This window comes from Lactobacillus apis (assembly GCF_002837055.1).
Lineage (GTDB): Bacteria > Bacillota > Bacilli > Lactobacillales > Lactobacillaceae > Lactobacillus > Lactobacillus apis.
The window spans coordinates 576,713-634,383 of record NZ_PDKP01000001.1 but is presented as its reverse complement, the minus strand read 5'-3'; the positions used below and the strand labels follow the sequence as shown (position 1 = coordinate 634,383).

The 57,671-nt window shown below is 36.3% G+C and carries 52 protein-coding genes (2 of these 52 running past the window's edge); 43 read left to right on the top strand and 9 right to left on the bottom strand.

Features of this window, described 5'->3' with window-relative positions:
* The 3 genes in view from smc to CRG87_RS03050 are tightly spaced (at most 34 nt apart) and all read left to right on the top strand, a layout consistent with a single transcriptional unit that may run on beyond the window.
* Nucleotides 1-1,280, top strand: partial view of a chromosome segregation protein SMC gene (gene smc / locus CRG87_RS03060; protein WP_074425175.1) — the final stretch only. Its footprint begins 2,284 nt before the window's first position; only the last 1,280 of its 3,564 coding nucleotides appear in the window; the start codon falls outside the window, past its left edge; its stop codon occupies nt 1,278-1,280.
* 2 nt (nt 1,281-1,282) lie between these two features.
* Nucleotides 1,283-2,536 (top strand): signal recognition particle-docking protein FtsY, encoded by a 1,254-nt coding sequence (gene ftsY / locus CRG87_RS03055; protein WP_074425177.1) that lies wholly within the window; start codon nt 1,283-1,285, stop codon nt 2,534-2,536.
* Nucleotides 2,537-2,570: 34 nt separating this feature from the next.
* Nucleotides 2,571-3,995 (top strand): C69 family dipeptidase, encoded by a 1,425-nt coding sequence (locus tag CRG87_RS03050; RefSeq protein WP_046307105.1) that lies wholly within the window; start codon nt 2,571-2,573, stop codon nt 3,993-3,995.
* 62 nt (nt 3,996-4,057) lie between these two features.
* On the opposite strand, the gene CRG87_RS03045 is transcribed toward CRG87_RS03050, so the two are convergent.
* Entirely contained in the window at nt 4,058-5,485 is a 1,428-nt protein-coding gene (locus CRG87_RS03045) for an APC family permease (RefSeq protein WP_046307103.1), read from the bottom strand.
* Nucleotides 5,486-5,690: 205 nt separating this feature from the next.
* Here CRG87_RS03045 and ylxM point away from each other — a divergent pair, with 205 nt between their 5' ends.
* From ylxM to CRG87_RS03010, 7 genes are all read left to right on the top strand, one after another.
* Complete coding sequence (gene ylxM / locus CRG87_RS03040; RefSeq protein WP_046307101.1) at nt 5,691-6,032, top strand: YlxM family DNA-binding protein; 342 nt, start codon at nt 5,691-5,693, stop codon at nt 6,030-6,032.
* A gap of 3 nt (nt 6,033-6,035) precedes the next feature.
* Nucleotides 6,036-7,463: a signal recognition particle protein gene (gene ffh, locus CRG87_RS03035; RefSeq protein WP_074425178.1), complete on the top strand. Its 1,428-nt coding sequence runs from the start codon at nt 6,036-6,038 to the stop codon at nt 7,461-7,463.
* Nucleotides 7,464-7,548: 85 nt separating this feature from the next.
* Nucleotides 7,549-7,821 (top strand): 30S ribosomal protein S16, encoded by a 273-nt coding sequence (gene rpsP / locus CRG87_RS03030; protein WP_046307097.1) that lies wholly within the window; start codon nt 7,549-7,551, stop codon nt 7,819-7,821.
* Between the two features lie 71 nt (nt 7,822-7,892).
* Complete coding sequence (gene rimM, locus CRG87_RS03025; protein WP_074425180.1) at nt 7,893-8,408, top strand: ribosome maturation factor RimM; 516 nt, start codon at nt 7,893-7,895, stop codon at nt 8,406-8,408.
* Nucleotides 8,398-9,123, top strand: coding sequence for a tRNA (guanosine(37)-N1)-methyltransferase TrmD (gene trmD, locus CRG87_RS03020; RefSeq protein ID WP_074425182.1), 726 nt, complete (start codon nt 8,398-8,400; stop codon nt 9,121-9,123). The genes rimM and trmD overlap by 11 nt, the downstream gene beginning before the upstream one ends.
* A gap of 113 nt (nt 9,124-9,236) precedes the next feature.
* Nucleotides 9,237-9,584 carry a 50S ribosomal protein L19 gene (gene rplS, locus CRG87_RS03015; protein ID WP_046307093.1) on the top strand — a complete coding sequence of 116 codons (348 nt, stop codon included), beginning with the start codon at nt 9,237-9,239 and terminating at the stop codon, nt 9,582-9,584.
* Nucleotides 9,585-9,696: 112 nt separating this feature from the next.
* Entirely contained in the window at nt 9,697-10,443 is a 747-nt protein-coding gene (locus CRG87_RS03010) for a nucleoside phosphorylase (protein ID WP_074425184.1), read from the top strand.
* A 270-nt stretch (nt 10,444-10,713) separates the two neighbouring features.
* Here CRG87_RS03010 and lexA read toward each other — a convergent pair whose 3' ends face one another.
* Nucleotides 10,714-11,337 carry a transcriptional repressor LexA gene (gene lexA / locus CRG87_RS03005; RefSeq protein WP_046307089.1) on the bottom strand — a complete coding sequence of 208 codons (624 nt, stop codon included), beginning with the start codon at nt 11,335-11,337 and terminating at the stop codon, nt 10,714-10,716.
* A 144-nt stretch (nt 11,338-11,481) separates the two neighbouring features.
* Between lexA and CRG87_RS03000 the strand changes: the two genes are divergently transcribed.
* From CRG87_RS03000 to CRG87_RS02980, 5 genes are all read left to right on the top strand, one after another.
* Nucleotides 11,482-11,754 (top strand): DUF896 domain-containing protein, encoded by a 273-nt coding sequence (locus tag CRG87_RS03000; protein WP_046307087.1) that lies wholly within the window; start codon nt 11,482-11,484, stop codon nt 11,752-11,754.
* Between the two features lie 69 nt (nt 11,755-11,823).
* Complete coding sequence (locus tag CRG87_RS02995; RefSeq protein WP_074425186.1) at nt 11,824-12,039, top strand: YneF family protein; 216 nt, start codon at nt 11,824-11,826, stop codon at nt 12,037-12,039.
* A 71-nt stretch (nt 12,040-12,110) separates the two neighbouring features.
* The gene (locus CRG87_RS02990; RefSeq protein WP_074425188.1) at nt 12,111-13,865 is read left to right on the top strand and encodes an ABC transporter ATP-binding protein; all 1,755 of its coding nucleotides are present in this window, start codon (nt 12,111-12,113) and stop codon (nt 13,863-13,865) included.
* A gap of 1 nt (nt 13,866) precedes the next feature.
* Nucleotides 13,867-15,657, top strand: a complete 1,791-nt coding sequence (locus CRG87_RS02985) for an ABC transporter ATP-binding protein (protein ID WP_074425190.1) — start codon at nt 13,867-13,869, stop codon at nt 15,655-15,657.
* A 131-nt stretch (nt 15,658-15,788) separates the two neighbouring features.
* On the top strand, nt 15,789-17,189 hold the full coding sequence (locus CRG87_RS02980) for an FAD-binding oxidoreductase (protein ID WP_074425192.1): 1,401 nt from the start codon (nt 15,789-15,791) through the stop codon (nt 17,187-17,189).
* 163 nt (nt 17,190-17,352) lie between these two features.
* On the opposite strand, the gene CRG87_RS02975 is transcribed toward CRG87_RS02980, so the two are convergent.
* Entirely contained in the window at nt 17,353-18,531 is a 1,179-nt protein-coding gene (locus CRG87_RS02975) for an SAM-dependent methyltransferase (RefSeq protein ID WP_046307074.1), read from the bottom strand.
* A 98-nt stretch (nt 18,532-18,629) separates the two neighbouring features.
* Entirely contained in the window at nt 18,630-19,244 is a 615-nt protein-coding gene (locus CRG87_RS02970; RefSeq protein ID WP_074425194.1) for a lysophospholipid acyltransferase family protein, read from the bottom strand.
* A gap of 58 nt (nt 19,245-19,302) precedes the next feature.
* Between CRG87_RS02970 and CRG87_RS02965 the strand changes: the two genes are divergently transcribed.
* The 3 genes from CRG87_RS02965 to tsf all read left to right on the top strand — a co-directional run bounded on the left by CRG87_RS02965 (nt 19,303) and on the right by tsf (nt 22,181).
* The gene (locus tag CRG87_RS02965; RefSeq protein ID WP_074425196.1) at nt 19,303-20,334 is read left to right on the top strand and encodes a GIY-YIG nuclease family protein; all 1,032 of its coding nucleotides are present in this window, start codon (nt 19,303-19,305) and stop codon (nt 20,332-20,334) included.
* 154 nt (nt 20,335-20,488) lie between these two features.
* Entirely contained in the window at nt 20,489-21,274 is a 786-nt protein-coding gene (gene rpsB, locus CRG87_RS02960; protein ID WP_074425198.1) for a 30S ribosomal protein S2, read from the top strand.
* Between the two features lie 31 nt (nt 21,275-21,305).
* Nucleotides 21,306-22,181 carry a translation elongation factor Ts gene (tsf, locus tag CRG87_RS02955; protein ID WP_074425200.1) on the top strand — a complete coding sequence of 292 codons (876 nt, stop codon included), beginning with the start codon at nt 21,306-21,308 and terminating at the stop codon, nt 22,179-22,181.
* An 803-nt stretch (nt 22,182-22,984) separates the two neighbouring features.
* Here tsf and CRG87_RS02950 read toward each other — a convergent pair.
* Complete coding sequence (locus tag CRG87_RS02950) at nt 22,985-24,472, bottom strand: glycoside hydrolase family 1 protein (protein WP_074425202.1); 1,488 nt, start codon at nt 24,470-24,472, stop codon at nt 22,985-22,987.
* A 12-nt stretch (nt 24,473-24,484) separates the two neighbouring features.
* On the bottom strand, nt 24,485-26,344 hold the full coding sequence (locus tag CRG87_RS02945) for a glucose PTS transporter subunit IIA (protein WP_074425203.1): 1,860 nt from the start codon (nt 26,342-26,344) through the stop codon (nt 24,485-24,487).
* 158 nt (nt 26,345-26,502) lie between these two features.
* On the opposite strand from CRG87_RS02945, the gene CRG87_RS02940 reads away from it, so the two are divergent.
* The gene (locus CRG87_RS02940) at nt 26,503-27,240 is read left to right on the top strand and encodes a MurR/RpiR family transcriptional regulator (protein WP_074425205.1); all 738 of its coding nucleotides are present in this window, start codon (nt 26,503-26,505) and stop codon (nt 27,238-27,240) included.
* Nucleotides 27,241-27,417: 177 nt separating this feature from the next.
* On the opposite strand, the gene CRG87_RS02935 is transcribed toward CRG87_RS02940, so the two are convergent.
* Together CRG87_RS02935 and CRG87_RS02930 are read right to left on the bottom strand one after the other, a co-directional pair.
* A complete protein-coding gene (locus CRG87_RS02935; protein ID WP_074425206.1) occupies nt 27,418-28,527 on the bottom strand; it encodes an acyltransferase family protein in 1,110 nt (369 codons plus the stop codon).
* Between the two features lie 98 nt (nt 28,528-28,625).
* A complete protein-coding gene (locus tag CRG87_RS02930) occupies nt 28,626-29,498 on the bottom strand; it encodes a LysR family transcriptional regulator (RefSeq protein WP_074425208.1) in 873 nt (290 codons plus the stop codon).
* A gap of 110 nt (nt 29,499-29,608) precedes the next feature.
* On the opposite strand from CRG87_RS02930, the gene CRG87_RS02925 reads away from it, so the two are divergent.
* The 7 genes from CRG87_RS02925 to CRG87_RS02895 all read left to right on the top strand — a co-directional run bounded on the left by CRG87_RS02925 (nt 29,609) and on the right by CRG87_RS02895 (nt 36,740).
* Nucleotides 29,609-30,517, top strand: a complete 909-nt coding sequence (locus CRG87_RS02925; protein ID WP_074425210.1) for an ACP S-malonyltransferase — start codon at nt 29,609-29,611, stop codon at nt 30,515-30,517.
* Between the two features lies 1 nt (nt 30,518).
* On the top strand, nt 30,519-32,159 hold the full coding sequence (mdcA, locus tag CRG87_RS02920) for a malonate decarboxylase subunit alpha (RefSeq protein WP_074425211.1): 1,641 nt from the start codon (nt 30,519-30,521) through the stop codon (nt 32,157-32,159).
* 15 nt (nt 32,160-32,174) lie between these two features.
* The gene (gene mdcC / locus CRG87_RS02915) at nt 32,175-32,468 is read left to right on the top strand and encodes a malonate decarboxylase acyl carrier protein (protein WP_074425213.1); all 294 of its coding nucleotides are present in this window, start codon (nt 32,175-32,177) and stop codon (nt 32,466-32,468) included.
* The gene (gene mdcD / locus CRG87_RS02910) at nt 32,458-34,125 is read left to right on the top strand and encodes a biotin-independent malonate decarboxylase subunit beta (protein ID WP_074425714.1); all 1,668 of its coding nucleotides are present in this window, start codon (nt 32,458-32,460) and stop codon (nt 34,123-34,125) included. Before mdcC ends, mdcD begins: the two co-directional genes overlap by 11 nt.
* Entirely contained in the window at nt 34,113-34,775 is a 663-nt protein-coding gene (locus tag CRG87_RS02905; protein WP_074425215.1) for a malonate decarboxylase holo-ACP synthase, read from the top strand. Before mdcD ends, CRG87_RS02905 begins: the two co-directional genes overlap by 13 nt.
* Complete coding sequence (locus CRG87_RS02900; RefSeq protein WP_074425216.1) at nt 34,776-35,576, top strand: alpha/beta fold hydrolase; 801 nt, start codon at nt 34,776-34,778, stop codon at nt 35,574-35,576.
* A gap of 249 nt (nt 35,577-35,825) precedes the next feature.
* Nucleotides 35,826-36,740 carry an ROK family protein gene (locus CRG87_RS02895; protein ID WP_179853795.1) on the top strand — a complete coding sequence of 305 codons (915 nt, stop codon included), beginning with the start codon at nt 35,826-35,828 and terminating at the stop codon, nt 36,738-36,740.
* 37 nt (nt 36,741-36,777) lie between these two features.
* Here the strand turns inward: CRG87_RS02895 and CRG87_RS02890 are convergent, their stop codons facing one another.
* The gene (locus CRG87_RS02890) at nt 36,778-37,665 is read right to left on the bottom strand and encodes a LysR family transcriptional regulator (protein ID WP_074425218.1); all 888 of its coding nucleotides are present in this window, start codon (nt 37,663-37,665) and stop codon (nt 36,778-36,780) included.
* Between the two features lie 107 nt (nt 37,666-37,772).
* On the opposite strand from CRG87_RS02890, the gene CRG87_RS02885 reads away from it, so the two are divergent.
* The 17 genes from CRG87_RS02885 to hrcA all read left to right on the top strand — a co-directional run.
* A complete protein-coding gene (locus CRG87_RS02885; protein ID WP_074425220.1) occupies nt 37,773-39,230 on the top strand; it encodes an FAD-dependent oxidoreductase in 1,458 nt (485 codons plus the stop codon).
* Between the two features lie 204 nt (nt 39,231-39,434).
* Entirely contained in the window at nt 39,435-40,160 is a 726-nt protein-coding gene (gene pyrH / locus CRG87_RS02880; protein ID WP_074425221.1) for a UMP kinase, read from the top strand.
* Nucleotides 40,160-40,717, top strand: a complete 558-nt coding sequence (frr, locus tag CRG87_RS02875) for a ribosome recycling factor (RefSeq protein WP_046307059.1) — start codon at nt 40,160-40,162, stop codon at nt 40,715-40,717. The genes pyrH and frr overlap by 1 nt, the downstream gene beginning before the upstream one ends.
* 2 nt (nt 40,718-40,719) lie before the next feature.
* On the top strand, nt 40,720-41,454 hold the full coding sequence (locus tag CRG87_RS02870) for an isoprenyl transferase (protein WP_074425222.1): 735 nt from the start codon (nt 40,720-40,722) through the stop codon (nt 41,452-41,454).
* 11 nt (nt 41,455-41,465) lie between these two features.
* A complete protein-coding gene (locus CRG87_RS02865; protein ID WP_074425223.1) occupies nt 41,466-42,263 on the top strand; it encodes a phosphatidate cytidylyltransferase in 798 nt (265 codons plus the stop codon).
* A 9-nt stretch (nt 42,264-42,272) separates the two neighbouring features.
* Nucleotides 42,273-43,529, top strand: a complete 1,257-nt coding sequence (gene rseP / locus CRG87_RS02860) for an RIP metalloprotease RseP (protein ID WP_074425224.1) — start codon at nt 42,273-42,275, stop codon at nt 43,527-43,529.
* 19 nt (nt 43,530-43,548) lie between these two features.
* The gene (locus CRG87_RS02855) at nt 43,549-45,249 is read left to right on the top strand and encodes a proline--tRNA ligase (protein WP_074425225.1); all 1,701 of its coding nucleotides are present in this window, start codon (nt 43,549-43,551) and stop codon (nt 45,247-45,249) included.
* A gap of 5 nt (nt 45,250-45,254) precedes the next feature.
* Entirely contained in the window at nt 45,255-49,562 is a 4,308-nt protein-coding gene (locus CRG87_RS02850) for a PolC-type DNA polymerase III (RefSeq protein WP_074425226.1), read from the top strand.
* A 106-nt stretch (nt 49,563-49,668) separates the two neighbouring features.
* Nucleotides 49,669-50,142, top strand: a complete 474-nt coding sequence (gene rimP / locus CRG87_RS02845; protein ID WP_074425227.1) for a ribosome maturation factor RimP — start codon at nt 49,669-49,671, stop codon at nt 50,140-50,142.
* A 19-nt stretch (nt 50,143-50,161) separates the two neighbouring features.
* Complete coding sequence (nusA, locus tag CRG87_RS02840) at nt 50,162-51,376, top strand: transcription termination factor NusA (protein WP_074425228.1); 1,215 nt, start codon at nt 50,162-50,164, stop codon at nt 51,374-51,376.
* Between the two features lie 18 nt (nt 51,377-51,394).
* Nucleotides 51,395-51,691 (top strand): RNase P modulator RnpM, encoded by a 297-nt coding sequence (gene rnpM, locus CRG87_RS02835; protein ID WP_101138666.1) that lies wholly within the window; start codon nt 51,395-51,397, stop codon nt 51,689-51,691.
* 2 nt (nt 51,692-51,693) lie between these two features.
* Nucleotides 51,694-52,005, top strand: a complete 312-nt coding sequence (locus CRG87_RS02830; protein WP_074425229.1) for a L7Ae/L30e/S12e/Gadd45 family ribosomal protein — start codon at nt 51,694-51,696, stop codon at nt 52,003-52,005.
* A 4-nt stretch (nt 52,006-52,009) separates the two neighbouring features.
* The gene (infB, locus tag CRG87_RS02825) at nt 52,010-54,670 is read left to right on the top strand and encodes a translation initiation factor IF-2 (RefSeq protein WP_074425230.1); all 2,661 of its coding nucleotides are present in this window, start codon (nt 52,010-52,012) and stop codon (nt 54,668-54,670) included.
* A gap of 18 nt (nt 54,671-54,688) precedes the next feature.
* Entirely contained in the window at nt 54,689-55,051 is a 363-nt protein-coding gene (locus CRG87_RS02820; RefSeq protein ID WP_046307037.1) for a ribosome-binding factor A, read from the top strand.
* 43 nt (nt 55,052-55,094) lie between these two features.
* Nucleotides 55,095-55,988: a tRNA pseudouridine(55) synthase TruB gene (gene truB / locus CRG87_RS02815; protein WP_074425231.1), complete on the top strand. Its 894-nt coding sequence runs from the start codon at nt 55,095-55,097 to the stop codon at nt 55,986-55,988.
* A 20-nt stretch (nt 55,989-56,008) separates the two neighbouring features.
* Nucleotides 56,009-56,941, top strand: coding sequence for a riboflavin biosynthesis protein RibF (gene ribF / locus CRG87_RS02810; RefSeq protein WP_074425232.1), 933 nt, complete (start codon nt 56,009-56,011; stop codon nt 56,939-56,941).
* A 136-nt stretch (nt 56,942-57,077) separates the two neighbouring features.
* Nucleotides 57,078-57,671 carry the 5' portion of a heat-inducible transcriptional repressor HrcA gene (gene hrcA, locus CRG87_RS02805; RefSeq protein WP_074425233.1) on the top strand. 456 nt of this gene lie beyond the right edge of the window, so only the first 594 of its 1,050 coding nucleotides appear in the window; it begins with the start codon at nt 57,078-57,080; its stop codon lies beyond the right edge, outside the window.

Below are 57,671 nucleotides of genomic sequence, written 5' to 3'. Positions count from 1 at the left end.
CAAAGATTAAAGAAAAGATTTCGTCAGCTGAAAAACAAAAAGCTGATTTTGTCAAAAAAATTGACCAACAAAAAGAATTAATTAGCAAGATACAAGATAGAATCAAAAACTTTACCGAGCTTAATCAAAAAGTTCAGGCACAGCTTTCTGAATTAGATCCGCAAATTGCTGTTTATACTAATAAGTTGGAAAACTTAACTAGACAAGAAAATGACAAGGCCGTAAGCTTGAAACAGCATCAAGCTCAGCTCAAGTCTTTATCCGAAAAATTATCTTCCCTCAGTCATAGTGGCGAGCTAGACCAGGCTAAGAAAAAGCAAATGGATGAAGAAATTAAGCAAGGCTCTATTGAAAAAGAAGAATTACAAGCTAGTTTAAATAATCTTAGTTCAAAACTGGGACAATTTGATGCTAAGATTAATCAGCTCGATCAAGTGGCAAGTAGAAACTATGATTTGCGCAAAGATGCAGCAAGTGAACAAGAAGACTTCTCAGTTAAGATTGCTCGTCTAACTAGTCAAATTGATCAACGACTTGACCAATTAAGTAAAGATTATTCTTTGAGTTTTGAAGCTGCTTTGGATCAGGCGCAAAGTCAAAATAGTCAAGAAACCCGTGAACAACTTCAAAAGAGTGTAAAATTACACAAAATGTCACTTGAAGATATTGGGCCAGTTAATTTAAAGTCAATTGAAGAGTATGAGAACGTTAAGCAACGGTACGACTTCCTTAACAATCAACAAAATGACTTAATTAAGGGTCGTGACAATTTGCGCGAATCGATGGCCGAATTGGATCAAGAAGTTAGTTCAAGATTTGAAGCGACATTTACCGCAGTTGCTGAGAGCTTTAGTCAACTGTTTCCAGTAGTTTTTGGCGGCGGTAATGCTAAACTTGTTTTAACTGATCCGGATGATATGTTAACTACTGGAATCGAAATCATGGCAGAGCCACCTGGTAAAAAGTCACAACGTTTAAGTTTACTTTCCGGTGGTGAACGTGCTTTAACTGCGATTACATTATTGTTTGCGATGCTAAAATACAAACCTGTTCCATTCTGCGTTTTGGATGAGGTTGAGGCCGCTCTTGATGATGCTAATGTAACTAGGTTTGCCAACTTTTTGGAAGAATATGATATGCATACTCAGTTCATTGTTATTACGCATAGACGTGGAACGATGGAACGCGCGGATCAGTTATATGGGGTAGTAATGCAGGAATCGGGGGTTTCGCAAGTACTCTCGGTTTCATTGAAAGAACTAAAAGATGAGGTGAATTAACTTTGGGTTTATTTGATAAGATAAAAAAATCTTTATTTGGTGAAGATGAAAATACAGATAAAGAAACCAAAAAGGACGAGAAAGCCGAAGAAGAAAACGGTGAAAAAGCAGCTGACGTTGAAGAAGCAGAGCAAGATGAAAGTATAGAAGAAGCTGAAACAACAGAAAAGAATACGGAAGATGATTCTTCGAATCAATCTAATGATGTTGAGGAAGAGCAATCTGAACAAGATAAAGAAAATACGGCCCAAGAAGACGTTGATTCTGACGCAACGGATAATGAAGAAGAGAATCAAACCAGTTCTGAAGAACAACAATCTGAAAGTCAGACTGAGTTATATGAAAAGGGATTAGAGAAGACGAACGAAGGCTTTGGGGCACGTTTGAATCGCTTTTTTGCACAATTCAGAACGGTTGATGAAGACTTCTTTGATGATCTAGAAGAGCTGTTAATTGAATCAGATGTTGGTTACGAGACAGCAGAGCAGTTAACCGATGCTTTGAGGGATGAGGCTAAACTACAAAAAGCTAAATCTCGCGATGATCTTAAAAAAGTCATTGTTGAGAAAATGGTTGAGCTATATGATCAAAACGGTGACAGTGAAAACGAAAAACTAAGTCATCATGATGATGGCAAGACTAATATCTATCTTTTCGTTGGTGTTAATGGCGCTGGTAAAACTACCACAATTGGAAAATTAGCTAAACGTCTTAAAGACGAAGGTAAATCTGTTTTACTTGCTGCTGCAGATACTTTTAGAGCTGGCGCAGTTGAACAATTAGTTGAATGGGGCAAACGTGTCGATGTTCCAGTTGTTACTAGTAAGGAGCAAGCGGATCCAGCCTCGGTAGTTTATGATGCAACTAAGAGAGCAATAGACGAACAAGTTGATTACTTGCTAGTTGACACTGCTGGACGCTTGCAAAACAAAAAGAACTTGATGAATGAGCTTGAAAAAATAGAGCGAACAATTAAAAAATTAGCTCCTGACGAACCAACAGAAACGTTGCTTGTTTTAGATGGCTCAACTGGCCAGAATGCATTACTTCAAGCAAAAGACTTTGACAAAACAACTAAATTAACGGGTTTAGTTTTGACTAAATTAGATGGTTCCTCTAAAGGTGGGGTTGTCTTGGCAATTAGAAACGAAATGAAATTACCTGTGAAATTGGTTGGTCTTGGTGAAAAAGCAAGTGATTTAGCCGATTTTGATGCCGCAGACTATGCAGTTGGTCTTTTCCACGATTTGGTTTAAGATAGAAAGATAGAACAAAAAGAGGAGATACTTGATGAAAGAATATAGCGCATGTACCACAATTTTAGTAGGTAAAAATGCTTCTGTTGACGGTTCGACTATGATCTGCCGAAACGATGATACTTTTCGTCCAATTACACCACAGAAGTTCATTATCGAACCTGCCGCAAAAGGTGAAAAGGGCCGTAAAATTAAGTCTTGGCTAAACAAATTTGAAATGGATTTGCCAGAAGATGCTCAAGCAGTTCCAGCAGTTCCTAATGTTGATTATAAAAATCGTGGTTACTACGATGAAAGTGGAATTAATCAAGAAAATGTTGCAATGTCATGTACTGAATCAACTTATGGTAATGAACGTGCATTGGCCTATGATCCCCTTGTAAAAGATGGTCTTGATGAAGATTGTATGCAGACAGTTGTTTTGCCATACATTCATTCCGCTAGAAACGGTGTTGAGTACTTAGGAAAATTAATTGCTAAATATGGTTCACCAGCTGGAAACTCTGTTCTGTTTGGTGATAAAGACGAAATTTGGTACATGGAAATAGTTACCGGTCATCATTGGGTAGCTGAACGTATACCAGATGATGCATATGCTGTAGCAGCTAATCGTGTTTCAATTGAGCAAGTTGATTTTGAAGATACTGACAACTTCATGTGGAGTGACGGTATTCGCGAGTTTGTTGAGGAACATCATTTGAATGTCGATCATGAAGGCTGGAACTTCCGCCATATTTTTGGTACTTACAGTCAACAAGATCGTTTTTACAACACTAACCGTGTTTGGTATGGTCAAAAGTACTTTAATCCAGAGATTGAACAAGATCCAACAGACGGTGATTTGCCATTTATTAGACGTGCTGCTAAAAAAATCACTCGTGAAGATATCGAATTTGTTTTAGGTAGTCATTATCAAAACACTCCATATGATCCTTTTGGTAAGGGCACTGAAGAAGAAAAGCACCGCTTCCGTCCAATTGGACTTAATCGTACTCAAAATGCGCATATCTTACAAATAAGAAATGATGTGCCAGACGACAAGGCTGCTGTAATGTGGCTTTGTATTGGTGGACCAACATTCACGCCATTTGTTCCATTTTTTGCTAATATGAATGATACTGATCCTTCATATAACAATACTTCAATGGATTACAATATGGATGACGCTTGGTGGTACTACAAGTCACTTGCAGCGTTGGTAGAGAGTCATTACCCACAATTTGTTCAGTTAGATACTGATTACTTGAATGAACTGAACCAATACTATCGTCACCGTGTACATGACGTTATTGAAGGTGCCGGTGAAAAATCTGGAGCTGAATTGACTGCTTACTTAACGAAGGCAAATCAAGAGACCGTTGCATATACTAGAAAACGTTCAGAAAAATTATGGGCACAAATGATGATTGATTCTATCAATATGTCTAAGCTAACCTTTAATATGGATGCTAATCTATAAGTCACTTTTAGAGATAAGTGAAAAAACCTCCTAGTTTTTACTAGGAGGTTTTTTAATGCTATTTAATTTCGTTTATCCATCGTTGAGTGTCTGATTCCGTAAAAGCAATAAATAATAAGCCCAATAATGGTCCAGAAGAACATGTATTTTTTAGCTTGCATGTCTAATCCCCAGAAAACGGCGAAAGATCCCAAAAATGCTAAGAACGGTAAAACCGGATACCATGGCATTTTAAAGGCTGGATCAGTAATATCTTTTCCTTCACGCGGACGTAAGCGATAAATTCCGATTGAAACGAACATAAAGGCAATTAAAGTTCCTGCAGATACCAATTGCGTTAAAAAGGTAAACGGTATGAAGGCAGAAATAAAGATAGCAATAATTGCAACTGTCCATAGCGAACATGTTGGACGACGAGAAGCCGATAATTTTCCTAATTTTTTAGGTAGCATCCCATCACGACCAAACGAATATATCAAACGTGAACTAGCCAAGCAAAGGCCAATTAAAGCAGTAAACATGCCTAAAACTGCGACAGATTGGACAATTACTGCGACCATTCCATGACCCGTTTGCCTTAATGCATAGCCAACTGGTTCTGCTGAATTAAGATATTGTTGATAAGGTACCATTCCTACTAGAACTAGACTAACAGCAACAAATAATGCAACTGAAATAAGCAAGGAACCGATAATTCCACGCGGCATTGTCTTTTGCGGATTAACTGCTTCAGCTGAATTTGAAGCGATTGTGTCAAAACCTAAAAAAGAAATGTAAATCATTGAAACGCCAGCATATATTCCTTGCCAACCACCAAAAGCACCATGGCTAGTAGGCCGGTATGAAGGAACGAAGGGAATGAAATTAACTTTTTGTACTGCGGTTAGACCAACAACAACAAATAAAAGGATTGCCAGAACTTTTGTTACAACTAAAACATTTTCAATTTTTGAAGCTTTAGATACACCGCAACTAACAATCAGAGCAGCTAGTGTAATCGCAATTAAGGCAATGAGATCAAAGAAGCCGCCGTTTACTCCTAAAGGGTTAGCTAACGCATTTGGTAGTTGCCACCCAAGTGGAGCAATTAAAGCGCGGAAATTGGCTGAAAGCCCAGAGGCGATAAAGGCCATTCCAATAAGATATTCAGCAAGTAGTGCCCAGCCAGAAATCCAGCCCCAGAATTCGCCGAAGATAACATTAATCCATGAATAAACTGAGCCTGCAAATGGCATTGCTGCTGCCATTTCAGCGTAGGCAAATGCAACCAAACCAGCAACGATTGAAGCAATTACACAGGAAATCGCGACAGCAGGACCAGCGTGCAGGGCAGCAACTTCACCAGGCAGGGTGAAAATTGAGGTTGAAACAATTGTTCCAACACCTAAAGCTAAAAAATCTCGGACTTTTAATGTGCGGATTAAGTGACCATCTTTTTCTTGATAAATGGCCGGATTTTCTTTCCGATTCATTTTTTTCCAAAAGTTCAAACAAAAATCTCCTTAGTGTTATGTTAAATTTAACAAGCAAAAGCTTGTCATTAGTGTATTCTTACCTTTTAGACAAAATAGCACCGTAATGATACAAGCTATTATCTTTGAATGCAAGAAACTTTAATTGGATTTTTTAGGTAAACTCATCTTTCTAGATCGTCAAGTACGCGCATTTTTGCTATACTGGTTCAAGGTGAACGCAATGGATGAACTAACAAAAAATGAAGTCCTAGGTGATTTATACGCCTATTATGGAAAATTATTGACTAAAAACCAGCAAAGTTATTTTGAAGATTATTATTATAATGATCTTTCTTTGGGTGAAATTGCTCTGAATCATCAAGTTTCACGGCAAGCGGTTTATGATAACTTACGGCGTTGCCGCACTCTGCTAGTCAATTATGAGGAAAAACTGCATATGCAAAAAGACTATAATGAAATTGAAGAGAAGCTAGGTCAAATTTCCATTGCAATTAAAGAAAAGCAGCAAAATCAAGCTTTAAATGATATTAACGAGTTATTGCACAAGATGAGGGGAGAATAATTCATGGCGTTTGAGAATCTAAGTGAAAGAATTCAAAAAGCTCTACGCAATTTATCTGGTAAGGGTAAAATTTCTGAAGAGGACATCAATAATGCCAGTCGTGAAATCAGACTAGCTTTACTCGAAGCGGATGTTAACTTTAAAGTTGTCAAAGACTTTATTAAAAAGATTAAGCAAGAAGCCTTAGGAAAAGAGGTTCAAGAAAGCTTAAATCCGGGTCAACAAGTCATTAAAATTGTTAATGATGAATTGACTAAGATGATGGGCGAGAGTGCTACAACACTTAACAAATCTAAGCACATTCCTACTATTATTATGATGGTTGGTTTGCAAGGTACCGGTAAAACGACAACTGTTGGTAAGCTAGCTAATCGCTTGATTGAAAAAGAAAAAGCCCGTCCTTTATTGATTGCGGGCGATATCTACCGACCTGCCGCAATTGATCAGCTTGAACAAATAGGTGATCAATTAAAGGTTCCGGTTTATAGTCAGCGGGATGAAAAAGACGTTGCTCAAATTGTAAAAAACGGTCTGCAACAGGCTGATCAAAATAAAAATGACTATGTCATTATCGATACGGCTGGTCGACTAGAAATTGACGAACCATTGATGGAAGAGCTTGAGCAAGTTAAAGCAATTGCACATCCAGATAATATTTTGCTTGTAGTTGATGCAATGACTGGTCAGGCAGCAACAGATGTAGCAAAGGGGTTTGATAGTCGCTTAGACATTACCGGCGTCATTTTGACCAAATTAGATGGTGATACTCGAGGTGGTGCAGCTTTATCAATTAGAGCTGTGACTGGAAAGCCAATTATTTATACTGGGCAAGGTGAAAAATTAACTGACCTTGAACAATTCCATCCTGATCGGATGGCCTCCAGAATCTTGGGCATGGGTGACATGCTGACTCTAATTGAAAAAGCTCAGCAAGATTACGATGCCAAAAAAGCTGAAGAAGTAGCAGAAAAGATGAAGGAGAATACCTTCGACTTTAATGACTTCGTTGATCAGCTTGAACAAGTTGAAAAGATGGGACCACTTGACCAAATTGTTAAGATGATTCCTGGAATGGCTAACAACCCTCAGCTAAAAAATGTCAATTTTGATAAAAAGCAAATCGTCTATGTTAAAGCAATTATTTCTTCAATGACAGAAGAAGAGCGTGAAAATCCTGAATTGTTAAATCCAAGTCGCAGAAGGAGAATTGCTGCTGGATCTGGTAGACCGATTGTTGAAGTTAATCGAATGATTAAGCAGTTTAAGCAAGCTCGTGACATGATGAGTAAGATAACCAAAGGGAATTTAAAAGGAATGGAGAATATTCCTGGTATGGATTCACCAATGGGAAGAATTGCAATGAGAAGAATGGGCAAGAAGTTTAAGAAAAATAAGAAGAAGCGAATGAAGGTCAAACGTTATCATTCTTAGTTTTTACCTGTTAAGGGAAAAAGCTTTACACCCTCAAAAAAACATGCTATATTATTATTCGTAAGTTTTAGGAGGATATTAATTTATGTCAGTAAAAATTCGTATGCGCCGTATGGGTGCCAAAAGAAAACCTTTCTACAGAATAGTTGTTGCAGATTCAAGAATGCCACGTGATGGTCGTTTTATTGAAGAAGTAGGCTACTACAATCCAGTTTCAGAACCTAAGGAATTGAAGCTTGATGAAGACAAGATTTTTGAATGGTTGAAGAAGGGTGCACAACCTTCAGATACTGTACGTTCACTTCTTTCAAGCGCTGGCTTAATGAAGAAGTTGCACGAATCAAAATTCAACAAATAATTGAATTTGTTAGAAAAAGTTTGGAGTAGTTTGCTTCAAACTTTTTTCTTGGTTTAAATTTAGGAGAAAAGATGCAGTTTTATGACGTTGCGCGCATATTGACGACACATGGTTTAACTGGAGAAGTCAAAGTAACGCAAATTACCGATTTCCCAGATGAACGGTTTGCTCCCGGGAGCAAGTTATCACTGAAAGATGATCTGCAAACGGAATTAACAATTAAGAGTAGCAGACCGTTTAAACAATTTTGGCTTATTCAATTTGAAGAGATCAATCAAATTGAGCAAGCAGAATTACTCAAGGGAAAAATCTTGGTTGTTAGCGAGACTGAACAACATGAACTGCCACAAGGATACTATTATTATCGTGATATTTTAGGGTGTTCGGTTATTGATAATCAAGATGGTAGTGACTTGGGCAAAATCACTGGAATTGAAACTCCAGGAGCTAATGACGTTTGGGAAATTACTGAAGAATCAGGCAACGAGTATTTAATCCCCTATATTGATGAAGTTGTCAAAAAAGTCGATGTCGACGCTAAAAAAGTGTACGTAGAACTATTGGAGGGCTTGCGAGATGAAAGTTAATATTCTGACACTTTTTCCGGATATGTTTACCCCCTTAACAACTTCAATGCTTGGCCGTGGTCTTGAAGATGGTAAATGGGAACTAAATTTAGTTAACTTTCGTGACTTTACTTCTGATGTTCATCATCATGTTGATGACACTCCATACGGCGGCGGTGCAGGCATGGTCTTACAAATTATGCCAATTAAAAAGGCACTTGATTCACTTGCCAATAAAGGTAAAGTGATTATTACGGCACCACAAGGAAAGACTTTCAATCAGAAAATGGCACAGGAATGGTCAAAAGAAGATAATTTAACTTTTATTTGTGGCCATTATGAGGGTTTTGATCAGCGTGTTTATGATTTAGCGGATGAAACTGTCTCAATCGGAGATTATGTTTTAACTGGTGGAGAATTACCAACGATGAGTATGGTAGACGCAACTGTACGGCTATTACCTGGTATTTTAGGTAACGCAGCCTCTCCAGTTGAAGAAAGCTTTGCACATGGCTTATTAGAATACCCGCAGTATACTCGACCAGAAGACTTTGAAGGAATGAAAGTCCCAGCTGTTTTGACTTCAGGGAATCATCAAAAAATTGATGAATGGCGTCATAAAGAGTCGCTACGAGCAACGTATTTACATCGGCCTGATTTACTGAAAAATTATGAACTGAGTTCTCAAGAAAAAACCATGTTAGAAGAGATTAAACAAGAAGACACAAAGGCTTGATTTTACAAGCTTTCTTTGCTAATATAACAAAGGTGCAATTGTAATGTACTAATAGTTATGGGTGTTCCGCTGGCGCAGATAATCGTTGATGAATGCCGAAGAAGGAGAAAAATATGGATCCATTAATTCAAGAATTAACTAAAGAACAATTACGTGATGATATTCCTGACTTCCGTGCTGGTGACACTGTTCGTGTTCACGTACGTGTTGTTGAAGGTTCTCACGAACGTATTCAGATGTTCGAAGGTGTTGTAATCAAGCGTAAGGGTGCAGGTATTGCTGCAACTTATACTGTTCGTAAGATTGCTTCCGGTGTTGGTGTTGAACGTACCTTCCCAGTAAATGACCCTCGAGTAGCTAAGATTGAAGTATTACGTCACGGTCGTGTACGTCGTGCTAAGCTTTACTACTTACGTGAACGTCATGGTAAATCTGCAAGAATCGCAGAAAAGCGTCGTTAATTCACGTTTAAGTAAAAGAGAATCACTCCGCAATGGAGTGATTCTCTTTTTTGTTTATGTTAAAATATTTATTAAAATATTTATTAAAATATTTTTAATGAGGAAAAGAACTATGAAAGAACCATTTTTGTTAAATTTTGATCCTGAACCGCGGGCTGTTTTAGAACGAGATCACGAAAAAGAAATTAATCACTTTCATTTTCAGCCCAAGCTGCTGTTCGCATTCTTAACTCCTGATGTAATCAGTGATTTTTTGGCTCGTTATCCTCATAAAAAGCTTGGGTTCTTTGACTGCTTTGAAGGAGAAACCCCAATATATGAGGTTGATTTAGATGGACAAAAAATTACTTTTTGTCAGGCAAAAATAGGTGCTGCAGCTGCTGTAGAGCTATTAGATTGGCTAATAAGTTATGGTGTTAAACAGATTTTAGCAATAGGATCAGCAGGCTGCTTAGTTGATTTACCAGAGAACTATTTTCTAGTGCCTACAAAAGCTATTAGAGATGAGGGCACATCCTTTCATTATATGAAACCAGGAACGTATATTGACTTAAAGTCAGAGTTTTTAACTAAGACCAAAAAGTTGCTGAATGAAGAAGTAACTACCTGGACTACTGATGGTTTCTTTAGGGAAACAGTCAAGAAAGTAAAGCAGGCTAAGGAATTTGGAGCTTCTTGTGTAGAGATGGAATGTGCAGCAATGGCTGCGTGTGCACAATTTAGAGGGGTCGACTTTGCACAAATATTATTTACGGCAGATTCTCTTAAAGACATAGAAAAGCATGATGAAAGAGGCTGGGGCAGGGATGCTCATGAGGCAGCCATTAATTTGGCAGCAAATATTATAGCCAACATTTAATTTCCAACTTTGTGAAAAATCGAAGTGTGAAACTGATGTGAAACTATGCTGTATTTCACAAAGTTTAAAACAAATATTGATATAACAGCATTCAATACCAAAATAACTTCGAAAATTTGTGAATTACATTTTAATAATTGCTGTGGAAAGATAAAAGGACAAATTTTGCATTTCTGCTTTATTTAGATGCGACTCAAAAAATGTAGAAAAAAAACCATTGAATTCCGAATAAAACTAGTTCGTAAATTTCAATGGTGTAATAAATAGTTTCTAAATAATGTTGTTTCGATATAAGCCAACCACTTTACCTAAGATATGAACGCTGTTCAAGAGTATTGGTGCCATAGTATCATTTTCTGGCTGTAAACGGTAATGATCTTTTTCTTTATAGAACCGCTTGACGGTTGCTTCATTTTCATCGGTCATTGCAACAACAATCTCACCGTTAGTAGCAGAGCTTTGTTTACGGACAATCACATTGTCTCCGTTTAAAATACCAGCGTTAATCATGCTTTCACCGTGAACTCGTAGCATGAATAAGTCGCCAGCATCATTAGCTAAATCAGGGGGAAGTGGGAAATAATCTTCAATATCTTCAACGGCTAAAATAGGCTGACCTGCTGTGACATCACCAACAACTGGAATATCAGTAGGCTTGACACCAAGTGCCTTTTTGCCTTCTTCTGTTATTTCTAGTGCTCGAGGTTTAGTTGCGTCCTTAACAATTAAGCCTTTTCTTTCTAATCTAGAAAGATGACCGTGAACTGTAGAAGTTGATGAGAGTTCAACTCCTTGGCAAATTTCTCTAACAGTGGGAGGGAATCCGCGTTTTTCAACGGTATCATATATATAACGAAGAATTTGTAGTTGCTTAGAACTTTGCTTATTGGTCATTTTTTTCTCCCATTCGTTAGTTAATTCTTTGTATTAACTACATTCTAACAAATAATGTTGCCTAATACAAACAGGCGTTCTAAATAATTATTCTTTTTTTTATCCAAAAAGTAAGGTAGACTTTTACAAATGAGAGGTGCAAAAATGACTGAAAATAATGAACAAAGATTAACTGAAGAACAAGAAAAAAAACTAACTGATAGAATCAATGAGTTATACCATAAGAAAGAAGCTCAGGGATTAACTAAAGAAGAAGAAGAGGAGCGACAAAAACTTCACAAAGAATTTATCAGAAATTTCCGTGCTGGTTTTAAACAAGATGTCGAAGACTTGGTTATCGTAGATAAAAATGGTAAAGAAGTAACTTCCGAAAAAGCAAAAAAAGCACAGCGTAAGAAAGGCTTGAGAAAAGACTGATTTATAGCTTTTAATTTACTTATTTTTTAGGTAAGATATATCTATTGGACAAATTGAGGTGATTATTTTATGAATTTAGGATTAGCAATTGTATTAATTATTGTAGCGCTGCTAATAGGTCTTATTGGCGGCTTTTATGGTGCTAGAGCATACATGAAGAAATATTTTAAAGATAATCCACCAATCAGTGAAGATATGATTGTTGCCATGATGTCACAAATGGGTCAAAAACCTTCTGCTAAAAAGGTAAACCAAGTGATGAACATGATGAAACATCAAAAATAAAATCTTAACTAGATTGACATCAGACGGAGGATTATTTCTTCCGCCTTTTTATTTTGAAAGACAGGTGAAAAATGGGTATATTTTTTAAGTTAGGCTGGTTTTTTAAAAAGGAAAAGAAACGCTATTTAATCGGTGTTGCTTTTCTAGCACTGACTTCAGTAATTAACTTAGTACCACCAAGAATTTTGGGGTTAATGGCTGATCAATTAGATAAAGGTCATATTTCTTGGCAAGAATATGCGACTTTAATCTTAGCCATTGTACTAGCTGCGTTAGTTTTATATGCTTTCCGCTATTTTTGGCGTCGTCAAATTTGGGGTGGTGCAGCCGAATTAGAATTGCAAATGCGCTCTAAACTGTTTGAGCACTTTATGGAAATGGATCGTACATTCTATCAACGCCATAGAACAGGTGACCTAATGGCACACGCCACTAATGATGTTTCAGCGATTCAGGAAGTTGCGGGTGAAGGTGTATTGACATTAGTTGATTCACTTTTGATGAGTGTAACAACAATGGTCGCAATGATAGTATTTGTTGATTGGCGGTTAACAATCGTTGCACTTATTCCATTACCATTTCTGGCTTGGGGGGCATGGAAATTAGGCGATCAGCTATACGGTGCGTTTGATGAATCTCAGGCTGCTTTTTCTCGTTTAAACAATAAAACTCAGGAATCGATTTCCGGGATTAAGGTCCTAAAAACCTTTGGTCAAGGAAAAGAAGATACTGAAGCCTTCAATGACATGGTTAATGATACGATTAAAATCAATAAGCGTGTCTTTAAGTGGGATTCATTATTTGACCCATTGGGAACGCTTCTTATTGGACTGACCTATACAATAACTATTATTTATGGTGGATTGTTGGTTAGTCACAAGGCTTTATCAATTGGGCAACTTGTATCATTTATTGCCTATATCGGGAATATGGTTTGGCCTATGTTTGCAATTGGTTACCTATTTAATATCCTTGAGCGAGGTAGCGCAAGCTATGATCGAGTTGAAAAACTACTTGATGAAAAACCTGAAATTACCGATCAACATGCTGATCAAAGTCTTCAAGCTCAAGATATTGCAGGTGATTTGAAATACCAAGTAAAATCTTTTGCTTATCCTGATGAGCCTCAAATTCCAGTGCTGCACAATATTGATTTCACTTTAAAAACGGGGCAGACACTTGGACTAGTTGGGAAGGTCGGAGCAGGTAAAACTACGATTATTCAACTGTTGCTGCGTGAATTTGATAAATATGATGGGAAGATAACATTAAATGGTCATGATATTAGAGAAATACCATTAAATGTTTTATTGCGTCAGATTTCATATGTTCCGCAAGATAATTATCTTTTCTCAACAAGTATTCAAAAGAATATTGCTTTTTCAGATGCAAATTCAGATGAGAGTGCGATTGTGTCAGCTGCTAAAAAAAGTGATTTGCACAATGATATTTTGCAAATGCCTGGTGGCTACAACACTCTTGTTGGTGAAAACGGCGTTTCTCTTTCTGGGGGACAGAAGCAAAGAATGTCAATTGCACGAGCTTTGTTGAAGCAAAGTCAAATTTTAGTCCTAGATGATGCTTTATCCGCTGTTGACGCAAAAACTGAAATGGCAATTTTAGAGTCACTAAGTAAAGAGCGTGAAGGTAAAACCACTTTAATTGCTACGCACAGACTGACCTCAGTTATGAATGCCGATTTAATTTTGGTTCTAAAAGACGGTCAAATTGTTGAAAGAGGTACGCATGATCAGCTGTTAGCAGAAAACGGCTGGTATGCAGACATGTGGCAACGCCAAGAATTAGAAGCAAAGGTAGGTGAATAAGATGGACGATCAAAGTAATTATGAATCTGTCTGGTCAAAAGAAATACCTGTAAAAGAACAAATTAGCATCTTCAAACGTTTGATGCGCTTTGTAATGCGGTTCAAAAATGAAATGATTATTGCGGGTATTGGAGCATTTTTGGTTAGTGTAATCAACATGCTTCTACCATATGGATTGCAGTTCTTTTTGGACAATTACTTAGTTAAAGAGAGTGTTACAACCCAAATCATCTTATTTGCTGGTTTCTTATATGCTTTTGGTTCGGTTATCAAAGCGGTTTTGCAGTTTACTTACGAGTACTTTTTTGCTTTAGGTTCTGAAAAATCGCTTGAGAGTTTACGGTCAGCATTATATAAGCAATTGCAAAGCTTGGGAATGCGCTATTTTGATCAAACTCCAGCCGGGTCAATCGTTTCGCGTGTTACTAACGATACGATGACTTTGAGCAACTTCTTAGTTGTACTTTCAAGTGTAGTCATGTCATTCTTCTCAATTATTTCTGCTTTAGTAGCGATGTTTACGACTAACTTTTATGCGGGCTTAATTGTTTTGGCATTTTTACCCATTTTATTGCTAATTATTTGGCAATATTCTAAGAGAAGTTCAAAGTTATACCGAAATTATCGCGAGCGCTTAAGTCGCATTAATACGAATTTAAACGAGTCAATTGAAGGGGTTTCTTTAATTCAGCAATTCAAACAAGAAAAGCGAATGATTGATAATTTTGAACATGAAAACACTTCTTTAATGAAGACGCGTTTTAGTATGATAAACCTTAATTCATTACTTTTATCACCGTTAACGAGTATGCTTTACTCGATAGCACTTGCTTTAACCTTGATGTACTTTGGTTTTCCACTACGTGAGACTTTTGTTCCTGCAGGTGTGGTTTATGCATTTTCACAATATATCTCGCAATTCTTCAATCCAATTGCTAATATGATGGATCAAATGACCTTCTTTCAAGATGGAATTGTTGCAGGAAAGAGAATCTTTAGAATTCTTGACAATACAGACTTTGAACCTGAGCAGCAAGCTGAAAAAGGCTTAATAATTACTAAAGGTAAAATTGAATTTAAGCATGTAAGCTTTTCATATGATGGTAAAAATGAAATATTGCATGATATTTCTTTTACTGTTAATCCAGGTGAAACCTTGGGAATTGTTGGACACACTGGTTCCGGTAAGAGTTCAATTATCAACGTAATGATGCGTTTTTATGAATTCTATAAGGGGCAAGTACTAATTGATGGTGTAGATATAAAGAAGTATCCAAAAGAAGAGCTTCGCAAAAAACTGGGTCTAGTTTTACAGGAACCATTCATGTTTTATGGTGATGTGAATTCTAATATTAGACTCTATAATAAAAATATCACTGATGAAGAAATTAAGAATGCAGCAAAAACTGTTCAAGCAGATGGGTTTATCGAAAATCTTCCCGGTAAATATCATGCCAAGGTTGGTGAAGGTGGCAGCGAGTTCAGTCAGGGACAACGACAACTAATCTCATTTGCACGTACTTTAGTCACTGATCCGAAAATTTTAGTTCTTGATGAAGCAACGGCTAACGTTGATACTGAAACTGAAACATTAATTCAAACTGCCTTAAAGAGTTTAAGAAAAGGCCGAACTACTTTGGCCATTGCACACCGATTGTCGACAATTGTTGATGCTGATCAAATTATCGTTTTAAACGATGGTAAAATAGTTGAACATGGAAATCATGAACAATTATTAGCTCAAAAAGGTTATTACTACAACTTATATAAGTTGCAAAACAGTCAAAAATAAGTTTATGCACGGGTTATTTAATTATCCCGTGCTTTTCTTTTACATCAACTGTTGACAGCGGTTACACAAAGATGTAAATTAATTATAATAACAATTAAAAATATTTATGTTTTAGAAATAGGAAGTTTGAAATGGAATACCATCAAATTAATGATACTGATCGTGAAAATTTACGTAAATTTATTTCAGAACCTGAGCGTTTTGTTACAGAGCCAACTAAACATTGGGATCATGACCAATTTAGAACAGTAACAGCAATGCCAGAATTAGTAATTCAACCAGTTACTAATCAAGAAGTAGAAAATGTTGTTAAATATGCGAGTGATCATCATATTCCTTTGGTGCCACGTGGTAATTCAACTGGTTTAATGGGTGCCAACTTATCTGTTGATGGTGGTATCTCACTCGATATGGTTAAAATGAACCGTGTTTTAGAATATGATCCAGATGGTTTAACTATGACAGTTCAAGCAGGAATCAGATTAAAGGATATTGAAGAATATCTTGCTGATAAACCATTTACTTATATGCCAGCACCTGCTATGCACTGGGCTACAATTGGTGGTAATGTTGATACAAATGCCGGTGGTTTAAAAGCAATCAAGTATGGTGTTACAAGAGAGCACATCCGTGAATTGAAGGTTGTCTTAACTAACGGAAAATTGTATAAGTTTGGCTCGAAAGCAGTTAAATCTTCATCAGGTTATTCTCTAAAAGATTTGATTATTGGTTCAGAAGGTACGCTTGGCGTTGTTACTGAAGTTACATTGAGATTGTATCCAAAGCCACGTAAATCAATTAATGCAATTATTCCTTTCCCAACTTTGAATGATGCAATTAGATCAGTTCCAGCAATTCTTGCTTCCGGTGTTGTTCCAACTACAGTTGAATTCATGGGACGTAAAGTGATTAACTTATGGGAAAAATACGCAAACGATGAATTCCCAATTAAAAATGGTGATGGTTTTATTATCATGGGCCTCGATTCATTTACTGAAGAAGAGTGGCAAGCAGAGTTGAAACAAGCATTGGAAGCTGTAAAAGAATTTAAAGCTGAAGATGCAGTTATCTTAAGTGCCGATTCAGAAGAAGCTAAGAAAATTTGGAAATGTCGTGAAGAATTACTTCTTGCAATTCAAAAGTCAACTCCAAAGATGGATGAAATAGATGTCTGTGTTCCAATTAACCACATTCCAGAAGTTTTAGATCGTATCGAAGAGCTTGAAAACGAATTGAACATTAGAATTCCAAACTTTGGACATGCCGGAGACGGAAACTTACATATTTATCTTTGCTCTGACGATATGTCTGATGAAGAATACGCTAAGACAAGTGATAAAGTAATTTCAGAATTATACAAGACAGCTAAATCACTTGATGGTAATATGTCCGGCGAACACGGTATTGGTTATGCTCGTGCTGGTTATTATGAAGATTTCTATGGTCACGACTACACTGAGCTTTTACGTCAAGTTAAGAAGTTGTTTGATCCTAATGAAGTTGTTAACCCTGGTAAAATCTTTAAGATGTAAAAATATAAAAGGTAAATAAGTTTATAAAGCAACTTTCGATATCATTATTGAATTCGAAGGTTGTTTTTAATTTGGTCAAAAAATTCTAGTTGAAAATAAAAAAGATTAGTTACGATTAAATACGTAACTAATCTTTTAAAAATTGAGTTATAGCTCGTTTGTTTTAATTTTTAAGCATGTAATCTCGAGTCATTGGTAAGTTTTTACCAGACGGCCCTTTGGTTAGGAGATATTGAACTACGTCAATATTTCCTGATTCAAAGGAGGCAGCACATGCTTGTAAATAAAGATCCCACATTCTAGTGAAGCGCTCACCCATGTTTTTCTGAATAACATCACGATGATTGTTAAAGTTTTTATCCCAAATTTCAATTGTTCGTTGATAATGGCGTCTTAACATTTCCATGTCATCAATTTGCATACCATTTTCGACAATATGATGAACATTTTCATCTAGTCCTGGGATATAGCCACCTGGGAAGATGTACTTATCAATCCAAGCATTGCTAGCGCCACCTTGTTGGCGGGTAATTCCGTGGATTAGGGCAACGCCGTCTTTTTTAAGGTATTTTGCAACGTCATTAAAATACTGACCAAGATTTTCTTTACCAACATGCTCAAACATGCCAACTGAAGTAATGTAATCCCATTGTTGATCGCCAAGTTCGCGATAGTCTTCTAGCTTAACTTCTACCTGATCCTGTAGATTTTCATCGTAAATTTTCTTTTGAACAAGTTTATATTGTTCTTCGCTTAAAGTTACACCAGTAACCTTAAGATCATATTCTTTGGCTGCAGTCAACATAAGCGTTCCCCAGCCACAACCTATATCTAAAAGAGTTTTACCTTTTTGTGGATGTAGTTTATCAAGAATGTGATTAATTTTATCAATTTGAGCCTTTTCAAGGTCGTCTTGATTGCCTTCCTTGAAGTATGCACATGAGTAGGTCATCGTAGGGTCAAGCCACAACTTATAGAAATCATTACCGATATCATAGTGACTTTGAACGTCTTTTTCACTCTGTTGTTCAGTATGATTTTGCTTAGGCATAAATTTGCGGAATTTACTAGACCGCATAAAACTGTTTGGGCTTTCATAAGCTCCAAGGATAAGTTCCTGTATACTGCCCTTGATTTCAATCTTTTTATCCATGTATGCTTCGCCGAGTGCTAATGAAGCATTACGGGTGATTTCATTAACTGGAATTTTTTCATTAAAAATGATTTCAATGTTTGGGTTGCCATTGCCATAAACTTCACTCTTACCATCCCAATAGGTTACTTTCACTGGGAAAGGAAAAGACTTACTTAACATCATTTTATAAAATGTTTTCTCTAACAATTTTTTGACTTCCTCCATTCAATTACAGTCGTAATTATTTTAACACTACAAAAAAAGATTAAACTTATTAAAGTTTAATCTTTTCATTTTGTCTGTTTTTACTTTGGTTGATAATGAAAATTAGGATTCTGTTCTTGATCAATCTTATTCCAAGCTTCTTTAAGCCGATTATCTAACATTGCTTCATTTTCATGTGTTAGTTTGATTTTTCGATCAACTTGAATAGGGTCGCCAAAGCAAACCTCAAGTGGTTTTCTCTTTAGAAGTCCTGTAAAGGTCAGAGGACCTTGATAAACAACGGGAACAATTGGCTTACCGGATAGCTTTGCAATTGCAATAGTTCCGCCTTTTAGTTCGGCGGAATGTCTGGTTCCAGATGGAAAGATAATTAATGAATAATTCCCATTTTTTAGTCCCTTGATAGGTGTCTTTAGAGCAGATGGACCAGGATTTTTACGGTCAACTGGAAAGGCATGTGCATGCTTTAAAATGAAATTTAAAACAGGATATTTAAATAATTCAATTTTTGTCATAAACATGAATTCTTTTGGACTTGCAGCTAAAGCAAACAAAATCGGTTCCCACCACGTGCGATGCGGAGCTGCCAAAATATAATTCCCATCTGGGATACGTTCTTTATGATTAACATGTAAATGCCCATTTAGTAGCCAGACAATAAAGCGGGCAATTGGGCGAATGATATGATAAAACATTATTTCCTCCAATGATGTAAAATATTATAACAGAGCTTGAGGAGAGGAAGAAATTTTTATGGTAAATTTGTCAAAAAATGAACGAATTGATTATATGTATAGCGATAATCTTAAAATTGTTCAGGACAAAGATGCCTTTAGCTTTTCGTTAGACACATTATTACTGGCGTCAGAAGCTAAAGAATCAATTAAAGATAGTTCGAAAGTTGCTGATCTCTGTGCAGGAAACTGTGCTGCAACAATTTATATGGCATATTTTAATCGAGCTAAGTATGATGCAATTGAAATTCAAGATGAGGCTGCTTCACAAGCTAGGCGATCGGTTGAATTAAATCAAATGGAAAACCGTATTCAAGTTCATCAAAAAAATGTTAAGGATGCACCTAAATTTTTACGTAAAGATTCTTATGATGTAGTCGTGGTTAATCCACCATATTTTAAAGTGGCAAAGAATCATAAAGTAAATCCTGATCCTAAAAAAGCAATTGCACGTCATGAATTGTTAATTAACTTAGAAGAAATAATTATGGTTGCCAGTGATCTTCTTAAGATGAAGGGAAAAATGTATATGGTACATCGACCTGAACGTCTTAACGAAATTGCATATTTTTGCATAAAGCACGATTTAAGTATCAAATTTGTACAGCCGTATGTATCTCATCGTGGAGATGATGCAAATTTAGTTATTATTGAAGCTGTTAAGCACACGGCAACAGATGGCTTGGTTTTGAGGGATGCGATTGAAGTTCATGATGAAAACGGTGATTTTTTACCTGTGATTCAAAAAGTAATTCGTGAAACTGATGAAGAGCGGCAAAAACATGATGAAGGAAAAAGTTACTATTTTTATGTTTTGTTGTGCAATGACGGTAGTTTTTATGGCGGCTTTACAAATGACCTACAAAAACGGTTAACTGCACATAACACTGGTAAAGGGGCAAAATATACTAAGACTAGAAGACCTGTCAAAATGATTTATCACGAAAAATTTCAAGATAAGCAACTAGCATTGAAAAGAGAGTATTGGTTTAAGCACCATACACGACAGTGGAAGGAAAATTTTTTGCGTGAACGATCAGTTGATTTTTAGCCTTGATTCTTAAGCCTAAATTTAGTATTATCTTACTTGTGTGTTAAACACACAAGTAAGAAACATCAAGAGTGATCAACGTTTTGGTGCCACACACTGGTGAAACGTTGAAATGATCGCTTGAGAGGTATAAAACCATAGGAGGAAGTTAATTATGTCAGTAGTTTCAATGAAACAATTACTTGAAGCTGGTGTCCACTTCGGTCACCAAACTAGAAGATGGGATCCAAAAATGGCTCCTTACATCTTTACTCAAAGAAATGGTATCTACATCATTGATTTGCAAAAGACAATCAAGATGTTGGATGACGCATACTCATTCGTTAGAGCAGTTGCTCAAGACGGTGGTGTAATTCTTTTTGTAGGTACTAAGAAACAAGCTCAAGACTCAATTGCTGAAGAAGCAACTCGTGCTGGTCAATACTACATTAACCAACGTTGGCTTGGTGGTACTTTAACTAACTGGAAGACTATTCAAAGTCGTGTTCAAAGATTAAAGGACCTTAAGAAGATGTCAGAAGATGGTACTTTTGAAGTATTACCAAAGAAGGAAGCATCTTTATTAACTAAGGAAAAGGATAAGCTTGAAAGATTCTTAGGTGGTATTGAAGACATGCCTAGAATCCCAGACGTAATGTTTGTTGTTGATCCTAAGAAGGAAAAGATTGCTGTTCACGAAGCAAACATTCTTGGTATTCCAGTTGTTGCAATGGTTGACACTAACACTGATCCAGATCCAGTAGATGTTGTTATTCCTTCAAACGATGATGCTATTCGTGCTATTCGCTTAATTTCAGGCGCAATGGCAGATGCTGTTATTGAAGGTAAGCAAGGTCAAGATGACAATAACGCTGACGTAGAAGCTGAAATGACTAAGAATGCTACAGCTGATGGTGCTGAAGAAGCAACTGAAGCTGAAGAAACTTCAGACGAAGACTAGTTAAATATCTTTTATTTGAAAGGATACATCAATGGCAAATATTACTGCTAAACAAGTTAAAGAGTTACGTGATCGTACTGGTGCCGGAATGATGGACTCCAAGAAAGCTTTAGTTCAAGCTGATGGAGACGTTGAAAAGGCAATTGATATTTTAAGAGAAAACGGTGTTGCAAAAGCTGCTAAGAAGAGTGGTCGAATTGCAGCTGAAGGTTTGGCTGAATATGCATTCTCTGGTAACACAGCTGCATTAGTTGAAATTAACTCAGAAACTGACTTTGTTTCATCAAACGATAAGTTCATTAAGTTAGTTGATGATGTAACAAAGGCAATTCTTGCTGCAAAGCCTGCTAACGTAGAAGAAGCTTTAAAGGCTCCAATGGCTGGTTCAACAATCGGTGAAGAAATTACCAACTTGACTGCTGTTATCGGTGAAAAGATCACTTTAAGAAGATTTGATTTAATCAGCAAGAACGACGATGAAGTATTTGGCGCTTACAAGCATAATGGTGGATCAATTGTTGCTGTTGTTACTTTAAAGGGTGACAATGAAGAAGCAGCTAAGAACATTGCAATGCACGTTGCTGCTATTAACCCTGAATACTTAGATAAAGCTTCTGTTCCAAAGGCTGATTTTGATCGTCAAAAGGCAGTTTTCACTAAGGAAACTGAAAACGAAGGTAAACCTGCAAACATTATTCCTAAGATCGTTGAAGGTCGTGTTAACAAGTACTTAAGCGAAATTTGCTTAGTTGACCAACCTTACGTTAAAGATGGCGATATGACAGTTGCAGAATACGCAAAATCTGAAGGTTGTGAAGTTGCTGCATACACTCGCTACGAAGTTGGCGAAGGTATCGAGAAGAAGCAAGAAGACTTTGCTGCTGAAGTTCAAGAGCAAATTAAATAGTCCTTGAAGTCTAAAAAAAGATTTACTAAAAACTTATCCTAATGGATAAGTTTTTTTATTCTTAAAGAAAGCTAAAGTTAATAAAATAATTCTAAAATAAAACCAAATGAATTTACCGACTAATTTTAATATGGAAAAATATAATTAGATAAATTTCAAAGTGAGGTAAGGCATATGGGCTTTGACATAATGATGATTGCAGTGATAGTCGGAACGATATGTATATATTTAAGCGCTGAAAAGTCATTTTCTAAATTAAACAATAATTTGGTATTTGTTTTGGGTATCATTCTAGATGCACTAGCATTTTTTTTAGCTATCGGATAAAAAGCCAGTCTAGAATAGAAACATTTTCATAAGAAGGATAAAAAGCGTTTTTTATAGTAATTTTGCTTTAATATAACTAAGCAAATACTTTTTTAATGATATTCGTTTTAATAGAACTATTTTCTTTTTATATCAGGAATGGTATTCCTATCATGAAAATACATAAAATACTATATAATCGATTTTAAAATAAGAAATGATCTTTACATACAAAAAAGCCGCGCTCCTAGATTATAGCGCAGCTTTTTGTGTTAAAAATCAAGCATATATTTCTTTAAATTTAAAAGCCGTGTAGGAGATTACTTTCAATTTGAAGAGTAAAAATATTAGAAAAGGTTGATGAGTTTTTAAGTTTATAAAACGATGAGTTGGCATACTATTACATAGAAAAGGACTAATACCAACGAATGTTGGAAATTAGTCCTTATGGTAAAGAAGCATAAATTAATCTTTAGAATAAAGAGTACTATTAGAAACTATTTATTTTCTTCATCAAGTGCTTTACCGTTTGTTTCAATTATGTGCTTGATCCAATAATAAGATTTTTTTGGAATACGCTTTAATGTACCGTTTCCTAAATCGTCCATATCAACATACACAAAACCATAGCGTTTCTTCATTTCACCGGTGGATAAAGAAACTAAGTCAATTGGTGCCCACATTGTATAGCCAATACAAGGAACTTTATCAATATTTATTGCATCAGCCATGGCTGAAAGATGCTGATTTAGATAGTCAATACGATAATCATCTTCAACATATCCATCTTGATTTGGCTTATCAATTGCTCCCATACCATTTTCTACAATGAAAATCGGCTTTTGTATTCTATCAAAAATCATATTCATTGTGTATCTCAGGCCTAGAGGATCTAATCCCCAACCCCATGGAGTAGTTTTTAAGTATGGATTCGGAGATCCACCGACATTAAACCAAGCATCTCCATCCTTAGAAATGTTTGAACGATAGTAGCTAAAAGAAATAAAGTCGAGCTGACCGTTTTTCAAAATTTCTTTGTCGTCAGGTTCCATTTTTATTTCCTTCAGACTTTTTACTCCATGATGCTGTAAAACTTCATCTGCATATGCAGGGTAATAGCCGCGTCCCATAGTATCTATAAAATACCAATTTTCACGTAGTTCTAATTGATTATGGAACATGTCTTCAGGCTTACAAGTTGCTGGATAACAAGCACTCATTGCATACATTGCCCCAAACTGACTTTCAGGCATCATTTTATGGCCTAAGTTAACAGCTTTGGCAGATGCAACGAACATGTTGTGAGCGGCTTGATATCTGTCAATTCCATTTGCTTTGTGTACACCAGTGGGACCAAAACCACGAATAGCATTGATTTCATTAAAAGTTAACCAATACTTGCAGCGTTTTCCAAAATGCTCAAATAGAGTTTTAGCATATTTTAGGTAAAGATCTATAACTTTTCTTGAGTTCCAACCATCATATTTCAGTGCTAAATTGATTGGTAATTCATCATGACATATTGTAATTAATGGCTGTATGTTATATTTTTCAAGTTCTTTGATGACATTATCATAAAATTTTAGTCCTTCTTGATTAGGCTTTTCTTCTTCACCGGTTGGGTAAATTCTACTCCAAGATATCGAAAAACGATAGACATTAAATCCCATATCAGCCATAAGCTTAATGTCTTCTTTATAATGATGGTAAAAATCAACAGCATTATGGCTTGGATAGTATTGTTTGTCCTCAAATATAGGCTTTGCATCCTCAGGGACATCATCAGCATCAAAAAAAGCACTTTTAGGGCTTATCTTTTGGTTATCAGATGTAATCATTGTATGGTGTCTTGGATTTTTAAGATTGCCATTAGTTTCAAAGTCATGAGTAGAAAGCCCTCGTCCATTTTCACAGAAGCCACCTTCGTATTGTAAATCCGATGTTGCTCCGCCCCATAAAAAGTTTGGTGGTAATTCTCTTGTCATATTTTTAACTCCTTACAAATTTATTATTGTTCCTACTGAAACCTTTCCAGTATCTTTAAGTTGTGCTTTTTTACCTTTTGTATCTGTAAAAACTAACATTGTAGTCAAGTCATATCCTTGACTTTCGATGTAATTACGATCAACTTCTATAATAGGTTGGCCTGCTTTAACTTCGTCTCCTTGCTGAGCGAGCACATTAAATCCCTCGCCCTTGAGGTCTACTGTATTAATACCTATATGAACTAATAGTTCCTCACCGTCTTTTGTTGTGATTCCAAAAGCGTGACCGGTGGGAAATAAAGCTGATAGTGTGCCATTAGCAGGGGAACAAATATAGTTTCCCGATAATTTAAATGCTACGCCGCTTCCTAAAGCTCCTGAAGAAAAAGCTTTGTCATTTACTTGTGATAAAGGTTCTAAGGTTCCGTCACAAATAGCTACAAATGAATCATCTGAATAATTTTTATGAGTAGCTTCCGTAACTTCATTTTTTTGATTAATACCTAAAAGAAATGTTACTGTGGCTGATACTAAAATCGCAGTAATTATTCCAGCAATCATAGCTCCAATAGTATTTTCAAAAATAGGCAATGCTAGAATATTTGAATATCCCATTACATAGGCTTTTACATTTAAAAGCCCTGCAACAAGGCCACCTGTAAAGCCACCGGCCATTACACCATACATAGGTTTTTTGTATTTTAAGTTGATACCGTATAAAGACGGTTCAGTTACTCCGGCAACAATTGCCCCTACTGCTAAGGACCAAGCTTGACTTCTCAATTTTTTATCTTTGGTTTTTAAAGCAACACCAATATTGGCTCCGCCCTCGGCCATATTATGAAGGATAAACGCTGGTCGTAGAATTGGATCATAACCTGGATTACTTATTAATTGTGGCATAAATGGTGATAATACCGTATGCATACCAGTCATCACTAGCCATGGCAATACGGCTGCTAATAGTCCTAAAGCTAGAGGACCGACAGTTTTACTTAAAAACATAACTATTGAAGCTATGACTTGTCCAAGATAATTTCCAAGGGGTCCAAGTACTAAGAAACCAAGGGATCCAGAAATAAAAATTGTTCCCATACCAACAAATACCGATTTAAAAATACCTGGAACAATTTTGTTAAGATACTTTTCTGCAAAATAAGCTACTATCGAGATAAGTAAGGCAGGTAGCAATGATGATCCGTAGTTGAGAACTTTCACTGGTAAGCCAAAAAGTGACTGTTTTGCTAGACTTGGATTAGTTGCTAATTGGTTAACAATGTCATGAAAAGCAGGATACAGCAAGGCTCCCGAAGCCATCATTGAGTAAGCTTGAGTTCCTCCTAACTTGGTTGACGCTCCGTATGCTACCATGATTGGCATAAAGTAGAAGGGAGCATCACCAATGGCAGATAAAAACATATAACTAGAAGTCTTTGCAAAGTTAGGATTAATAAAGGTTACTATAAGTATCAAAGCAACTTTGCACATGCCACCTGCTATTAGTCCGGGTAACATAGGTGTTACGGAAGCCTGAACAAAATCCAAAATTTTTCCACCGAAATTTTTAAATGTCCATTTTGTTTTTGTTGGTTCATCTAAATTTTCTTCAATTGGGGCTTCTGTAGTTAAATCAAAATCCTTAACTACAGCGCTGTAGGTCGGCAATAAATTAGCGCCTAAAATTATCATGTATTGGTCTCCAGAGTAAACAGTACCAAGTATTTCCTTAACTTTGTTTAATTCATCCTCGTTTACTTTAGAAACGTCCTTTAAAGAAAACCTTAAGCGAGTCATACAATGTGTTACGCTCTTAACGTTGTTTTTCCCGCCAACATTATCAATTATGATTTTTGCTAGTTTGTGATAGTCCATTTTAACCTCCATTTTTTAAAAAAATAAAATGATAAAAGTATCATAATTTATGATACTTATTACAAAAGATAGTATCACTTATTGCAAGCGTTAACAATAATAAAATGATAAAAATATCGAAAATTGTGATAAAATATTTTGTTAAGTGAGGAACATTAATGAAGTTAAATGAATTTTTGAAGCCAAATAATGTTGAATTTTCTAAATCTGATAAAAAAATATATGATGTCGTTCTAAAACATCCAGCACACGTTCAATTGATGACCATACAAAAATTAGCTACTGATGCTCAAACATCAGTAGCTTCTGTGCAAAGATATTGTAAAAAAATTGGATATACAGGATTTAAAGAATTTAAATTCCAGTTGAAAAATTATTTACTGCAACGATTTGATTTTGAAAAAAATAATTCGAGTTATTTATCAAATTATCTGAAAGTTGCTAATAGTTTTAAAAATATTGAAGAAGACAAAATTAGTGATTTCGCAGAAGCATTAGTAAATTCAAAACACAATTACATAATTGGAATATATTATTCTAGTATTCCTGCAAAACAATTAGCGATGGGGATGCAGGATTTAAATAAAATCAGTTTTTGTGCCGATAATTATCTAGCTGCTTCACATTGGGTTGGATTAATAGAAGAAGAAGATACACTTGTTGTGTTCTCAGTTAGCGGTAATGATCCATACATTAAGAAATATATTTCAGAACCTTTAAGTAAACTGTCTAGAACTTATTTAATTACTTTTAATCCAGACACAAAACTAAGCAAGTATTTTAAAAATTGTATTGTTTTACCTGGAAAAGCATTTGCTAATAGTTCCGCAATTGATCCACAGTCACTGTTCTCTTTATTTGTTGAAATGATAATAAATCACATTGCTCGTTCTTAAATTTTTTATTTATAATATATTTTAGCTTTGGTATTTGTTTTGGGTATCATTCTAGCTGTACTAGCATTTTTTTAGCTGTCGGATAAAAGTTCTTCTAGAATAGAAACATTTTTAGGTTAAATAAAAAGAACCCTCTTTATAGAGGGTTCTTTTTGCATTCTTAGATTGATTTAACGTCTATTTAACTATATAGCTTTTTATTTTTGTCCACCAAATATGTAGGCAATATGCAGAAGTGAACGATAGTATCCAAGTTAAGATCCAGGTGCCTAGGAAAGTTAAAAATGGGTGGTAAGTCGCATGGTAACCCATATTTAATCCACGCCAAATCAGTTGATTCCAAAATACGTTTGAAAGGTAAGCACGGTAAGCATATGTAGCTAAAAAATGAAAAACTTTGAGTGAAGTTTCCGAATCATTCCTAACTTGATGTAAGCATAGAGCAGCAATTAAAGCAATGACTGCTAAACAATAGAATGTCATTGATGGCTTATAATACGGAGCGTTTGCAAAAAGGACTGGATGGCCAAAGCCGTGTAATTCAAAATTTGTCCAAATAAAACAAGCAAGAAAAACTAATAGAATTAGCCACCAAAATTTACTTAATATTGAATTAACATAATCTCTCAGTTGCCATGCAAGTACTCCAAATACGCCGTAAATAAAGAACGAAATAAAAATTCGATCTAGCATATACCACGTTTTTTCGTGTGAACCATGGAATACGTAAAAATCATAAAACCATAGCCAGACAAAATATAAAACAAAAGTAATTAGAGCGACAAGTAACCCTCTTTTTACATTTTTACCAACGTAACGACTAATTGCCCAAAACAATGGCATTAAAATAATAAACTGCAACATCATTGTGTTGTACCACAAATGCGGTGCGCCATTACCATTAATAAAATGCCAACAAAATGAACCAAAATTATTAAATTTATTTATCTGTTGGAGCCATGGCATTCCCAGCAAATAAATTAACGTCCACCAAATTGTCGGAACAAATAGGTTTGACCAGCTTGACCTCATATGTGCTTTATATGAAAAATTACCTGCCAAATCATTTGTTCGAATTGTGGTGTATAGGATGCCAAAAATAAAGGCTGGTGCAGTGTATTTAACCAAATTATACATAATGCCAAATATATCTTGTGTGGCAAAAGGCTGACCAACCCCCATAACCAAAGACATAATTGGCTGCGACATAACTGCAGTACAGGCAAAGACTTTTAAGTAATCTCCAATATCTGCTGTTTTATATACCGGATAAGGATATTTATCCATTTCATTTAAGACCTCTCTTAGTAGATTTGTGAGATCCCTAAGAAGTTCAGCCTTAATATATGCGATTTTTTCAAAAAAGGCAAGTTATATTTTTTCTTTTAATTCGATTGAGCTTCAACTAAAACACTAGCAATTTCATTACTAAATAAGCGTTGAGTATCATTTAACGTCTGGTGTGGGGTATTTAAATAGATTGTTCGGTGTGGTGAATTGGGAAGGATTCTTGCAATATCGATAGAGTTTGAATTAGTAAAGTAATTTCCCCATGTGATTTTAGGAATAAAACCCATGCCTAGTCCTGCTACAATCATTTCTCGAACTGTGGCCGGTTCATCTGATTGGTATTTGAAATTTAATTTGATGTCATTACTTACTAAAAACTGGTTAACAGTTTGTTGTAACTCGGTTTCATCATTTTCACCGACAAAAGTAAAATTTTTCAATTCTGAAGCTTGAAAAAACTTTTTCTTATGCATGAAACTTTTTTTCCAGCCAATTAAGATTTCTTCTCTTAATAAAGGAATTGCCGTAAATTTTTTAATCTTATGTGAAGAAATAACAAAGTCAAATTGCTTTAAGTCTTTAGCAAAGGTTGTACGCTGGTGAATATTTAGGCTGACATTTGGAAGTAATTTTTGCATTTTTAGTGCAATGATCGGAATTAAAGGTGAGCCAACAGTAAAAAGAACGTTGATTTGTCCATTTTCTTCTGCTGAATTAGTTTTCACTGCGTTGATGCCACGGCTCAGCAGGCTAAGACTATCGGAAACGTATGAATAAAAGATCTTTCCCTGCTGATTCAGCTTAATTGTTCTTCCTTGACGATCAAACAGTTTTACACCAATTTCTTCTTCAAGCTGTCTAATGGTTTTACTAATTGCGGATTCACTGACAAATGCTGCCCGGGCTGCTTCCGTTACAGAGCCCAAACTAGCTACACTGACAAAATATTTTAAACCAGTTAAATTCATTATTTTGCTCCAATTAATAACTTTTTGGTTAACTATTATTCCTATTATCTATTATAAATGGTTATCTATTGGGTTTAAACTAAATTTGTGAGATCCAAAGAGGTGATAACGTGAAAAGCTTATGGTTGTTTCCTGGGCAAGGAAGTCAGAAAGCTGGAATGTTAACTAATGTTGACCCCAATTTGAAACAGAATGTAGAAAATTGGACGGGAGTAAAACTTTTAGATACTAGTGAAGGTTATTCTGATTCGCAACAGATTCAATTAAGTATTTTACTTTTGCAAATTAATGAAGTTGATCAACTTAAAAAAATGGGTTGGCAACCAGATTTAGTGGCTGGACATTCCCTAGGAGTGTTTGGAGCAGCATATGCTGCTGGAGTAATTTCAAAAGAAGATGTTTTCAAATTAGTTAGCTTAAGGGCTAAGCTGATGCAATCCTCTTATCCCGAAGGATATGGTATGGGAGTAATAGTTGGTTTATCTCGACAAGAAGTTGCCGAGCTTGTGAAACAGGTTCATACCGAGGAAAATCCGGTATATCTGTCGAATCAAAATTCAGAGTTGCAAAATACTCTGTCAGGTGAGTTGAATGCGATTAAACAAGTGTTAGAGCTTGCCAGCAAGCAAGGTGCAGCTAAAGCTAAATTATTGCATGTACCTAATCCGTCACATTCGCCGCTAATGGCAAATGTTGCTGAACAATTAGATTATGAGATAGGGAAGTTACATTTAAGTAACCCTGCCTGTATTTACTTGGCCAATAATAACGGTCATCCGGTAAAAAAGGTTGCAGATGTTAAATACGACCTAGCTAATAATTTAACTCATCCTGTTTTTTGGGAAACGATGATTAATGTTGCACTTGAGTATAATCCGCAAGTGAGTATCGAATTCTCGCCAGGAAACGCATTTACAAAGTTATTAAAGGTTAAAACTGATCAGGTATCAAATATTACATTAAGTGAAATGACAATAGATGATGCCGACTTTTTACTTAATAAATGGAAAGGAAAATAATATGACTGAAAGAAATTGGCATACGCATCGAGATGCAAAAGCTGCACGTTTAAATGGCGCAAGTGCTCTTCTTGATGGCAAGTTTGCAAAAACAGAAGATGTTGTTAAAGTTCTTGAAGCGCTGATTAAGCCAGGTGATAAGGTTGTTTTGGAAGGAGACAACCAAAAACAGGCCTCATTCTTATCTGAAGCCTTAGCAAAAGTGGATGCAGATAAAGTTCATGATTTGCATATGATTATGTCCAGCATTTCGAGACCTGAACACTTGGATATTTTTGATTTAGGGATTGCTACTAAGATGGACTTTTCTTATGCTGGTCCACAAAGTACTAGAGTTTCCCAAATGATTGCAGACAAAACGATGCAGGTTGGAGATATCCATACTTACCTCGAATTATTTGGCCGACTGTTCATAGATTTGATTCCAAATGTTGTCTTAGTAGCAGCAGATAAAGTTGATCGTGAAGGTAACCTATATACAGGTTTTAATACTGAGGAAACACCAACAATTGTTGAAGCTGCTGCATTTCATGATGGTATCGTCATTGTTCAAGCTAACGAAATTGTAGATAAAGTTCCAAGAGTTGATATTCCAGCTGGTTGGGTTGATGTTGTGATTCCAGCTGATAAGCCATATCAATTAGAGCCATTGTTTACGCGTGACCCACAAGCAATTAGTGAATTGCAAATTTTAATGGGCATGATGGCAATTCGCGGAATATATGAAAAGCATAATGTTCAAACTCTAAACCATGGTGTTGGTTTCAACACTTCGGCGATTGAATTGCTATTACCTACCTACGGCGAACAACTTGGTCTTAAAGGAAAAATTTGCCGTAACTGGGAATTAAATCCAACGCCAACTTTGATTCCAGCAATTGAAAGTGGCTGGGTTGACTCAATTCACTCATTTGGTGGTGAAGTCGGCATGGAGAAGTATATTGCTGCTCGTCCAGACGTTTTCTTTGTCGGTAAAGATGGCACCATGCGTTCTAATCGTGCTTTAGGTCAAGTTGCTGGTCAATATGCCTGTGATATGTTTGTTGGGTCAACGTTACAAATTGATCAATGGGGCAATTCTTCTACTGTTACGCACGGTCGTTTATCAGGTTTCGGTGGCGCACCTAATATGGGTTCGAACCCAACTGGTCGACGTCACTCAACTGCAGCATGGCAAAGTTTGAAGCCAGCTGATGATCCTCTAGCTAAAGGACAAAAATTAGTTGTCCAAATGGTTGAAACATTTGGTTCTAATAAGAAACCTGTCTTTGTTGATCATTTGGATGCTGAAGAAGTAAGAAAAGAAGCAAAATTGGCCAATGTACCAATCATGATTTATAGCGAAGATACAACTCATATTGTAACTGAAGAAGGAATTGCATACCTTTATAAGACAGATAGTATGGAAGAGCGTAAGGCTGCCATTGAAGCGATTGCGGGTGTAACACCTGTAGGTCTTCGCTCTAATCCTGAAGAGGTCAAAAAGCTGCGTGATAAAGGAATTATTGCTCTACCAGAAGATCTTGGGGTTCGTAGACAGGATGCAAAGCGTTCATTGCTAGCTGCACAAACGATGGATGATTTAGTTGAGTGGTCACATGGTTTATACAATCCACCTGCTAAATTCAGATCATGGTCATAAAGGAGGTTAGTTAAGATGGAAAAACTTAATTTTACTTATCAAAATTCAGAAGCTGTTAAAAAGTTTGTTCATGTTGGTGTAGTAGCATCTGGAGATTTAGAAATCCTGCTTTACCCCGCAGATGAAACAACAATCGAGATAGTAACTGGTAGTGATGGCTTTAAAGAAGTTTGGAAAAACGTTTTAGATCGCTTTTTCACTCGTTATCCTTTAAAAGGAAAATTTGTGATTCATGACTTTGGTGCAACACCAGGCGTTGTTAACTTACGGCTCACACAAGCAATGGAGGCATTAAATGATGAAAAATAGTTTTGTTGAATTAAATGGACGTCAACGTGCTTTTAGCTTACTTGATGAGAACACTGGGCGCGAAATTGTTGGACCTGAATTTGATTTTATTTCACCTCATTTAGAGCCGCAAAACATTGTACCTGAAAGTGATGATGGCGTAATTGTTGTAAAAGGTAAGTTAGATGGAAAAACTGCCGTTATTATTTCAATTGAAGGTAGTTTCCAAGGTGGTGGAATTGGTGAAGTTTCGGGAGCTAAAATTGTAGCTGCTTTGGAAAAAACACTTGAAGACAATAAAAATGGAATTAAGGAATACCCAGTTATTGTTCTTGATACAGGTGGTGTGAGGTTGCAAGAGGCAAACTATGGCCTGCTTTCAATTTCAGAAATTCAAAACGCGGTTATTGCCATAAAAGAATATGTTCCCGTTATCGGTATTGTGCCGGGAAGAGTTGGAAGCTTTGGCGGAATGTCAATTACAAGTGCAATTCTTTCTTATCTGATTACAACACCTAAGGCTAGAATTGCTCTGAATGGTCCAGAAGTAATTGAGCAAGAAGCTGGGGTAAGAGAATTCGATTCCAGCGATAAGAACTTGATTTGGGACACTCTAGGAACACGTCAACGTGTTGAAACAGGAATTGCTGATGAAGTAGTTGACGATGACGTTTCAGCTATTAAGGACGCAATTAACAATGCAATTGAACAGAATAAGGATGCTCATAGAACAGACCAAGCTGATTTTTACCTCTCTTTACTCGATGAGATTGATTTTGCTCAACCGCTTAATACCAAGCAATACCGTGACCTTTATTCTAAGAATAAAGCAACTAAACATGTCGTTAATGAAGCTACTGCTAGTCAGCAAGCGAAAACTAAGTCACGCGGTCGACTTTGGTTTGAAAAATTAACTGGAATTGAAAATGCAGAATCAAATTATCCTACTGTTTTACATGCTGAAAAAGATGGTAAAGAATATATTGCAATTGTCCCAGATGAAAATAATCGTTTTCCACGAGTTCGAAAGGGAGAAGTTGGCTTGCAGGAAGGTTTTCTAGTAGCCGAAATTGTTAACAAGATAGTTGATGAAGACAAAGATAAGAAAGAAAAACGGCCACTTATTTTGGTTGTTGACGTACCAAGTCAAGCATATGGCTACAAAGAGGAACTAATTGGTATTCATATCAGTTTGGCATCCGCTGCTGCTGCATATGCTAAAGCACGGCAAGCAGGTCATCCAGTTATTGCGTTTATTCCTGGGGATGCCGTTTCAGGAGGCTTTTTAGCTCATGGTTTGCAATCAAACCGAATTATAGCTTTAGCAGATGACTCAATCACAATTCAAGCAATGTCTAAGGCTTCAGCTGCTCGAATTACTCAAAGAACGATTGCTGAATTAGAAGAAGCCACAAAACATGTTCCTGCAATGGCCTATGATATTCACAACTATGAAAAATTAGGTGCTCTTTACAAATTGGTTCAGGATGTTTCCTCATGGGATGCTAATGAAAACGCAGTTGAAGAAATCAAAACCGTTATTGATGAAGCAATTGAAAGTACTGAGAACCAACCCACTGATTTGCACTTTAGATATGAAACGCCAATTGCGGTTGAAAGTGGACGTAAAGCAACTAACAAGATGCGTAAAACAGTTTTTGAACAATGGAATCAATAAAACAAGTTTGGCCACATGATTTGCTCACTTTTAACAAAACTAGTGATTTGGTGCTAGGCGAGAATCCTTTACCTGAATGGGCAAAGGATTCTTTAGCTAAAGCTAAAATTGTTGTTGTCAGAAGAGGAGAAATAGATAATAATCTAATTCCAGTTGGAATAAGAGGATCTCAAAGAAATGAGCGTTTAGCCTGCTTTTTAAAAAAAGAGCAAGTAGTAAATTGTTACTCGCCATACTACTTTATAAAAAAACAGTTATGGAAAGAGTTGACTCCTGCTCGCCAAAACTTACCTCAATTTCAAGCTCTAATTAAAATGGTTCCTTTGTTAAAAGAATTTAAATGGGGAATCGGTGGATCGGTGGCTTACGAAATGGCCACTGGAATGAAGATAGTAAAAAATAATTCAGAGCATATCAGTGATTTGGATGTTATTCTGTCGGCAACAAAAGAAATCAGTGTGAGTCAAGCAAGAGAGTTATTAAGAAAGATAAATTTATACGGAGTTCATGCGGATGTTCAGGTTGTACATGGAGAAAAAGGCTTTTCGTTAGAAGAGTATGCTGCAGGGCGCAACAAAAAAGTACTAATCAAAACAGCTACCGGACCTATTTTGGTAGAGAACCCGTGGAATTTTGTAAGGAAAGAATAGATGAGTTACTATCTAACCAGTGATCGGGTTAAACTTAATTATCATGTATACGGAAACGGTAGGCCAATTGTCTTGGTGACTGGCTTTGGTGGTTATCAAGAAATCTGGACAAAACAAGTATCTTATTTGTTAAATATGGGATATCAAGTAATAACGTATGATCACCGTAACATGGGTGAAAGTGAAAAAACATTAAATGGTCATACTCTCCAAAGATTGACTGATGATCTGATTGGTTTAGCGAAATTTCTAAATATTCGTCATGCCGCATTTATTGCTCATTCAATGGGTGGTAGTGTTCTATATGATTTAATTAAGACAAAACCTAGTTTAGTTGATTTAGCTTGTATCGTTGATCAAACCCCATATATGCTAAATACTAAGGACTGGCAATTTGGCTTCATGAATTATACTTTGGAAAACTACAAAGATCAATCTAAGATTATTCCAGAGGTTCACGAAACTCTTCATGGCCTTGATACTGAAGTTTTTAATGAACTCAACCTAGTTAAAACTAAGTATCCCTTTGATCGTCAAAGTAATATGGATTTATTACAAGAACACATTAAGCAAGATTGGCGAAATATAATTACAACCACTACGCAAAAAATAGTTGTTTTTGCTGCTAAGAAAAGTCCATATTATAACTATCAATTTGCTGAATGGATGGCTAAACATAATTCGCGAATTGAATATGCCGTTTTGGATGATTGCGGACATGATATTATGGCTGAGGTTCCTCGACGATTTAATCAGCTGTTACGTCACTTTTTACTGAAAAATCGTTATTTGCCTGAATAGTGTATTAGGTTTAAGGATTTAAATTTTTTTAGAAGACCTCTTATTTAATTGGATAAGAGGTCTTTTTGATATTAGGCATAAAAATAGTTTTTAATGTGAGATATAATTTTTAAAGGCAGTTTTTGAAAATTTATGATACAGTAGAATTCTTGATTGTCTAAAAGTAATGCAATCAAAGACTGAGTTTTAGTTTATAATCTTTTATGTGGCTCTTATGGCTGTAACTTTTAATTTATCTATTGGTGAAGGATGAAGATGAAAAATTATTTAAGTATTGATATTGGCGGAACAGAAATTAAATACGCACAAATAGACCAAGCTGGTAATATTATTGAAAAGGGCAAAGTAAGTACTCCTGACAATAAAGCTGACTTTTTAGTTGCAGTAGATAAAATTGTAAAAAAATATACAGATAGAATCAAAGGCTTGGCAATTTGTGCTCCTGGAAAAATCGAAGGAACAAAAATACGTTTTGGAGGTGCAATTCCTTATCTTGATGGCATTGACTTTGGAGAAATCTATCAAGATAAGGATTACCCTGTAACTGTTCTTAACGATGGTAAAGCAAGCATTCTGGCAGAAAACTGGCTAGGAAGTTTAAAAGGAGAAACTAACTGCGCAGCACTAACATTAGGCACGGGTGTTGGCGGTGGCATCATAGTTAATGGTCATCTTTTACAAGGCTCCCATTATCAAGCTGGTGAAATGAGCTTTATGATTGTTGATTTGACCCACCCGGAAAAAATGCAAGGTAGCGTCGGTAATCTATGCTCTGCTGTCAACTTCGTTAAGCATGTAAATCAAAAAACAGGTTATTCTGAAATCAATGATGGAATTCATGCTTTTGAAGAAATTAAAAGCGGCAATGAAGACGCAATTAAGATTTTCAATGATTATTGTTTAAACATTGCAGCTTTAATTTTAAATATGAATACAGTAGTTGATATAAATAAAGTGGCAATCGGTGGCGGCATTAGTGCTCAACCAATTCTACTTTCTGGCATCAATCAGGCTTATGATAAGTTAGTTGGCAAAATGAATTCAATCATTGGCCAAACATTAGTTAAACCAGAAATAGTTGCAGCCAAGTTTAGAAATGACTCTAATTTATATGGAGCCTTATATAATTTGTTATTAACTGTAGATAACGAAACTGATTATTAATAATAAACCTCGCTTTAAGCTAAAGTGAGGTTTTTGATTAGCTTAAAAACTGCTGGATTAATTTTTTCTTTTCAGTTTTCTTTTGATAAATAGCTTGGACATGGTAATTTTGGGCACTGCTGTTGCCCTCTAATGGTAAATATTCAATTTTCTCACTCGGAGAGTTTGAAGGCTGAAGTAAGCCATCTGGATAATATGCATTGGCCTGATTAGAAGAAACAAGAATTTGCATTTGTTCAATAGTTGAAATTCTAGCGACCGGTAAATTTTGATATGCGTCAGGTAAGGTAGCAAGAAAAGCATGCTTTAAATAATTGGTTTTCTCAGGCCCATAATATAAAATGGGTTTTTCTTTAAGAGCAGTTAATGGAAAAACAGAACCGCTACTTAAAGGATCGAGTTTACTGACACCAATCACCATTTTGCTTTGAAAAATACTCTTGTTAGTTAGGTTCTTAGTCAAAAATTCTTGTTCTCCATAATCTAAGATAAAAGCTAAATCTAATATGCCGAGAGAAACGTCTGATATTAAGTGTTCAATACTCTCCTCGGTTATCTTGATTTTTAATTCAGGCTGTTTTTGATTTGCATCAAAGATTTTTTGTAGCAACAATGCCCCTTCAAAAGGAGAAAAGTAGCCAACTTTTAGTTCTTGATAGGTGGTGGCAGCTTCATGCCGCAGAGAATTGATTTCTACAGAAAAACTATGTAATATTTCCTTGGTTTTTAAGAAAAATTCCTGTCCTTGAGAGGTAATTGAAATCTTGTTTTTGCCTCGCTCGAATAATTTAAAGCCTAGTTCGTTTTCAAGCTTGCCAATTGACTGTGAAACTGCGCGTTGACTAATGTATTGTGTTGCAGCAGCTTTTTGAAAACTCCCTGTTTCGACTACCGTAATGAAAGTATTTAATTGAGTGAAATTCATCTTTATCCGAACCTTTTACTTCTAGTGTTGAAAAATAAAGTGTCTATATTTTTTATTTGTAAGCACTTACTATTAAAGCATAAATAGTTTTAAAGAGGTACACGGTTATGAAAATTTCAAAGAAAGAAAATTATGATGTTGTAGTTGTAGGTTCGGGTGCTGCTGGTCAAGCTGCTGCATTAACTGCTGTCGAGAACGGTAACAGTGTTTTGATGCTTGAAAAGGGGCGTCACACTGGTGGTTCTGCAAATTATAGCGAGGGTCTTTTTGCAGTCGGTTCATATTTACAAAAAGAAAAAGGAATTAATGTTTCAACTTTGGATGTTTTAAAAGAAGAAGTTGAGTATTCTAGCTATAAAGCTGATTCGAGGATTTGGCGTAATTACTTGGATACTAGTGCCGAGAATATTAAGTGGTTACATGATGAAGGCGTTGAATATGAAGGCGTTCAAGCAATGGGTGCTGGTGAAGCAACGTGGCATATTTATAAAGGATACGGCGATGGCGCAATGCACAATGGTTTGGAGCCTCGTTTCAAAAAATTGGGTGGAGAACTTTTAACTTCTACATCAGCAATTAACCTAGAAATTGATTATGATGGCAATAAAAAGGTAACACTCAAAAATGAAGCTAATGGTGACATTGAAACAATTACAGCCAAAGTAGTGATCCTGGCAACAGGAGGCTATTTAAACAATGACGAAATGATGGCAAAAGAAACCAATTATGATTTATCCAGATTGATTACAGTTTCATGTGGCAAAGGCACTGGTGATGGTTTGAGACTAGGATGGCATGTTGGTGGTCAAAAATATGGCATGGGTACAGCAATGCTATTTGGTGGCTATCTGAAAGATCCAGGCCAACCATCGTTCAAGATGATGCGGAGTCAGATGAATGTGGCTGCAGGACAACAACCTCTTTTATGGGTAAATGAAAATGGTGAGAGATTTGTTGATGAATCAGTCGTTTATAACTTTTCATATGCTGGCAACGCTCTGTACAGTCAAAATAAGGTTTACAGCATTTTAGATAAAAAGATCATTGATGAAATGGCTGAAAAGGGTAACTTTATGGGACTAGGTGTTTACATTGAACGTGGACACAAGATGGATAAGTTACAAGAAGAAATTGATCAAGCAATTAGTGAAAACAAACCATTCATCTTTAAGGCAGATACGCTAGAAGAATTAGCAGAAAAAATGAACTTGCCAAGAGATAAGTTTGTTCAAAATATTGAAAAATTCAATGAAGATGTAAAATCTGGTGAGGACAAGTCATTTGGCAAGGATCCAAAATATTTAAGAACTGTTGAAGACGGTCCATTTTATGGCTTTAAGTTAACAGTTGGTGCATATTGCACGATGGGTGGTCTAAGAATAACCCCTGATAATGAGATTGAAGATGAAAAAGGTCAACCAATTAAAGGTGTATATGCAACAGGTAATGATGCAAGTGGTTTAACTGGAGATACATATGGTCCAAATATGCCAGGAACTTGTGCCGGATATGCATTTTATTCTGGAAGAAATGCAGCGCAACATGCACAAAAATATTTGAAATAATAATAGATTAAAAAGCTCTGTTTAATACTACAGAGCTTTTTATTTTCAATAGAAAATACTAAATAATCAGTGTGTTTTTTTTCTATTAAAAAAGCTTTTAAAGAGAAAATAAATTTCTTAATAAAATTCTGCTCTTTTGTTTTGTAGTCCTACATTTGCCATTTTTATATGGTAGAATAACTAAAGTTAATAGAGGAGGTTGTCATGACTCAAGTTAAATATAAGCGAATTGTTTTAAAGATTTCTGGTGAAGCATTGGCTGGTAGTCAAGGTACTGGAATTGATCCTACAGTTATCAGCCATTTAGCCGAAGAAATTAAATCAGTTCACGACCTAGGCGTTGAAATTGGAATCGTTTGCGGTGGCGGTAACATGTGGCGTGGTGAAACTGGTGAAAAACTGGGAATGGAACGTTCACAAGCAGACTATATGGGTATGCTAGCAACTATCATGAATGGTTTAGCTCTTCAGGATGGTCTAGAGCATGTAGGTGTGCCAACAAGATTACAGACATCAATCGAAATGAGACAAATTGCTGAGCCTTACATTAGAAGAAAGGCAATTCGTCACCTTGAAAAAGGCAGAGTAATAATCATGGGTGGTGGAACCGGTAACCCATACTTTTCGACTGATACCACTGCAGCTTTACGTGCAGCTGAGATTAATGCAGATGTCATTTTAATGGCTAAAAATGGTGTTGACGGAGTATACTCCGCTGATCCAAAAATTGATCCAAACGCTAAAAAGTACAATGAGTTAACTCAACTTGATGTAATCTCCAAAGATTTGAAAGTTATGGACAGAACTGCTAGTTCACTTTCAATGGATACAAATATTCCGTTAATTGTATTTAACGTCAATACAGAAGGAAATATTAGAAAAGTCGTTATGGGTGAACATATAGGAACTGTAATTGAAGGTGGAAAATAATGAATAACGAAACGATTAAAAAAGCGCAAGATAATATGGAAAAGTCTATCAGCGTTTTTGAAAAGAATCTCGGCTCTATTCGTGCCGGTGTTGCCAATGCAGCCTTGCTTGATGGCGTTCAAGTTGAATACTATGGTGCGCCAACCCCATTGACTCAAATGTCGAGTGTGACTATTCCAGAACCTCGTGTTCTCTTGATTACACCATATGACCAAAACAGTGTCGATGATATTGAGCATGCTCTTCTTGCCTCAAATCTCGGCTTAACACCAGCAAATGACGGTAAAGTTATTAGACTAGTTATTCCTCAATTGACTGGTGAAAGACGTCAAGAAATTGCCAAAGAAGTAAATAAAATTGCCGAAGAAGGAAAAATTGCTGTTAGAAACGTAAGACGTGATGCAATGAACTCACTTAAGAAGCAACAAAAAGATGATGAAATAACTGAGGACGAGCAACGTAACCTTGAAAAAGAAGTTCAAAAGGTAACGGATCAAGCAACTAAGAAGATTGATGAATTAGCTGATAAAAAGCGTAAGGAAATTACTCAAGGCTAAAAATGGCAGAAAAAAGAAATCAATTAAATCATCTTGCAATTATTATGGACGGTAATGGTCGTTGGGCTACAAAGCAAGGTAAGCCACGTGTGGCTGGTCATTACGAAGGGATGAACAATGTTGAGAGAATCACTCTAGCAGCTGATCAACTTGGAATAAAAGTCTTGTCTCTATATGCTTTTTCAACTGAAAACTGGGCAAGACCAAAAGAAGAAGTTGCGTATTTAATGAACTTGCCTGTACGCTTTTTTGACCACTTCATGCCGACGTTAATGGAAAACAATGTAAAAGTTAATATTATGGGCTATTTGGATGAATTACCTCATAAAACATATGATGTAGTTCAACGTGCAATGGCAGAAACTGCGCAAAATACTGGTTTAATATTAAATTTTGCTTTTAATTATGGCTCAAGAAGGGAAATAACCACAGCGGTTAAAGAAATTGGTACGTTAATTGAGACTGGGCAGCTTACCAGTGATCAAATCACTGAAGAACTAATTTCGAATCGACTAATGACCGCAAGTTTCAAAGAATTTAGGGATCCTGATTTGTTAATTAGAACCTCTGGAGAACAACGCATCTCTAATTTTATGCTCTGGCAATTGGCCTACTCTGAACTTGCATTTAGCCCTAAAAATTGGCCTGATTTCACAAAAGAGGACTTGCAAGAATTTGTTAGTGATTTTCAAAATCGTCATCGCCGCTTTGGCAAATTAGATGAAACGGATAGTTAGGTAGTTATTATATGAAACAACGTGTAATTACAGCAGTTATTGCTTTGATTTTATTTATTCCAATCGTCATTGCGGGCGGTTTGTGGATGGATTGGCTGACAGTCGCTTTTGCTGCAGTTGGAATAAGTGAAATCTTTTTAATGAAAAAGCAGATTTTAGTTTCTGTTAACTTTTTGCTAGCTTTATTGGCAACAATCACTTGGGCAGTTCCCGATAGTTTTATCAAGAGCATGCCGTTCCACTGGACTAAATACGGTATTTACTTTGCTCTAATTATGTTAATGCTAACTTGGACAGTTTTATCAAAGAATAAGACAACTTTTGATGATGTTTCAGTGTACACACTTGGTTCACTGTATATCGGCACCGGTTTTCACTACATGGCAGGCATCAGAAATAGTTCAAACGGCTTAGCTTTACTTTGCTATGTTTTTGTTGTCGTTTGGTTGACTGACACAGGTGCTTATATGATTGGACGTAAAATAGGTAAACATAAATTATGGCCAGTGATTAGTCCTAATAAAACATGGGAAGGATCAATTGGCGGAACTATTTGTGCTGTCATTTGTGCCGCTATCTATGTATATTTCGTCAATGTCGATTATCCGCTATGGCAAATGGTTGTTTTTGCTTTGATTCTATCAATTGTTGGCCAAATGGGTGACTTAGTTGAATCCGCATATAAACGCTATTATGGTGTTAAGGACTCAGGTAAAATTTTACCGGGTCACGGTGGAATTTTAGACCGATTTGATAGTATGCTATTTGTTTTGCCGGTATTCGCGGCATTACTAGGAATTATACATTAGGAGTATTCCATGAAAGGTATACTGATTTTCTTAGTAGTTTTTGGCTTGTTAGTGTTTATTCACGAATTCGGGCACTTTATTGTTGCAAAAAAGTGCGGTATTTTAGTTCGTGAATTTTCTATTGGAATGGGTCCTAAGCTATTTCAAGTAAGACGGAATCCAACCACTTATACTATTCGCTGGCTACCTTTAGGTGGGTACGTTCGTTTAGCAAGTAAGGATGATGAAACTGAGCTTTCACCTGGAATGAATGTAGTTCTTCAACTAAATGATCAGAATAAAGTGGTCAAAATTGATGCCTCAGAATCAGATATTCCGGTGGAAGGAATTCCAGTTCAAGTAATAAAGGCTGATTTGGTAGATAAACTGGTAATCGAAGGCTATGAAAATGGTGACGAGGAAAAACCAGTTAGCTATTCGGTTGACCATGATGCAACTGTCATTGACCAATCAAAAACTGAGCTAATAATCGCACCTCGTGATACACAATTTCAAGAAGCAAATGTTTGGCAAAAACTTGCTACTAATATTGCTGGACCTTTAATGAACATCTTGCTTGGCTTTGTGGTTTTCATGATTTGGACGTTTACAATTCCAGGCCCTGCAACTACAACAATTCAATCAGTGTCACCTAATTCACCAGCTGATATAGCTAAGATTGAAAAGGGATCAAAGTTTGTTTCGATTAATGGTCACAAGACGAGTTCATTTGAGGATGTCTCTAGTATAATTGCTCAAAGTAAAGGCCAGAACTTAAAGATAGTTCTGGAAAAAAACAATCAGACTACTACAGCTACGGTAAAGCCAAAGGTTGTAAAAGTCAGTGGTCAAACTGTTTACCAAATAGGAATTAAAGCTCAAAGTGATGATCGAGCTATTTCAAAAGCTAAGCGTGGATGGAATACAGCAGTGTCAACTACAGGAATGATTTTTAATGCTTTAGGTGGTTTAATTAGAAACTTTAGTCTGAACAAATTGTCTGGTCCTGTTGGAATTTACTCTCAGACAGCACAAGTTTCGCAAATGGGCTTTTCATACCTTTTGGCATTTTTAGCAATGATTTCAATTAACTTGGGCATTGTGAACTTAGTACCGATTCCTGGACTTGATGGCGGTAAGTTCTTACTTAATATTATTGAAATTTTCCGTGGGAAGCCTATTTCTGAAAACCATGAAGCTATTGTTGAATTGGTTGGATTTGGTCTGCTCTTACTTTTAATCATAGCAGTTACTGGTAACGATATATATCGCTACTTTATTAAATAAAGAATTTGGGGAGAATTTAATGCGACAATCTAAAATATTTATACCTACTTTAAAAGAAGCACCAACAGATGCGGTTGCTGAAAGCCATAAGTTAATGCTTCGTGGTGGCTATGTAAGACAAGTTACTGCCGGAGTTTATGCTTATTTACCCTTGGGTTTTCGAGTTTTAAATAAAGTCGAAAAAATCATGGAAGAGGAAATGGAAAAAATAGGTGTTCCAGAAATGGAAATGCCTGAACTTTTACCAGCAACTCTCTGGGAAGAATCAGGTAGATGGCAGAAGTATGGTCCTGAAATGTTTCAGTTAAAAGATCGCCATGGACGTCAAAGTCTCTTAGGACCAACCCATGAAGAAACTTTTACCGAAATTGTTGCTAAAAATCTCAAGAGTTATAAGCAAATGCCAATTGCGCTTTACCAAATTCAAACTAAGTTCCGTGATGAAAATCGTCCTCGGTTTGGTTTACTTCGTAGCCGTGAATTTATTATGTTAGATGCATACAGTTTTGCTGCTACTGGCCAACAATTAGATGAGCAGTTTGATGATGAGAAAAAGGCATTTGAAGCGATTTTTAATCGTTGCGGTGTCAAAGTAACCCCAGTAATTGCTGATTCCGGTACAATGGGTGGTAAAAACTCAATGGAATTCCAAGCTCCAGCTGCAATTGGTGAAGATACCATTGCAACTAATGAAGCAGGTACTTATTCCGCAAATCTGGAAATGGCTCAAAGTATTGATACATTTAAACAAGATCCAGAACAGGTTGCCGAACTAGAAGAGGTTGCAACTCCTGGTCAAGAAACAATTGCTGATTTAGCTGAATTTTTGAAAGTACCAGAAACAAAAATTGTAAAAAGTGTTTTATACATTATTAATGAAAAAGAACACGTTTTAGTTTTAATTCGTGGTGATAAACAAATAAATGAAGTTAAGTTAACTCATTTGTTAGATGTTGACTCTGTTCGTGTTGCTACTGATGAAGAATTAAAGGAAATTACAGGTGTCGGCAAGGGTAGTGTTGGTCCAGTTGAAGCAAATTGGGCTGATAAGATTATTGCAGACGATACTGTTAAAGATTTGACTAACGTAATTGTCGGGGCAAACAAAGATGGATTCCAATTTAAGAATGCTAATCTGAATCGTGATTTTAAAGTTGAAGAATTCAGTGATTTACGTGTTGCAAATGAAGGTGAACCAGATCCTGTTGACCATTTACCATTAAAATTCACTACTTCAATTGAAGTTGGTCATATCTTTAAGTTAGGAACCTACTATACCGATAAAATGGGCGCAAGTTTCCTTGATCAAAATGGAAAGGCTCAGCCTGTTATCATGGGTTCATATGGAATCGGAGTAACCAGAGTTCTATCTGCTGTCATTGAGCAACATTTAACTGAACGGGGAATTTCTTGGCCTAAAGAAATTGCTCCGTATGATCTTCACATTGTTCAAATGAAGATGAAAGATGATGACCAAACAAAATTGGCTGAAAGTCTTGAACAAAAATATAGTGCTGACTATGATGTTTTATATGATGATCGTAACGAACGCGCAGGAGTTAAATTTGCTGATGCAGATTTAATTGGTGCGCCTCTTAGAATCACAATTGGTAAAAAAGCTAGTGATGGAATTATTGAGGTTAAGCGTCCAACTGATGAAAAATCAATAGAGCTGAATGTTTCTGAACTCGATGATTTTGTAAATAAAGAGTTAGGATAATTTCTGTGGCTAATAAAAACGAACTTTTCTTAAGACTGTTAGAACAAATTCATTTTCCAAATCAGTTTGAAGACAATGCCTTATTAAGAAAAGGTGAAATTAAGAACGTGGATGTATATGCTAAAGAACATAGATGGGATATCCATGTTCTTTTTGCTACTCCGCTTAAATTTGAAACATATGATGCTTTAAATAAAGCAATAGAAGCAAATTTTTCATCTTTTGTTAAAACCAGGCTTTTTGTATCTACTCAAGATGGACTTGATGACTATTTAACCGATTACTGGAAGTACGCCGTTCAAAATTCTGATATTTTACAGCCAGTTGCGCGCGAATTTATTTCTAGTCATAAACCAAAAAAAGAAAATGGGCGTTGGATTATTCCAGTAGATAACTTGGTAGTTGATGGCCTTATTGAACAAAAGATGCTGGACCAACTTGCAGAAGAAATGCGCGATTATGGTTTCTTCAATTTAAAGTTTGTTACTGAAGTTGATGATGCCAATTCACTAAGCAATTTAGAGAGTTTGCAGCAACTGCAAGAACAGCATGAGCAAAGTATGCAGGAAGTATACGAAGCTGCGCCGGTCAAGGAAAGACCAAAGCAAACTACTTACCAGACTAAAAAGACGCACTATGGCAATCGAAAATTAGATGAAAGATTACCAATTACTCAAATTAAGGATGTTATTGATGGTACAAGAAATGTTGTTATAGAAGGAAACATTTTTAATACAGATAGTAAAGAGTTAAAAACCGGTACAATCATCTTTACTGGAGAAATAACTGACTATAGTGATTCAATTTCCTTTAAAAAGTTTATTTCAGATAAAGATCAATTGGAATCAATTAAAGCTTTAAAACCAGGAACTTGGGCTAAAATGCAGGGTTCTGCTGCAGAAGACCAATGGAGTCATGATGTCGTATTCAACATTAACAGTTTTGAAGCAGTTGAGCATGTTGGAAGACAAGAAAAATATGAGGGTGATGAAAAGCGGGCTGAGCTTCATCTTCATACTAATATGAGTCAGCTAGATGCGACAAACACAGCCACTGATTTTGTTTTAGCTGCTAAAAAGTTTGGTCAAAAAGCAATTGCAATTACAGATCACGCTGATGTGCAAGCCTTTCCTGAAGCATATAATGCCGGCAAAAAGAACGGTGTTAAGATTGTTTATGGTGTTGAAGCAAATATGATTGATGACCACGCCATGCTTGTTCTTAATCCGGCACCAATGAAATATGAAAATAGAGAGTTTGTTATCTTCGATGTTGAAACAACTGGTTTGTCATCAGTTTACGACACAATTATCGAAATTGGTGCAGTCAAAATGAAGGATGGCGAGGTACTTGAACGCTTTGACAAGTTCATTAATCCTCATCATGCGCTAAGCGAACAAACAATCAATCTAACTTCAATTACTGATGAAATGGTGAGTGCTGCTGATGATGAAGCAGTCGTCATTAAGCAGTTCCAAGATTTTTATGGTGACCGACCATTGTGTGGACACAATGTTCAATTCGATGTGGGATTTGTAAATGCAGCACTAAAAAGAGCAGGGTTGCAAGAAATCGCACAACCAGTAGTAGATACGCTAGAAGTGTCCCGTTTACTTCATCCTGAGCAAACGAGACATACTCTAGATTCTTTAGCTAAAAAATACAACGTTGTTCTTGAGCATCACCATCGTGCTAATCAAGATGCGGAAGCAACTGGCTATTTAATGTTCAAACTACTTGAAGCCTTTACCAAAAAATATGGTGAAGATGATATGGGCAAGATGAATGATTATGCGGCTCATGGACAAGTTTTCAAAAGAGCTCGCCCGCAGCATATGACTATTTTGGCTAAGAACCAGGCTGGCTTGAAGAATATGTATCGGCTAGTTTCAATTGCTAATACAAAGTACTTTTACCGTATTCCGCGTACCCCTAAATCCGATTTAACTGATAATCATGAAGGATTATTATATGGTTCGGGCTGTTCAGAGGGGGAAGTCTTTGTTGCAATGATGCAAAAGGGCTATGACGAAGCTCGTGAAAAAGCTAAATTCTATGATTATTTAGAAGTTCAGCCACCAGCAAACTATTCCCAGCTAATTGAAGACCATTTAATTGCGGATGAGGCTGAATTAGAAGAAATATTAACTAACATATACAAGTTAGGAAAAGAATTAAATAAGCCTGTTGTTGCAACAGGGGATGCACATTATGTTGAAGAGCATGATGCAATTTATAGAACAATTTTGATTTCAGCGCAGCGTAGTAATCCAGATCGCAATAAAAAGCAACCTGATTTACATTTTTATACTACACAGGAGATGCTTGATGCATTCAGTTTCCTAGGTGAAGATGTTGCAAAAGAAATTGTTATTACTAATCCAAACAAAATTGCAGAATCGGTTGAAGAAATTGCTCCAATTAAAGACGGTTTATATCCACCTCATATTGAAAATTCAGATGAGGAAATGAAAAAATTGACTTACGATAAGGCTTACGAGCTTTATGGTAATCCTCTTCCTAAAATTGTTCAGGATCGTTTGGATATGGAGCTAAATTCGATTATTTCAAACGGTTATGCAGTCATTTATCTAATTTCGCAACGTCTTGTTGCCAAGTCAAATAAGGATGGCTACTTGGTTGGGTCCCGTGGATCTGTTGGTTCTAGTCTGGTCGCTACTATGTCTGGAATTACTGAAGTAAATCCACTTGCACCTCATTATCGATGTCCAAAATGTAAATATTCGCAATTTTTTGAAAATGGTGAGTATGGCTCAGGTTATGACCTTCCTGATAAAAAATGTCCTGAGTGTGGGGCAGACTTAGTGAAAGATGGTCAGGATATTCCGTTTGCTACTTTCTTAGGCTTCCATGGAGACAAAGTTCCTGATATCGATTTGAACTTCTCAGGTGACTATCAACCTGTTGCTCATAACTTTATTCGAGTTATGTTTGGGCCAGGTAATTCATATCGTGCTGGTACTATTGCGACTGTGGCTGATAAAACTGCTTATGGTTATGCGAAACACTATGATGAAGAAAAAGAACTGAACTTAAGAAAAGCTGAACTTGATCGTTTGGCTGCCGGAGTCAGTGGGGTAAAAAGGACTACGGGGCAGCACCCTGCTGGTATCGTTGTAGTGCCTGATGATATGGACATTTACGACTTTACACCAGTCCAATATCCTGCCGATGATGTGGATGCTGCATGGAAAACGACGCATTTTGATTTTCATTCAATCCACGATAACATTTTGAAATTCGATATCTTAGGTCATGATGATCCGACGATGATCAGAATGTTGCAAGATTTATCCGGTGTTGATCCATTGACAATTCCACCCGATGATCCTGGCGTCATGTCATTATTTTCCAGTCCGGATATCTTAGGTGTCACGCCAGATCAAATCCAATCTAAAACTGGTACTTTGGGTGTCCCAGAATTTGGAACTAGATTTGTCCGCGGAATGCTTGAGGAAACTAAGCCAACCACTTTTTCAGAACTACTTCAAATTTCTGGCCTTTCACATGGTACTGATGTTTGGCTCGGCAATGCAGAAGAGCTGATTAATAACGGTACCTGCAAGTTGAAAGACGTGATTGGTTGTCGTGACAACATTATGATGGACCTTATCCACTGGGGTGTAAAACCAGAGGTTGCCTTCTCAACGATGGAATCTGTTCGTCATGGTCGCGGAATTAGTGATGAAGACATGGAAGTTTTGAAGCAAAATGATAAAATTCCAGACTGGTATATTGAATCTTGTTTGAAAATTAAATACATGTTCCCTAAGGCACATGCAACAGCCTATATCCTAATGGCTTTACGGATTGCTTGGTTTAAGGTTTACTATCCGGAAATATACTACACTGCATACTTTTCTGTGCGTGCTGATTTGTTTGATCTGGTAGCAATGAGTCACGGCAAAAATACTGTGAAAAAAGCTATGGCAGACATTCAGGAAAAAGGAAATGACGCTTCTGCTAAAGATAAGAGTTTACTAACTGTTTTAGAAATCGCTAATGAATGTTTAGAGCGAGGTATAAAAATTAGGATGGTTGACATCAATGAGTCAGAAGCAACAAACTTCAAAATTATTGATCAACATACTATTTTGGCCCCATTTAATGCGGTTCCTGGGTTAGGGAACAATGCAGCTAAGCAAATTGTTGCAGCTAGAGCAGAGCAAGAATTCCTATCAAAAGAGGATTTGGCCAAAAGAGGTAAGGTTTCGCAAACAATTATGGATTATCTGGAAGAAAATGAGGTCTTGGAAGGGATGCCAGACCAGAACCAGTTATCACTTTTTTAATTTTTTGCAGCAAGAATATAAATATGGTATACTTCTAGAAGAAGTTCGAATAAATGATTCGGAGTGAGCAAGTTTTGCTCACTCTTTTTATTACGGAGGAAAGTACTTGGCGAAAGTTGAAGATTCTGTACTTGCAGAAATCAAACCAATCATTGAAAAGCGCAATGATGAATTTGTTGATATTGAATATGTTAAAGAAAAAGGTCAAAATTATTTAAGAATATATGTTGATCGCGAAAATGGAATTGATATGGATGAAATTGCTGGCCTTAGCGAATTGATTTCTGAAAAACTCGACGAAATCACACCAGATCCTTTTCCTGATCCATATATTTTAGAATTATCATCTCCTGGTATTGAGCGTCCTATCAAAACTGAAAAAGATTGGGAAAAGGCGCTTAATAACTATATTCATGTCGGCCTTTACCAAAAAATTGAGGGCGAAAAAGAATATGAAGGTACTCTGAAAGCCTTTAATGACGAAGAAATCGAACTTGAAGTAAAGGTAAAAACAAGGCGGAAACAGTTAACTATTCCCCGGAAGTTGATTGCAAACATTCGTTTTGCAATCGAATTTTAGAAAGGCTGATTAAAAACTTATGTCTAAAGAAATGCTAGAGGCCTTTGCGACTCTAGAAAAAACCAAAGGTATAAAACAAGATGTGATTGTTGAGGCTATCGAAGCAGCACTTGTTGCAGCCTATAAGAAAAACTATAATCAAGCAACTAATGTAGTAGTTGAATTTGATGAACGTAAAGGCGATTTTAAGTTAATGACTGAAAAGGAAGTTGTCGACGAAGTTCACGATGACCGACTTGAAATCAGCTTAAAAGATGCTTTGACAATTAATAAGGCTTATGAAGTTGGAGATAAAATCCGCTTTGAAGTTGCGCCAAAGAATTTTGGTCGAATTGCCGCACAGACTGCTAAGCAAGTTATTATGCAACATTTACGTGAAGCGGAAAGAAATCATATTATTGATGAATATTCACAATATGAAGATGAGTTGATTACTGGTACCGTGGAAAGGCGTGATAATCGCTTCGTTTATGTTAAAATTGGTAATGTCGAAGCTGTTATGCCACGTAATGATCAAATGCCAAATGAAAATTATAATCCGCAAGATCAGATACGTGTTTTGGTAACTCATGTTGGCTCAGACACCAAGGGAGCACAAATTACGGTTTCACGTACTGCTCCAGACATGGTTAAACGTCTATTTGAACAAGAAGTTCCTGAAATTTATGATGGGACTGTTGAGATAGTTTCAATAGCTCGTGAGGCTGGCGATCGAACAAAAATTGCGGTAAAATCTAACGACCCTAATATTGATCCAGTTGGTACCTGTGTTGGTCAACGTGGTGCTCGTGTGCAAAACGTTGTTAACGAACTAGGCGGCGAAAATATTGACGTTGTCAAATATGAAGATGATCCTTCAGATTTTATTGCCAATGCGTTAAATCCAGCAGAAGTTATTGCTGTTCAGTTTGGTAATGAAGAAGACGAAAAGAGTGCACTTGTGATCGTTCCTGATTACCAATTGTCACTTGCCATTGGTAAGAAAGGTCAAAACGTCAGATTAGCTGCTAGATTAACTGGTTACAAGATTGACATTAGACCAGAATCTGAAGTTGAATTTGTTGATGAAAACACAACTGAAGCTAACCAAGAAAATGCTGAAGTTGAAACAGAGGAAATTGTTGATTCAGTTGCTGACGGCATAGATGAAGATATTTCGTCTGAAGCTGTTGAGCAAGATGATGTTGAAATTGAAGACTCTGCAGATAGCGGCGAAGAGGCTGATCAAGAATAAAGCGAGGGGTGAGTTCTTTTGAAAAAAAGAAAAATTCCAATGCGCAAAGATCTATTAACAAATAGTATGCAACCGAAAAAAGAATTAGTCCGTGTCGTAATTGATAAGGAAAAAAACATTTCGGTTGATCCTACTGGGAAAAAACCAGGCAGAGGTGCATACGTATCTTTAGATCCAAGCAAAATAAAATTTGCCCAAGAAAAAGGGTTATTAGATAAAAGCTTAGGTACAAAGGTTCCTGAGTCCTTTTACGAAGAACTCTATTCTTACGTTGATCATCAAAAGGCAAGAAAAGAATTGTTTGGTGATAAATAAATTTGCAAAATAGAACAAAAGCATTAAATTTACTTGGACTATGTGAGCGAGCTGGAAAACTGGTTTCTGGTGTAGATATCGTTCTTGCTTCACTAAAGTCGAAAAAAGTAAAAGTAGTTATTTTGGCTAATGACAGTCATGCAGACACCTGCGAAAAAGTCACTAGAGCTGCTAAGCAAAATGACGTAACAGTAATAGATGATTTTAGCAGCGATGAAATATCACATGCGGTGGGCAAAAACCGAAAAGTATTGGGAATTACTGATACAGGTTTTGGTAAAGCACTAATACAAAAAATACATAAAGGAGTGTGATTTGATGACTAAGAAAAGAATTTATGAAATTGCAAAAGATTTAGGCATCGATAATAAAGACGTGGTCAAAAAGGCGAAAGACCTTGGCTTTGATGTAAAAAATCATATGTCATCACTAGAAGATTCTCAGGTGAATCAATTGAAGGGTAGTTTTAGCAACCCCGCTCCCGCTAAAAAGCAAGAGAAGCAAGCCAATAAAAAGAGCAGTAAAATCAAAATTTCTGTCACTTCAATTCGTAAAAACGAAAAGAATCACGAAGAAGCCAAAAATACTAATGGCTCTCGACGTAGCAATAATCGTAAAGCGAATAACCGTAGTCAACAAAATCAAGACCGTTCTAGGCAAGCTACTAATCAGAATCACGCGCAAAAAGTTACCAAACCAGCTGCTCAAGATTTGCTTAAACAGTTGAAACAAAAGCAAAGAGTTGAACAAAGTTCATTAAACAAGCAGACAGAAAAAGCGCGCGAGTCATATCATAAAGATATAAATAAGCCTGATAGTACAAAAGAAGAAAAGAAATCAATTGAAAAAACAGAATCTACTGTTTCAAAAGTAACTAAGGTGGAGAAAACAACGTCTACAGTAACTGGTCCAAAAATCATTAAACCATCACCAGCCAGATTGAAGCAAAATCAAGAAACTTCTTCTAACCAAGTTAGAAAAATTGACAATGCTGCAGCTCCTGAACCTGCTAAAGATGAAAAAAGACGCGGTAACGGTCATAATTCTCGCAACGCAGGAAAACCAGGACGTAAGGGTAAAAATCAGTCATTTGGCAATAACAGCAATGGTTTCTCAAAACGTCAAGAGAAGCGCAAGAATAAAAATAAAAAACATCAGGTTGAGCAAGTGCCTAAAAAGCAGCCAACTCAAAGAAAAGAGCGTCCATTACCAGAAACTCTTGTATACGAGGTAGGAATGAATGCCCAAGACTTAGGTAAAATTTTACACCGTGAACCTGCTGAAATTGTTAAGAAATTGTTCATGCTTGGTGTGATGACCAACCAAAATCAATCATTAGATAAAGATGCAATTGAATTAATTGCTGCAGAATATGGTATCGATGCTGAAGAGAAGGTACATGAAGATATAGCTGATATTGACAACCTTTATAGTAAGCGGATGGAAGCTTCTAAAGAGTCGAAACATCAACACAAACGTCCACCAGTTGTCACAATCATGGGTCACGTTGATCATGGTAAGACAACTTTACTTGACCGTTTGCGTCATACTCATGTTACTGATCATGAAGCAGGTGGTATCACGCAGAAGATTGGTGCATATCAAGTCAGAATCGATAACCAACCAATCACATTCTTGGATACCCCAGGACACGCTGCATTCTCAAACATGCGTGAACGTGGTGCTGAAGTAACTGATATTGTTATCTTAGTTGTTGCTGCAGATGATGGTGTAATGCCACAAACTATTGAGGCGATTGACCATGCCAAAAGTGCTAAGGTTCCTATTATTGTAGCCATTAATAAAATGGATGCTCCAGGTGCAAATCCACAACACGTTACTGAACAGTTAATGAAATATAATTTAATTCCTGAAGATTATGGTGGCGACACAATTTTCGTCAATATTTCTGCTAAAACTGGTGAAAATGTTGATGAATTGTTGCAGATGATTTTATTGCAAGCTGATATGATGGAATTAAAGGCTGACTCCACACAAATGGCAATTGGTACCGTGATTGAAGCGCGTCTATCTCGTGGGCGTGGTCCTGTAGCCGATGTTCTTGTTCAACAAGGTACTTTGCGTACAGGTGATCCAATTGTCGTTGGTAACCGCTTTGGTCGTGTCCGTGTAATGACAAATGATCGTGGTCGTCAAGTAGAAAAAGCAACGCCATCAATGCCAGTTGAAATAACTGGATTGAACGATGTTCCTGAATCAGCTGATAAGCTGGTTGTCTTTGAAGATGAAAAGACTGCTCGTAGTGTTGGTGAACAAAGAGCTCAACAAGCACTGCAACAATCACGTGAAAACGTTCAACATGTCACTCTTGATAACTTGTTTGATACAATGAAGAAAGAGAACATGAAGGAAGTTGATGTTGTTTTGAAGGCTGATGTTCAAGGTTCGACAGAAGCATTACAACAATCACTTGAAAAGATTGAAGTTGAAGGCGTTCGCGTTAATATTATTCACGCTGGTGTAGGTGCTGTTAATGAATCAGACGTTACACTTGCTGGAGCTTCTAACGCATTTATCATTGGGTTCAATGTTCGTCCAACGGCAACTGCCAAATCACAGGCCGAAGCTGATGGTGTTGATATTCGTTTGTACAGTATTATCTATAAAGCAATTGATGATGTTAAGGCCGCTATGCAGGGTATGCTTGAACCAACATACGAAGACAAGGTTGTTGGTAATCTAACTGTTCGTGAAACTTGGAAGGTTTCAAAGGTTGGTACAATTGCCGGTGCATTTGTTGATTCAGGTTACGTTTCTCGTGATGCTGATGTCAACTTAATACGTGATGGCGTGGTTATTTACTCAGGTAAAGTAGCTTCTCTGAAACGCTTTAAAGATGATGCCAAAATTGTTAAGCAAGGATTTGATTGTGGTTTAACCATAGAAGGCTACAATGATATTAAAGTAGGCGATGAACTTGAAGCCGTTGAGCAACAAGAGGTAAAGCCTAACAACTAGTTTAACTAGGAGGAAAACATGAAACACAGAGTAGGTCGTGTTGAAGGAGAAATCCTCCGTGAATTAACTAAAATTTTGCGGAAAAATATTCGTGATCCGCGTGTAAGTGATGTTACAATTACAGCAGTTGAATGCACTAATGATCTATCATATGCAACTATTTATTACAGTATTCTTTCTGAAAGTGTTAAAAAGGAAGAGGAAGCTGCAGCTGGTTTAGAAAAGGCAAAAGGGATGATGAGACACCTGTTAGGACAAGTGTTGACAGTCTATAAAGTTCCTGAGCTGATTTTTAAACGCGATAATTCAGTTAAATATGGTAGTAAAATTGACCGTTTGATTGCTGAAGTAAAGAAGCAAGATGAGGATCGCAATAATTAATTAAGAAGCGCTTGCGAGCGCTTTTTTTATGGAATAGGAAAATATGATAAACGGAATTTTAGTAATCGACAAAGATAAAGGCATGACAAGTGCTGATGTTGTCTATCATTTGCGAAAAGCATTACATATCAGAAAAATTGGTCATGCTGGTACACTAGATCCAGATGTGACAGGTGTACTGCCAATTGCAATTGGCCAAGCTACTAAGCTAATTGAATTAATGCACACACAGAATAAAAAGTATGAAGGCACAGGAATTATTGGTTATGCGACTGATAGTTATGATGTAAGTGGGACAGTTTTAGAAAGTGAAAAAATCACAGCCCCAATTTCAAAGGAAGCTATTCAACAAGCAATGCAAAGCTTTGTGGGAGAAATTGAACAGGTTCCGCCAATTTATTCCGCTGTTCGAGTTAATGGTAAGCATTTATATGAATATGCCCGTGCCGGTATTGAAGTAGAGCGACCAAGGCGGCAGGTGCAAGTTTATCAATATGATATTAAAAATGATCCAACCTTTGATAAGGAAAAAGGTGAGGAAAGTTTTGACTTTCAGATTGAATGTAGTAAGGGCACTTATGTCAGGTCTCTGGTCAACGATCTTAAAACTGAATTGAATGTTCCTGCAGTTATGGAATCATTGAGAAGAACTGCTAGTTCAGGTTTTGACTTAAGTCAAGCAGTTAAACTGGATGAAGTAATTAATGCACCAGAAAAGATTGCCGATTTTATTCAACCAATTGATGCCTTTTTCAAGGATTATGAAAGTATCAACTTGAATGATCAGCAATGGCTTAAGGTGAAAAATGGTAATGCAATAGTTTTGAAAACGAATGCAAAAAAAGTTGCGTTAAGGTACAATAATAGCATTAAAGCAATATACGAAAAGGATGACCACATGTATCATCCGTTTTTAATGCTATTACAAAACCAGTAAGATGAAATGAAGGCTTTATTGTGCAAATTATCCATTTAACTTATCCAATTAAGGAGAATATTTTCCCTACTAAGATTGTGCTTGCTTTGGGCTTTTTTGATGGTGTACATCGTGGTCATCAACATTTAATTAGAACTGCTAGAGAAAAAGCAACTGAGAAAAAGCTTCCTCTTGCAGTGATGACATTTGACCGTCATCCCAAGTCAGTTTATCAAGGAGCAGATGTTAGCTATATCGATAGCTTAGATGAAAAAGCATACAAAATGGAAAAATTGAATGTCGATTATCTTTTGGTAATGCACTTTAGTGATGCTTTTTGTAAGTTAAGTGCTCAACAATTTATTGATGAAATTATTGTAAAACTTGAAACAGATACAGTCGTAGCTGGATTTGATTATACGTATGGTCCAAAAGACGTAGCAAATATGGAAAATTTCCCTAAGTTTGCTAAAGGCAGATTCGATATCGTCAATGTGCCACAGCAGTCATATGGTGGACAAAAAATTGGTTCTACTGAAATAAAAAAAGCCATTGTTAATGGTGACATGGAACTAGCTAATGAACTTCTTGGCTTTCCATATATGATGTCTGGAAAAATTGGTCATGGTTTGCGCAACGGGCATAAGCTCGGTTTTCCAACTGCTAATTTGGTTTGGCAAGATAATAAGGTTATTCCAAAAATTGGTGTTTATGCCACAAAAACAAAGATTGATGGGTATTGGTATGATTCAATGACTAGTGTTGGATACAATGTAACTATCGGCGATGGAAAAAAAGTTTTAATAGAATCAAATTTATTTGGCTTTGATGAAGAGGCCTATGGCAAAAAAATGACTATTAAATGGTACAAGTATACACGTGGTGAGATTAAATTTGCTAATTTGGATGATTTAAAGAAACAAATGGAAGCAGACGAGACCGAAATAAAGGCTTATTTTGCTCAGCAAAGTTAATTTTAGTTAAACAGTAATTCAAGTTAAAATTAATCGCGGAAAAATTAGCACTCAGCTTGACATTCTGCTAAAAGCTAGTATCATAATAATTGTTAGCACCAAAAAAGTATGAGTGCTAAAAGTGAGGGCGATATTTATGTTGACCGAACGTCAAGAATTAATTTTAAAAACAATTATTAATGATTTTACTCAGACGCATGATCCTGTTGGCTCAAAAACAGTGATGAATCAGTTACCGATGAAAGTCTCAAGTGCGACAATTCGAAATGAAATGGCTGTGCTTGAAGATAAGGGTCTTCTTGAAAAAACACATCTTTCAAGTGGACGAATTCCGTCGATGGACGGTTATCGGTACTATTTAGACAACTTGCTTGAGCCACTTAAGATACCATCCTCTGTTTACAAGAGAATTGTTAATCAACTTGATCAACCATTTCATCAAGTTAATGAAATTGTTCAAGAAGCAGCAAAGATTTTATCTGATTTGACTAATTACACAGCTTTTGCAGAAGGGCCAGAAAATAATGATATCACAATAACTGGTTTTAGAATTGTCTCTTTAATTAATAGACAAGTGATGGCAATTTTAGTTACTAGTGATGGTGATGTTCACAACCAAGTTTATAACTTGCCACGTAACATCAGTGGTGATGAAATTGAAAAAGCAGTCCGAATGATTAACGATGAGTTAATTGGCAAAACGTTAAATGAAGTTACATCATCTTTGCTT

Coding starts and splice junctions, on each gene's coding strand:
- ylxM (WP_046307101.1), top strand. CDS start 5,691: ATGGATGAACTAACAAAAAATGAAGTCCTAGGTGATTTATACGCCTAT.
- frr (WP_046307059.1), top strand. CDS start 40,160: ATGAATAACGAAACGATTAAAAAAGCGCAAGATAATATGGAAAAGTCT.
- CRG87_RS03050 (WP_046307105.1), top strand. CDS start 2,571: ATGAAAGAATATAGCGCATGTACCACAATTTTAGTAGGTAAAAATGCT.
- rplS (WP_046307093.1), top strand. CDS start 9,237: ATGGATCCATTAATTCAAGAATTAACTAAAGAACAATTACGTGATGAT.
- CRG87_RS02985 (WP_074425190.1), top strand. CDS start 13,867: ATGGACGATCAAAGTAATTATGAATCTGTCTGGTCAAAAGAAATACCT.
- CRG87_RS02900 (WP_074425216.1), top strand. CDS start 34,776: ATGAGTTACTATCTAACCAGTGATCGGGTTAAACTTAATTATCATGTA.
- rseP (WP_074425224.1), top strand. CDS start 42,273: ATGAAAGGTATACTGATTTTCTTAGTAGTTTTTGGCTTGTTAGTGTTT.
- CRG87_RS02945 (WP_074425203.1), bottom strand. CDS start 26,344: ATGGACTATCACAAACTAGCAAAAATCATAATTGATAATGTTGGCGGG.
- ffh (WP_074425178.1), top strand. CDS start 6,036: ATGGCGTTTGAGAATCTAAGTGAAAGAATTCAAAAAGCTCTACGCAAT.
- rpsB (WP_074425198.1), top strand. CDS start 20,489: ATGTCAGTAGTTTCAATGAAACAATTACTTGAAGCTGGTGTCCACTTC.
- CRG87_RS03010 (WP_074425184.1), top strand. CDS start 9,697: ATGAAAGAACCATTTTTGTTAAATTTTGATCCTGAACCGCGGGCTGTT.
- CRG87_RS02995 (WP_074425186.1), top strand. CDS start 11,824: ATGAATTTAGGATTAGCAATTGTATTAATTATTGTAGCGCTGCTAATA.
- CRG87_RS02930 (WP_074425208.1), bottom strand. CDS start 29,498: ATGAATTTAACTGGTTTAAAATATTTTGTCAGTGTAGCTAGTTTGGGC.
- CRG87_RS02940 (WP_074425205.1), top strand. CDS start 26,503: ATGAAGTTAAATGAATTTTTGAAGCCAAATAATGTTGAATTTTCTAAA.
- CRG87_RS02990 (WP_074425188.1), top strand. CDS start 12,111: ATGGGTATATTTTTTAAGTTAGGCTGGTTTTTTAAAAAGGAAAAGAAA.
- CRG87_RS02950 (WP_074425202.1), bottom strand. CDS start 24,472: ATGACAAGAGAATTACCACCAAACTTTTTATGGGGCGGAGCAACATCG.
- CRG87_RS02820 (WP_046307037.1), top strand. CDS start 54,689: ATGAAACACAGAGTAGGTCGTGTTGAAGGAGAAATCCTCCGTGAATTA.
- rpsP (WP_046307097.1), top strand. CDS start 7,549: ATGTCAGTAAAAATTCGTATGCGCCGTATGGGTGCCAAAAGAAAACCT.
- infB (WP_074425230.1), top strand. CDS start 52,010: ATGACTAAGAAAAGAATTTATGAAATTGCAAAAGATTTAGGCATCGAT.
- CRG87_RS02895 (WP_179853795.1), top strand. CDS start 35,826: ATGAAGATGAAAAATTATTTAAGTATTGATATTGGCGGAACAGAAATT.
- CRG87_RS02970 (WP_074425194.1), bottom strand. CDS start 19,244: ATGTTTTATCATATCATTCGCCCAATTGCCCGCTTTATTGTCTGGCTA.
- nusA (WP_074425228.1), top strand. CDS start 50,162: ATGTCTAAAGAAATGCTAGAGGCCTTTGCGACTCTAGAAAAAACCAAA.
- CRG87_RS02890 (WP_074425218.1), bottom strand. CDS start 37,665: ATGAATTTCACTCAATTAAATACTTTCATTACGGTAGTCGAAACAGGG.
- mdcC (WP_074425213.1), top strand. CDS start 32,175: ATGGAAAAACTTAATTTTACTTATCAAAATTCAGAAGCTGTTAAAAAG.
- mdcD (WP_074425714.1), top strand. CDS start 32,458: ATGAAAAATAGTTTTGTTGAATTAAATGGACGTCAACGTGCTTTTAGC.
- CRG87_RS02980 (WP_074425192.1), top strand. CDS start 15,789: ATGGAATACCATCAAATTAATGATACTGATCGTGAAAATTTACGTAAA.
- CRG87_RS02865 (WP_074425223.1), top strand. CDS start 41,466: ATGAAACAACGTGTAATTACAGCAGTTATTGCTTTGATTTTATTTATT.
- mdcA (WP_074425211.1), top strand. CDS start 30,519: ATGACTGAAAGAAATTGGCATACGCATCGAGATGCAAAAGCTGCACGT.
- CRG87_RS02905 (WP_074425215.1), top strand. CDS start 34,113: ATGGAATCAATAAAACAAGTTTGGCCACATGATTTGCTCACTTTTAAC.
- lexA (WP_046307089.1), bottom strand. CDS start 11,337: ATGACCAATAAGCAAAGTTCTAAGCAACTACAAATTCTTCGTTATATA.
- trmD (WP_074425182.1), top strand. CDS start 8,398: ATGAAAGTTAATATTCTGACACTTTTTCCGGATATGTTTACCCCCTTA.
- CRG87_RS03000 (WP_046307087.1), top strand. CDS start 11,482: ATGACTGAAAATAATGAACAAAGATTAACTGAAGAACAAGAAAAAAAA.
- CRG87_RS02885 (WP_074425220.1), top strand. CDS start 37,773: ATGAAAATTTCAAAGAAAGAAAATTATGATGTTGTAGTTGTAGGTTCG.
- truB (WP_074425231.1), top strand. CDS start 55,095: ATGATAAACGGAATTTTAGTAATCGACAAAGATAAAGGCATGACAAGT.
- CRG87_RS02965 (WP_074425196.1), top strand. CDS start 19,303: ATGGTAAATTTGTCAAAAAATGAACGAATTGATTATATGTATAGCGAT.
- rimM (WP_074425180.1), top strand. CDS start 7,893: ATGCAGTTTTATGACGTTGCGCGCATATTGACGACACATGGTTTAACT.
- CRG87_RS02870 (WP_074425222.1), top strand. CDS start 40,720: ATGGCAGAAAAAAGAAATCAATTAAATCATCTTGCAATTATTATGGAC.
- CRG87_RS02855 (WP_074425225.1), top strand. CDS start 43,549: ATGCGACAATCTAAAATATTTATACCTACTTTAAAAGAAGCACCAACA.
- tsf (WP_074425200.1), top strand. CDS start 21,306: ATGGCAAATATTACTGCTAAACAAGTTAAAGAGTTACGTGATCGTACT.
- CRG87_RS02935 (WP_074425206.1), bottom strand. CDS start 28,527: ATGGATAAATATCCTTATCCGGTATATAAAACAGCAGATATTGGAGAT.
- pyrH (WP_074425221.1), top strand. CDS start 39,435: ATGACTCAAGTTAAATATAAGCGAATTGTTTTAAAGATTTCTGGTGAA.